At 42.1% G+C, this 57,671-nt stretch carries 48 protein-coding genes and 2 pseudogenes (1 of these 50 running past the window's edge); 19 read left to right on the top strand and 31 right to left on the bottom strand.

Annotation, left to right across the window (positions count from 1 at the left end; genetic code table 11):
* Together AAW31_RS04305 and AAW31_RS04310 are read left to right on the top strand one after the other, a co-directional pair.
* A protein-coding gene (locus AAW31_RS04305; protein ID WP_046848692.1) for an IS3 family transposase crosses the window boundary here: on the top strand, nucleotides 1-539 show its 3' portion. Its footprint begins 289 nt before the window's first position; the window shows 539 of its 828 coding nt (coding positions 290-828); its start codon lies off the left edge, out of view; its stop codon occupies nucleotides 537-539.
* Between the two features lie 235 nt (nucleotides 540-774).
* On the top strand, nucleotides 775-1,278 hold the full coding sequence (locus AAW31_RS04310; RefSeq protein WP_052752070.1) for an IS110 family transposase: 504 nt from the start codon (nucleotides 775-777) through the stop codon (nucleotides 1,276-1,278).
* Between the two features lie 574 nt (nucleotides 1,279-1,852).
* Here the strand turns inward: AAW31_RS04310 and AAW31_RS04315 are convergent.
* Entirely contained in the window at nucleotides 1,853-2,326 is a 474-nt protein-coding gene (locus AAW31_RS04315) for a PepSY domain-containing protein (protein WP_046849304.1), read from the bottom strand.
* 232 nt (nucleotides 2,327-2,558) lie between these two features.
* Here AAW31_RS04315 and AAW31_RS21145 point away from each other — a divergent pair, with 232 nt between their 5' ends.
* Nucleotides 2,559-2,711, top strand: a complete 153-nt coding sequence (locus AAW31_RS21145; protein ID WP_158441381.1) for a hypothetical protein — start codon at nucleotides 2,559-2,561, stop codon at nucleotides 2,709-2,711.
* Nucleotides 2,712-2,773: 62 nt separating this feature from the next.
* A complete protein-coding gene (locus AAW31_RS04320) occupies nucleotides 2,774-3,934 on the top strand; it encodes an NnrS family protein (protein ID WP_046851506.1) in 1,161 nt (386 codons plus the stop codon).
* Nucleotides 3,935-4,073: 139 nt separating this feature from the next.
* Here the strand turns inward: AAW31_RS04320 and AAW31_RS04325 are convergent, their stop codons facing one another.
* The 4 genes from AAW31_RS04325 to AAW31_RS04340 are packed head-to-tail and all read right to left on the bottom strand — an operon-like array spanning nucleotide 4,074 to nucleotide 7,495.
* A complete protein-coding gene (locus tag AAW31_RS04325; RefSeq protein WP_046849305.1) occupies nucleotides 4,074-4,619 on the bottom strand; it encodes an NADH-quinone oxidoreductase subunit B family protein in 546 nt (181 codons plus the stop codon).
* A complete protein-coding gene (locus AAW31_RS04330; RefSeq protein WP_187426926.1) occupies nucleotides 4,609-5,355 on the bottom strand; it encodes a 2Fe-2S iron-sulfur cluster-binding protein in 747 nt (248 codons plus the stop codon). Before AAW31_RS04330 ends, AAW31_RS04325 begins: the two co-directional genes overlap by 11 nt.
* A gap of 1 nt (nucleotide 5,356) precedes the next feature.
* A complete protein-coding gene (locus AAW31_RS04335) occupies nucleotides 5,357-7,105 on the bottom strand; it encodes an NAD(P)H-dependent oxidoreductase subunit E (RefSeq protein ID WP_046849306.1) in 1,749 nt (582 codons plus the stop codon).
* Between the two features lie 6 nt (nucleotides 7,106-7,111).
* Entirely contained in the window at nucleotides 7,112-7,495 is a 384-nt protein-coding gene (locus tag AAW31_RS04340) for a RidA family protein (protein ID WP_046849307.1), read from the bottom strand.
* A 698-nt stretch (nucleotides 7,496-8,193) separates the two neighbouring features.
* Between AAW31_RS04340 and AAW31_RS04350 the strand changes: the two genes are divergently transcribed.
* On the top strand, nucleotides 8,194-9,054 hold the full coding sequence (locus tag AAW31_RS04350) for an alpha/beta hydrolase (protein WP_046849309.1): 861 nt from the start codon (nucleotides 8,194-8,196) through the stop codon (nucleotides 9,052-9,054).
* 164 nt (nucleotides 9,055-9,218) lie between these two features.
* Here the strand turns inward: AAW31_RS04350 and AAW31_RS04355 are convergent, their stop codons facing one another.
* Both AAW31_RS04355 and AAW31_RS04360 read right to left on the bottom strand, forming a co-directional pair.
* The gene (locus AAW31_RS04355) at nucleotides 9,219-10,466 is read right to left on the bottom strand and encodes a TraB/GumN family protein (protein ID WP_046849310.1); all 1,248 of its coding nucleotides are present in this window, start codon (nucleotides 10,464-10,466) and stop codon (nucleotides 9,219-9,221) included.
* 789 nt (nucleotides 10,467-11,255) lie between these two features.
* Complete coding sequence (locus tag AAW31_RS04360; RefSeq protein WP_046849311.1) at nucleotides 11,256-11,963, bottom strand: transposase; 708 nt, start codon at nucleotides 11,961-11,963, stop codon at nucleotides 11,256-11,258.
* Between the two features lie 463 nt (nucleotides 11,964-12,426).
* On the opposite strand from AAW31_RS04360, the gene AAW31_RS04365 reads away from it, so the two are divergent.
* Nucleotides 12,427-13,062 (top strand): DedA family protein, encoded by a 636-nt coding sequence (locus AAW31_RS04365; RefSeq protein ID WP_046849312.1) that lies wholly within the window; start codon nucleotides 12,427-12,429, stop codon nucleotides 13,060-13,062.
* A gap of 215 nt (nucleotides 13,063-13,277) precedes the next feature.
* On the opposite strand, the gene AAW31_RS04370 is transcribed toward AAW31_RS04365, so the two are convergent.
* Nucleotides 13,278-15,923 (bottom strand): MMPL family transporter, encoded by a 2,646-nt coding sequence (locus tag AAW31_RS04370; protein WP_046849313.1) that lies wholly within the window; start codon nucleotides 15,921-15,923, stop codon nucleotides 13,278-13,280.
* 449 nt (nucleotides 15,924-16,372) lie between these two features.
* On the opposite strand from AAW31_RS04370, the gene AAW31_RS04375 reads away from it, so the two are divergent.
* The gene (locus AAW31_RS04375) at nucleotides 16,373-17,353 is read left to right on the top strand and encodes a sulfite exporter TauE/SafE family protein (protein WP_046849314.1); all 981 of its coding nucleotides are present in this window, start codon (nucleotides 16,373-16,375) and stop codon (nucleotides 17,351-17,353) included.
* Nucleotides 17,354-17,818: 465 nt separating this feature from the next.
* Complete coding sequence (locus tag AAW31_RS04380) at nucleotides 17,819-18,292, top strand: universal stress protein (protein WP_046849315.1); 474 nt, start codon at nucleotides 17,819-17,821, stop codon at nucleotides 18,290-18,292.
* A gap of 33 nt (nucleotides 18,293-18,325) precedes the next feature.
* Here the strand turns inward: AAW31_RS04380 and AAW31_RS04385 are convergent, their stop codons facing one another.
* A complete protein-coding gene (locus AAW31_RS04385; RefSeq protein ID WP_046849316.1) occupies nucleotides 18,326-19,132 on the bottom strand; it encodes an outer membrane protein assembly factor BamD in 807 nt (268 codons plus the stop codon).
* On the opposite strand from AAW31_RS04385, the gene rluD reads away from it, so the two are divergent.
* Nucleotides 19,131-20,168, top strand: a complete 1,038-nt coding sequence (gene rluD, locus AAW31_RS04390) for a 23S rRNA pseudouridine(1911/1915/1917) synthase RluD (protein ID WP_046849317.1) — start codon at nucleotides 19,131-19,133, stop codon at nucleotides 20,166-20,168. The two genes, AAW31_RS04385 and rluD, sit on opposite strands and share 2 nt — an antisense overlap.
* Nucleotides 20,169-20,291: 123 nt before the next feature.
* On the opposite strand, the gene AAW31_RS04395 is transcribed toward rluD, so the two are convergent.
* The 5 genes and pseudogenes from AAW31_RS04395 to AAW31_RS18720 all read right to left on the bottom strand — a co-directional run bounded on the left by AAW31_RS04395 (nucleotide 20,292) and on the right by AAW31_RS18720 (nucleotide 25,737).
* A complete protein-coding gene (locus AAW31_RS04395; protein ID WP_046849318.1) occupies nucleotides 20,292-21,671 on the bottom strand; it encodes a porin in 1,380 nt (459 codons plus the stop codon).
* 802 nt (nucleotides 21,672-22,473) lie between these two features.
* Nucleotides 22,474-23,026, bottom strand: a pseudogene (locus AAW31_RS04400) (IS982 family transposase); the annotation flags it as partial.
* A gap of 54 nt (nucleotides 23,027-23,080) precedes the next feature.
* A complete protein-coding gene (locus tag AAW31_RS04405) occupies nucleotides 23,081-23,593 on the bottom strand; it encodes a low molecular weight protein-tyrosine-phosphatase (protein WP_046849319.1) in 513 nt (170 codons plus the stop codon).
* Between the two features lie 710 nt (nucleotides 23,594-24,303).
* The gene (locus AAW31_RS21710; protein ID WP_046849320.1) at nucleotides 24,304-24,510 is read right to left on the bottom strand and encodes a YkvA family protein; all 207 of its coding nucleotides are present in this window, start codon (nucleotides 24,508-24,510) and stop codon (nucleotides 24,304-24,306) included.
* 684 nt (nucleotides 24,511-25,194) lie between these two features.
* A complete protein-coding gene (locus tag AAW31_RS18720) occupies nucleotides 25,195-25,737 on the bottom strand; it encodes a histidine phosphatase family protein (protein ID WP_082110336.1) in 543 nt (180 codons plus the stop codon).
* A gap of 448 nt (nucleotides 25,738-26,185) precedes the next feature.
* Between AAW31_RS18720 and AAW31_RS04420 the strand changes: the two genes are divergently transcribed.
* Complete coding sequence (locus tag AAW31_RS04420) at nucleotides 26,186-26,770, top strand: hypothetical protein (RefSeq protein WP_046849321.1); 585 nt, start codon at nucleotides 26,186-26,188, stop codon at nucleotides 26,768-26,770.
* A gap of 838 nt (nucleotides 26,771-27,608) precedes the next feature.
* Here the strand turns inward: AAW31_RS04420 and AAW31_RS04425 are convergent.
* On the bottom strand, nucleotides 27,609-27,905 hold the full coding sequence (locus tag AAW31_RS04425; protein WP_046849322.1) for a DUF1840 domain-containing protein: 297 nt from the start codon (nucleotides 27,903-27,905) through the stop codon (nucleotides 27,609-27,611).
* 824 nt (nucleotides 27,906-28,729) lie between these two features.
* On the opposite strand from AAW31_RS04425, the gene AAW31_RS04430 reads away from it, so the two are divergent.
* The 3 genes from AAW31_RS04430 to AAW31_RS22550 all read left to right on the top strand — a co-directional run bounded on the left by AAW31_RS04430 (nucleotide 28,730) and on the right by AAW31_RS22550 (nucleotide 30,824).
* Complete coding sequence (locus tag AAW31_RS04430; RefSeq protein WP_046849323.1) at nucleotides 28,730-29,014, top strand: high-potential iron-sulfur protein; 285 nt, start codon at nucleotides 28,730-28,732, stop codon at nucleotides 29,012-29,014.
* A gap of 251 nt (nucleotides 29,015-29,265) precedes the next feature.
* A complete protein-coding gene (locus AAW31_RS19540) occupies nucleotides 29,266-29,433 on the top strand; it encodes a DUF1328 domain-containing protein (protein WP_046849324.1) in 168 nt (55 codons plus the stop codon).
* A 272-nt stretch (nucleotides 29,434-29,705) separates the two neighbouring features.
* Nucleotides 29,706-30,824: a BON domain-containing protein gene (locus tag AAW31_RS22550; RefSeq protein ID WP_144412844.1), complete on the top strand. Its 1,119-nt coding sequence runs from the start codon at nucleotides 29,706-29,708 to the stop codon at nucleotides 30,822-30,824.
* A gap of 68 nt (nucleotides 30,825-30,892) precedes the next feature.
* Here the strand turns inward: AAW31_RS22550 and AAW31_RS04450 are convergent, their stop codons facing one another.
* The 6 genes from AAW31_RS04450 to AAW31_RS21735 form a co-directional block, all read right to left on the bottom strand.
* Nucleotides 30,893-33,607, bottom strand: coding sequence for an AAA family ATPase (locus AAW31_RS04450; protein ID WP_046849325.1), 2,715 nt, complete (start codon nucleotides 33,605-33,607; stop codon nucleotides 30,893-30,895).
* A gap of 9 nt (nucleotides 33,608-33,616) precedes the next feature.
* On the bottom strand, nucleotides 33,617-34,783 hold the full coding sequence (locus AAW31_RS04455) for a metallophosphoesterase family protein (RefSeq protein ID WP_046849326.1): 1,167 nt from the start codon (nucleotides 34,781-34,783) through the stop codon (nucleotides 33,617-33,619).
* Nucleotides 34,784-34,960: 177 nt separating this feature from the next.
* Nucleotides 34,961-36,292: an IS110 family RNA-guided transposase gene (locus AAW31_RS04460; RefSeq protein WP_046848944.1), complete on the bottom strand. Its 1,332-nt coding sequence runs from the start codon at nucleotides 36,290-36,292 to the stop codon at nucleotides 34,961-34,963.
* Nucleotides 36,293-36,984: 692 nt separating this feature from the next.
* On the bottom strand, nucleotides 36,985-38,472 hold the full coding sequence (gene glpK / locus AAW31_RS04465) for a glycerol kinase GlpK (protein WP_046849327.1): 1,488 nt from the start codon (nucleotides 38,470-38,472) through the stop codon (nucleotides 36,985-36,987).
* 1,137 nt (nucleotides 38,473-39,609) lie between these two features.
* Nucleotides 39,610-39,969: a hypothetical protein gene (locus AAW31_RS21730; protein ID WP_046849328.1), complete on the bottom strand. Its 360-nt coding sequence runs from the start codon at nucleotides 39,967-39,969 to the stop codon at nucleotides 39,610-39,612.
* The gene (locus AAW31_RS21735) at nucleotides 39,927-40,130 is read right to left on the bottom strand and encodes a helix-turn-helix domain-containing protein (RefSeq protein WP_200899656.1); all 204 of its coding nucleotides are present in this window, start codon (nucleotides 40,128-40,130) and stop codon (nucleotides 39,927-39,929) included. The genes AAW31_RS21730 and AAW31_RS21735 overlap by 43 nt, the downstream gene beginning before the upstream one ends.
* A 769-nt stretch (nucleotides 40,131-40,899) precedes the next feature.
* On the opposite strand from AAW31_RS21735, the gene AAW31_RS04475 reads away from it, so the two are divergent.
* Entirely contained in the window at nucleotides 40,900-41,547 is a 648-nt protein-coding gene (locus tag AAW31_RS04475) for an OmpA family protein (RefSeq protein WP_052752073.1), read from the top strand.
* Between the two features lie 764 nt (nucleotides 41,548-42,311).
* Here the strand turns inward: AAW31_RS04475 and AAW31_RS04480 are convergent.
* A protein-coding gene (locus tag AAW31_RS04480) for an IS3 family transposase (RefSeq protein WP_144412845.1) occupies nucleotides 42,312-43,867 on the bottom strand; the annotation gives its coding sequence in 2 pieces (ribosomal slippage) (nucleotides 42,312-43,408 and nucleotides 43,408-43,867; 1,557 coding nt in all).
* Between the two features lie 716 nt (nucleotides 43,868-44,583).
* On the opposite strand from AAW31_RS04480, the gene AAW31_RS04490 reads away from it, so the two are divergent.
* A complete protein-coding gene (locus AAW31_RS04490) occupies nucleotides 44,584-45,153 on the top strand; it encodes a DUF4112 domain-containing protein (protein WP_082110338.1) in 570 nt (189 codons plus the stop codon).
* Between the two features lie 279 nt (nucleotides 45,154-45,432).
* Here the strand turns inward: AAW31_RS04490 and AAW31_RS19550 are convergent, their stop codons facing one another.
* On the bottom strand, nucleotides 45,433-45,600 hold the full coding sequence (locus tag AAW31_RS19550; protein WP_046849330.1) for a DUF1328 domain-containing protein: 168 nt from the start codon (nucleotides 45,598-45,600) through the stop codon (nucleotides 45,433-45,435).
* A gap of 774 nt (nucleotides 45,601-46,374) precedes the next feature.
* Between AAW31_RS19550 and AAW31_RS04500 the strand changes: the two genes are divergently transcribed.
* Nucleotides 46,375-46,653, top strand: a complete 279-nt coding sequence (locus tag AAW31_RS04500; RefSeq protein WP_046849331.1) for a hypothetical protein — start codon at nucleotides 46,375-46,377, stop codon at nucleotides 46,651-46,653.
* 196 nt (nucleotides 46,654-46,849) lie between these two features.
* Here the strand turns inward: AAW31_RS04500 and recQ are convergent, their stop codons facing one another.
* The gene (gene recQ / locus AAW31_RS04505; protein WP_046849332.1) at nucleotides 46,850-48,694 is read right to left on the bottom strand and encodes a DNA helicase RecQ; all 1,845 of its coding nucleotides are present in this window, start codon (nucleotides 48,692-48,694) and stop codon (nucleotides 46,850-46,852) included.
* Between the two features lie 929 nt (nucleotides 48,695-49,623).
* On the opposite strand from recQ, the gene AAW31_RS20430 reads away from it, so the two are divergent.
* Nucleotides 49,624-49,821 (top strand): hypothetical protein, encoded by a 198-nt coding sequence (locus tag AAW31_RS20430; protein ID WP_144412846.1) that lies wholly within the window; start codon nucleotides 49,624-49,626, stop codon nucleotides 49,819-49,821.
* Between the two features lie 645 nt (nucleotides 49,822-50,466).
* On the opposite strand, the pseudogene AAW31_RS19555 reads toward AAW31_RS20430, so the two are convergent.
* The 4 genes and pseudogenes from AAW31_RS19555 to AAW31_RS23855 all read right to left on the bottom strand — a co-directional run bounded on the left by AAW31_RS19555 (nucleotide 50,467) and on the right by AAW31_RS23855 (nucleotide 53,259).
* Nucleotides 50,467-51,525 (bottom strand): annotated as a pseudogene (locus AAW31_RS19555) (IS701 family transposase).
* Nucleotides 51,526-51,871: 346 nt separating this feature from the next.
* Nucleotides 51,872-52,159, bottom strand: a complete 288-nt coding sequence (locus AAW31_RS04530) for a type II toxin-antitoxin system HicB family antitoxin (RefSeq protein WP_052752075.1) — start codon at nucleotides 52,157-52,159, stop codon at nucleotides 51,872-51,874.
* 334 nt (nucleotides 52,160-52,493) lie between these two features.
* Entirely contained in the window at nucleotides 52,494-52,697 is a 204-nt protein-coding gene (locus AAW31_RS23850; protein ID WP_456152323.1) for a hypothetical protein, read from the bottom strand.
* Nucleotides 52,698-52,941: 244 nt separating this feature from the next.
* Nucleotides 52,942-53,259 carry a hypothetical protein gene (locus AAW31_RS23855; RefSeq protein ID WP_200899710.1) on the bottom strand — a complete coding sequence of 106 codons (318 nt, stop codon included), beginning with the start codon at nucleotides 53,257-53,259 and terminating at the stop codon, nucleotides 52,942-52,944.
* Nucleotides 53,260-54,219: 960 nt separating this feature from the next.
* Between AAW31_RS23855 and AAW31_RS04545 the strand changes: the two genes are divergently transcribed.
* Nucleotides 54,220-54,684 (top strand): PA2169 family four-helix-bundle protein, encoded by a 465-nt coding sequence (locus AAW31_RS04545; RefSeq protein WP_046849335.1) that lies wholly within the window; start codon nucleotides 54,220-54,222, stop codon nucleotides 54,682-54,684.
* Between the two features lie 217 nt (nucleotides 54,685-54,901).
* Here AAW31_RS04545 and AAW31_RS04550 read toward each other — a convergent pair whose 3' ends face one another.
* Nucleotides 54,902-55,129 (bottom strand): hypothetical protein, encoded by a 228-nt coding sequence (locus AAW31_RS04550; RefSeq protein ID WP_046849336.1) that lies wholly within the window; start codon nucleotides 55,127-55,129, stop codon nucleotides 54,902-54,904.
* A gap of 188 nt (nucleotides 55,130-55,317) precedes the next feature.
* Here AAW31_RS04550 and AAW31_RS04555 point away from each other — a divergent pair, with 188 nt between their 5' ends.
* Nucleotides 55,318-55,518 (top strand): transposase family protein, encoded by a 201-nt coding sequence (locus AAW31_RS04555; RefSeq protein ID WP_144412847.1) that lies wholly within the window; start codon nucleotides 55,318-55,320, stop codon nucleotides 55,516-55,518.
* 20 nt (nucleotides 55,519-55,538) lie between these two features.
* Here the strand turns inward: AAW31_RS04555 and AAW31_RS23390 are convergent, their stop codons facing one another.
* Both AAW31_RS23390 and AAW31_RS21745 read right to left on the bottom strand, forming a co-directional pair.
* Nucleotides 55,539-55,679, bottom strand: coding sequence for a transposase (locus AAW31_RS23390; protein WP_200899706.1), 141 nt, complete (start codon nucleotides 55,677-55,679; stop codon nucleotides 55,539-55,541).
* A gap of 328 nt (nucleotides 55,680-56,007) precedes the next feature.
* A complete protein-coding gene (locus tag AAW31_RS21745; RefSeq protein ID WP_200899707.1) occupies nucleotides 56,008-56,280 on the bottom strand; it encodes a hypothetical protein in 273 nt (90 codons plus the stop codon).
* Nucleotides 56,281-57,671: the final 1,391 nt, after the last annotated feature.

Genomic DNA, 57,671 nt, shown 5'->3' on the forward strand with positions numbered 1-57,671 from the left:
AGCATAAGGTCTATCCTTATCTGCTTAGAGAACTTGTCATTAATAAACCCAATCAGGTTTGGGCTGCCGACATAACCTATGTCCCCATGGAGAAAGGCTTTGGCTATCTGGTTGCCATCATCGACTGGCATTCGCGTAAGGTGTTGAGCTGGCGCTTGTCCAATACCTTGGATACTGACTTTTGTACTCAGGCGCTGGAGGCAGCCATCCAGGATTATGGCTGTCCACAGATCATGAATACCGACCAGGGCGTACAGTTTACCAGCGAAGCATTTACCTCCATACTAAAAGATCATCATATTCAGATCAGCATGGATGGCAAGGGGTGCTACTATGACAACATTTTTGTTGAACGACTTTGGCGGACAGTTAAGTATGAGCTTTTATATACCAGAGAATTCAATAATCTGAAGGAGATAAAGCAGAATTTATCCACATGGTTTGAATGGTACAATCAAGAACGATTTCATCAAAGCCTTGACCGTCTTACGCCTGATGAAATCTACTATAGTGATCCAAGAATTGATCGGGTTGCCTGAACCTGTTTAACTATACATATCAGAGCTGAACTTTCTTTCAGGTTGTCCAGTTACAGGGAACCACATCATTTATCCGAAAGAGCAACGAGCGATCAGAGACCTGTTGCGGCGGCGACTTTCACTGGTGAGAGCAGCCAGTACGCAACTGATTAGTGTGTAAAGCCAAATATGGCGTTGCACGGGGATCAGGGTAAAGTCAGACCGGTTACGCCGAGCTGACTTTGAGCCACCTCAAATGGATAGCTACACGCTGCAAGCAGTTCAGGCAGGTTTGGCCGTCTATCATGCAATGCAAGCAGAAATCGATGTGTTGGAACAATCTGCTCATCAAGCAGTAAAATTAAGCAAGGAGTTTGAGATACTGCAAACGATCAGAGGCATTGGAAAAATACTGGGATTGACCATCATGCTGGAAACAGGCGACATCCATCGTTTTGCCAGTGCGGGTAAGTTTGCCTCCTATTGTCGCTGTGTCGATAGCCTACGCACCAGCAACGGAAAAAAGAAAGGATCAGGCAATGTTAAAGCAGGCAACCCCTATCTTTCCTGGGCCTTTTCTGAAGCAGCGCATTTTGCTGTGCGCTATGAACCGCTGGCGCAACGGTTTTATGAACGAAAGAAAGCGAGAACGAATGGCATCATTGCTATTCGGGCGATTGCGCGCAAGCTGGCAAGAGCCAGCTGGATGATGCTTAAGCATCAACAACCTTATGAGGCCAGACTGATGTTTCCAGGTTAAGTTTGGGCAACCGGGATGAGCCAGGACTGAGTCTGGTCTTAACCATAAAACTGATTGGATATCCCGGTTGACCATTGTTGTTTAGGTTCCGCCCAAACCGTGAGCTATATTAAGTCTGGACAGCCAAAGCTGAGCCATAAATTCTGTGAAATATTTTGGACACGGTTTGGTACCGAAGATTGTGTGGGGTAGTGAACTACCAAGGGCTTGGATAATGAGTAAGATTTCCTGCCTTAATCCAGATGGGTGACTGGTGCGGAGCGTATGACTTCGACGCCAAAGACAACGACATAACGGGCGCGGGTATTCATAGCAGCAATGGGTAAAGTTAATTTTTATGCTATTTTTAATGGCAGGGTATTATTTAGGCTATTGACAGAGGTCGGCTAATGGGTGACAGAGGTCGGCTAATGGGTGACTTTTTCGGCTTTTCCTTATTATATTATTGATACTGTCTGCGGTTCACCTTCGCGCCATTTTGATTTGGAAATACAATAACGGCTCCCCACCTAAATTAAAAAAAGCTAGTAGATGAGGAGTGCTGTCTTGTATTTGTATCAGATAAAGATAAAACTCAATCCTGCTCTGTTTTCAAAATATTCCCATTGGGATCCAGTTCGAGTTCGAGTTTCTTCCCTTCTGCCTTGATTTCTACCTCGTAACCAGTAACCGTCCCATCAGGTTTCATTAGCTTCTCTGCCTCTTTGATGGTCGCTTTTGGGTGTGTCTTGGAAATGGCTTGAACTACTGCTTCAGGTAGATCCTTAACATCGATGGTTTCTTCCTTCTGCAGGACCTCGCCCTCGGAGCTATATAGAATTTCGTACTCTTTGCCATTTTCCTTGTATTCCACTTCATAAGCTTCTTTACCTTCGAACATCTCCTTCTCGAATTCTACCTTCTTAGCATTGGGGTAAGCCTTTTCAAAAGCTTCGAGGACTGCTTTGGGTACTTGATCCTTGCTCACTTCCTTTCCACTGGCATTTGCCTGGCTGAATGCTGCTAAAAAAGTGGCTAGTGCCACCACAATCCAAAGTTGCATTTTCATAAAACCCTCCTTTGGCCGTAGCCGAATATGCACTCATTAAAACCTATCAATCTGCCCGCCTTTACGAGTAAAGATCGAAAAGATCGCAACGAAAAAATTTTCGTTGATTTCTATCTACTCTTTAGCTGAACGATTGTCAATATTTTCATAACTATTAAAATGGTTCAAAGTAACGAATCTGGCAACGAGATAACCTGGTTCCTATGCGCTGCTGGTAAAACTGGTCTAGAAGATGGCAAATTTGATTTATGGTTGCGATCGATCATATTCAATCAGCGAAGCTGAGTTTGCTGCTAATTTCATTTCCACATCAAACCTGACACGAAGACGAGCCGCAGACAGTATCAATAATATGGCAAGTAAAAGCGGACAAAACCCTGTTTAATTGTGAAATGGAATAAAATAAAAATTGGCATAAAAAAGTCTAATACCCAATTGAAAAATATATTGTTACGGTGGTTTCCGGAAAAAACCAAAGTCCATGCACATCAATGGTTCTTTTCGACAGCATGTGTTTATGCCATGCTGATGGTGCCATTGGCTATGCTGGCGAGGCATGGTTACGGGCCGGATGCACTGGCCGCACCAACTGGCCATGCTTTTGAAATGCTGTTCGGTTTCGCTTTGGCTTTGGTTGCCGGTTATCTGCTGGGACCTATGCCTGCGCGACGATTAGCCCTATTCATGATTTTTTGGCTATTGGCACGGGTAATGGGATTAGTCGGCTCTGCCAGTTGGCTGACTTTGGTCAGTAATGCTGCTTTTGTCACGTTGTTTGCCTGGCATTTACTGCCTCGTCTGTGGGTTGCAAAGAAATGGCGTAATCGGACGTTGGTGCCTTTGCTCGGTCTGATTTGCACCATTACGATTATAATCATTTTGATGAATCAGCTTGACTATCGCGGACTGCATCGTTATTTGCTGGATGAAAGTGTGCAATTATTCGCGTTATTAATGCTTTTCATGGGAGGACGCATGCTGGCGCCAGCAGTAGCCGGCGAGTTTTATCGTCAAGGTAAGGAGCTTGAGGCAAGGGTGCAGCCGCATATCGAAGGCGGGTTAATTGTGACCGTTACAGCGGCTTTCGTGCTGGCTCCAGTCGCGACTCTCGTATCAGGTATTTTGCTGATTATGAGTGGAATTTTGGCGACTATCCGGCTGTTTCGCTGGCAGTTATGGCATTGCCTGGCGCGACCTGATCTCATTTGTTTAGGGTTAGGCTATTGTTGGCTGGCAGTGGGGCTCGTGCTATTGGGCGGGGTAAAGCTGAGTGGAGGCGACTATTTTAGTACCGCAGTTCACGCCATCACTGTGGGGGCGTTAGGTACCCTTGCCAGCAATGTGATGGTGCGCGTGACCCTGCTGCATGTTAAACAATATCCTTCGCGTATACCGCAGATCATGATAATCACTGTTATCATGACCATTGCCGCACTTATGCGCATAGGCGCTGATTTTAGTGTTTATCGGGAAATAATATTGGTTACCGCAGCAGTAGCATGGAGCACCAGTTTTTTGCTCGTTTTATTTGTTTTGCTGGATTGCCTAGTTATCACATCGTTTCGCAAATCTGTGAGACAACAGTCACTGGCGGCAGATAAGACTTAATCCAATTTTCGATTTATGATTTATCTAGCCACAAATAGAAACATAGAAACTATAAATTGATTGTCTACTTAATACGATGCAACACGAATAAAAACCAATTGATCCAACAGCAAATGGTGTTGGTTTCATACATACTATTTTAATCATATCTCAGCTCCACCTTACCAATCTGAGGTTCTTTCCCCTCGATCAATTCACTTAAAAAACGATAAAAAGTATCGGCCGAGGGTGGGCAGCCGGGCAGGAAGTAATCTATTTTGACCACTTCGTGGACGGGGTACACTTTATCGAGCAACAAGGGTAATTCCGGATCGTCCGGAATATGCGGATTGATCATGTCCGGGGTCTTCACATAGGCTTCCTCCAGACATTCCTTCAGGCTGAAATGATTACGCAAGGCGGGCACACCACCATTGATGGCGCAAGCGCCGACTGCAACCAGAATCCGGCAATTAGCCCGGTAGGTACGCAGTACATGCACGTTTTCCGCATTACAAACGCCGCCTTCAATCAGACCAATGTCACAGTGGTCGAGCTGTTTGATATCGGTGAAAGGAGAGCGATCAAATTCGATATGCTCCAGCAACTCCACAATTCGCTCATCCATATCCAGGAAGGACATATGACAACCGAAGCAGCCTGCTAGCGAAGTAGTCGCTAATTTAAGCTTGGGCTTATGAGTCATCAGATTTGGCTCCTGCGATGTATATTTTCTCCAAACCGATTTCGTTGATTTTGTGTTGGTCGAAGATGCGCTTACCGATGGGGGCGTCGTAGCCATGCTCCTTAATCAGGATGGCGCCTACCGGACAGATCCTGGCAGCTAGATCGCTAGGCTCAATATCGCTATCAACCAGCTTGCCATTGGCTGTATTGACAATCAGACTGGCATGAGTGCCGCGCCCGGCAATGGCAAAAACGTTTTTACCATCCACTTCGCGACTGGCGCGCACACATAGGCTACATAGTATGCAACGATCCCGATCCAGCATGATGGTCGGATGGGAGGCATCAACCTCGCGCACTGGGAACTGGGCTGGAAAATGTCCATGCAGCATGCCAAGATGATAGGCCATCGCCTGCAAAGGACAATTACCGGTTTTCTCGCACGAGGGGCAGATGTGATTGCCCTCGATAAACAGCATTTGTGTTAGCGCTTTACGGGATTCGTTGAGTTCAGGAGTATTGTTGCGAATCCGTTGTCCGGCTGCAGCCGGGCTGGTACACGCCGCTAATGGTTTACCATCGACTTCGACGGTACACAGCTTGCAATTTCCTTGCGGCGTGATACCCGGAAAGTGGCAAAGATGGGGAATATAAACACCTGCTGCCAGTGTAGCATCCATGATGGTTTGCCCATGGACAAACGGAATTTCCTGGTCATCGATACGAATAAATTTAGATTCTGGCTCTGTCACCATGCTAATCCTGCCCTTGCTCAAGATGTGCTTCCTTACCATCATGCCGTGTCAACTGGCGGGCTTCCTGCAAAGCAGCATCCAACTTGAACCGCGCAGTAAAATCATAGGGCGTCAACCGCTGCTCAAAAGCCTGCGAAAAATACTGCAACCCATCCAGGATAGGATTGGCCGCAGTATGACCTAGCCCACAATGGGAATAGCGCCTGACCAGCTCGCTGACACGCTGGAGCTCAGCCATATCGTTGCGTGCCCCCTGCCCGATCATAATTTTATCGAGGCCTTGCTTCAGCAAGATCGTTCCAACCCGGCATGGCGTACAAAAGCCGCAGCTTTCATGGGCAAAGAAGGCAGCAAACTGATGAATGATGGTTAGTATGTCACGCTCCTGATTAAAGATCATAAAAGAGCCGCCAGTACCTACGTCCTCAAAAGCCAACTGGCGGTTAAAAGCAGTCTGGTCGAGCAAAGTACCGGCAGGGCCTCCTACCTGCACCGCTTGCACATTAACAGCGCCACACTCATCAAGAATCTGCTGGATCGTGATCCCAAACGGATATTCATAAATACCGGGAGCGGCACAATCGCCGCTTATACTCAACAGTTTACTTCCAGTAGATGCAGGTGTGCCTAATGCAGTAAACCATGCGCTGCCCTTGCAAGCAATATGGGTTGCTGCGATCAATGTTTCGACATTATTTACCACGGTAGGCTGCCCAAGGTAGCCGTGCGCCACCGGAAAAGGTGGGCGGCTACGCGGAATACCGGGCTTCCCTTCGAGCGATTCAATCAGAGCTGATTCTTCGCCGCAAATATAGGCGCCTGCTCCGACCACGATATCAATATCAAAATCAAACTCTGTCTGCCCCAGAATAGCTGTTCCCAATAAGCCGAGTTTGCGGCGATGCATCAGCGTAGCCTGTAGATGCGGCAATAAATACCGATATTCTCCACGCAGATAGATAAACCCTTGATAGGCCCCGATGACATAGGCACAGATCGTCATGCCCTCACACAATGCATCGGCATGCTGCTGTAATAACATTCGATCCTTGAAAGTACCAGGCTCCCCTTCGTCTGCATTGCATACCACATAATGCGCCTCCCCCGCTGCTTGCTGGCAAAGACGCCATTTCAGTCCCGTGCTGAATCCGGCACCCCCTCTGCCACGCAGTTTTGATTGAATGATTTCGGTAAGCGTTCCCTCTCTGCCCCGCGTTAGTGTTGCACGTAAACCATCGCCAGCCGATAGACTACTATCCAGTAGCAGTCCTCGTTTATAAATGTGATCCTTGACGTGAAACCAGGCAGGTGGCCATCCATTCAATGGTTTATCGGCTTCGATCAGAGTAGCCATCTGTTCAATCTTCTCCGCATCCAGATGGACCAGCGGTACACCATTAATGAGCAATGAAGGGCCATGGTCACACATACCAATGCAGGAAGTTTCATCTATGCTGACCTGCTCGTCTTTACGCGTCTGGCCTATGTTGACGCTCAGCTTTTGGGAAAGCAGGCGAAGTAAATCGGTTCCTCCCGCTCGATAACCGCAGCTGGTGCAATTACTGAACAGAATATGATAATGACCACAAGGAGTAGAATAAAAGAAGGCATAAAACGCAACCACGGCTCTTACCTGACTGACAGGCAAACTCAATTGTGCAGCCACCTCGCAGATCGATTTCTCCGAAATATACCGGTGCTTTTGCTGCAATTCATGCAGAATATGTAGCAAATGCAGGTGTTCTGTCATGGTTACTTACGTACTCTTGTGTGCGGTTACCTGAATCTCGATTCGCATGCGCGGATCGGACAAGCCAGCCGTAATCATCATGGCCGCCGGGCGCACCTTACCCAGATACTTGCGAAAAATTGGCCAGCACAGTTCAAAATCAGCTGCATTGGGTAGCACATAAGTCACCCGCACAATATCTTGTAAACCGGAGCCTGCCTGCCGCAGGGCTGATTCAATATTCTTGAAGCACTGCTCGGCCTGCTCAAGCAGATCTTCCGAAATAGTCATAGTGGAATAATCAAAGCCTGTCGTTCCTGAAACAAAAATCCAGTCCCCTTCCACGACTGCACGTGAATAGCCAATTTCTTCTTCAAAAGTGGAACCTGAGCTGATCAACCGCCTTGTCATATACTATCTCCCATAGAAAAGATAAAAGCTTTGTTCGACAATGATCGACTGATATAGCAAATAAAGTCAACTATGTAGATTAAAATGTGAATAACTGATCAATTAGCTCTGCTCTACCAAAGCTACTCAAAGGCAGTAACAAGACAGTAACAGCGCCTGCAGTGGCGGGCTGCTGAGTAAATGGTACAAAAGCGCTCTCGTGCTTATATGAGCCCGCTCAATCAGCCAATTAATTTGCTCCGCACGAAAAAAAGCTGAATCAGCGATTCTGATGGTGTAAGTCGCAGCAGAATTAGCTCTTACTGAGCCATATTGCACGCATAACATCTGCACTTTTATTCAGTCATCTAACTGGATACTGTCTATAGCTCGCCTTCGCGTCATTTTGGTTTAAAAATGGCATTATTTATACTGACCACATCTTGCTATCGCATCATGTTTAATTTGGAAATGGAAAATGGAATAAGTTCAAGAGAAAACCAGGATATCTACATTCATTGCTTAATGTTATGTCATCCTTGCTATATATGGCCTTCTTCTGCAGGGTATGCTAGTTCTTCATTCCGATCAGTCAAAAAAAATTTGACGCTCTTATCAGCCGGGTAGATTATGTTACTTGAGCATGGTATAAGAATATAAGTTTTGACCAGATATTCATTTTGTAATTTGTCATAAGTCATTCATCAAACGCCCAAACAATGTATCGCTGGATTCTGCTTCAAAGTGCTTCAATACTGGTCGCTGTCGTTATCAGTATGGTTCTTATTGGCGAGATTCTGACCGGACCCGCCTCGACTGTTGTTGGCATTTTGGTACCCGATTTTCCGGTGGATTCGGTAGAGATTCCAACTAGCCAGAACTATAAAGTCCATGGCTGGTTGGCACGAGGCATCAGGGGTCATGGCGCCGTAGTGCTTGTCCATTCCATTCGTAGCAATCGCCTGGAAATGCTTGGCAGGGCCAGATTTCTAAATGAACAAGGATACAGTGTATTATTGATTGATCTGCAAGCTCATGGAGAAACACCGGGCGAACGAATTACTTTTGGTATGCGTGAGTCGAAGGATGTTAAGGCGGCTGTTGACTATCTGCGAGATAATTTTCCCGGTGAACGTATTGCCGCCATCGGCGTCACCCTAGGTGCAGCCGCGATCACACTGGCAGATCCACCTTTGAAGCTCAATGCTATTGTGCTGGAATCTCTTCATCCGACATTTGAAGAAGCCGTTGAGAATCGACTAAAACTTCATCTAGGTGAATTCGGCATATGGCTTAAGCCTTTCTTATTATCCTACTTATCCTTGCTTCTGGATGTTTCAACGGATCAACTCAATCCCATTGATCGGATAAGTAATCTAAATACGCCTATCCTCTTGATTTCAGGTACGCACGACAGACATACGACCCAATCAGAGGCTGAGCGTTTATTTGATGCCGCTCTTCCACCCAAAGAACTGTGGATTATTCCAGGCGCAGGACACTATAACATGCACACTTATAACAACAGAAGCTATGAGGAGCGCGTTTCCTCATTTTTGTCCAAGTATTTATGGCAGTAGAATATTTTTATCTTTTTTATTGATCAAAATGATACTAATTCCATTTCCAAATCAAGAGTGAAACGAAGGTGAACCGCGGGTAGTATCAATAATACGGCAAGGTGAAGCCGACAAAGTCAGTTTTGATTGAAAAATGGAATTATTCAATTTTTTCTTTGTAGATATTAGCTACCAATGATGAGTTCAACTATTTTATAACCTGCAATATAGGTGCCAATGATGGATCCCAATGAAGAAAACAGAAATATCAGTAAAATACGAGTTACTCGATTATGCCACCAGCCTTTTAGGCTAGCCGTATCACTTCTAAGACGACTAAAATCTCCCACTGTAGGTTTGCGTAAATAGGCCTCTACTAAAGCTGTAAACATTCCAACCCCTGTTGTTGGATCAAGAGAGGTAATTGGAGCAGCTAGAAAAGCAGTTAAAATTGTGAGTGGATGAGCCAGTACGATGGTAGCACCTAAAGCGGCTAGGCCACCATTGATGAGTATCCAATCGATTATCATTGCCATACCAATCTCATGACTACGCATAAACCCTATTGTAAAGCCCGTCAGCACCATGGCTACGATTACCCATGGTAGAAATTTGAACCAATTGGTGGATTCTGGAATGGTGTCAAGCTGCTGAATAGTTACATCCGGATCGTTAATCCTGCCATTCATCATGATTTGCTCAATTCCTTTCAAGTGCCCCGCACCTACCACGGCAAGGGTATGTTCATAGTTGTTTTCCATACATTCTTTCAAGAGACGTGCCGACATATATTCATCACGTTCACTAATCAGTGGTTGATATAAATGTTTTTCATTTTCTGCAAACTGTGAAAAAGCACTTTCTAACACATCACCTTCTTTCAACCGCTCGATTTCTTCAGCACTGACTGTCTCCCGTGTAATAATGCTGGCTAACAAACCACTATATAATTCTATACGTCTCCACCATGGTACGTTGTGATAGATGCGCTTAAGCGTGGTTCCAATCTCTCTATCAATCAGTAAAATCGGTAACTTGGCTTCTGTTGCGTCTTTAATAGCGGTTCGCATTTCTGCGCCTGGTTCGACACCTAATCGTTCAGCCATCCTCTGCTGAAAAGCTCCTAGCGCCAGACTGGCAGCAACCATACTTGCTTGACCTTTTTTAATAACCTGGAAGAGATCCATTTTGCTTAATAGATCTGGATTGACAATGGCCTTATGCCTGCTGGGGCATAATTCGACAGCCACTGCGTCAAATTCACCCGTGGCAATCAATTCTTTCACTTTGTCCGCACTAGTTTGAGAAATATGCGCGGTACCGAGAATGGTAATTTTATGACCATCTACTTCCAAAGTCTTAATTGGTTCTGTCTCGGTCTCTTTTTTTATTTTTACCGGGGGCGGTATCTGTTCTTGTATTAATTCAGACATTATCGATTAAAGCTTGAGGTAAGGTTATTTTAATTAGTAGAAATATCGCTAATTCATTTTTTTAACTAAAGATATAAGCCCTGATTTATTCAGACTGATCAGTCATAAACAGGCAGTATAATCGATATCACAAATAGAGAACGGTAGATGTTAAGTGAAAAAACCAGCTCTATAATTCTATTTATTCGATGTTACCACATACAAAAAGTATTAAGGTTATGAGAGTTCGATACTTTTTATTGTTGGAAATCTGCATGAAAATATCATGTTAATTATCAGAATTCAAATTTACGGTATTACTGTCCATTACAAGTCAGCTAGTTATAAAAAATAATTGATTTTTCATCAAATAAGCTAAGCACGTATTAGAATAATATGCATCAGCTGGTATTCCATAGCAATACATTGAAAATATATTAGCAGTATGCATAACAAAATCTATTTAACGGCATCTCTAAAAATTTATATTTGTGAGCATCCGCTTCGCGGATTACCTGCTTACCCCGTTTCGTCATCATACTTCGTTGCTCACAAAAAATGTTCCCTTACCTATCAGGTATAGGCTGCGTCAACATTTTTTATTCTCGCCTGGTCTTATTTAGTATTCTGAATTTTTAGAGACGCCCTTAATTCCATTTATAAATCAAAATTGACTTTGTCGACTTCACCTTGCCGTATTATTGATACTGTCTGCGACTCGCCTTCGCGTCAATTTTGATTTAGAAATGAATAATATAAATTATGTGATTGCCAAATTCTCATTTTCGATCAATTCTATTTATATGTGAATTAAGAGCTGACTCGTAAAAAATTCCAGAAAAACAGAGCCGCAGCCAGCTTTCCGAATACATGTACCATAAGCCCGTTATAAGAACGCACTTTGCTGGCACATTCAATGCCTGTTTTTTCTTCAATCCAGGCAAATAAGGCTTCAATCGGTTGCCGCACGCGAGAAACTGCTGTCGATAACCATTGATCCTGTGGTTCCAGATGGTGCTGCCCTTTTTGTTTTTTAACCGGTGTCAAGACGGTCAGATTCTGAGCTCGCCTGATGCATTCAGCGTCAGGCCGTTGATAAGCTTTATCACCGTACAGCTCATTGTTGTACAATTGTGGTCGAATCTGATCAAATATTTTGCCATCATGGTCGCTGGCGCCAGTCACACCAATATACTCAGGAATCGGCAGTGAGCCTGGTTGGCGGCGCCCTATGATATGGACCCGCACACCATGATAGTACAACTTCTTGGTAGAGCAGTAGCCCGAATCCGCCAACTGTTTCGCTACACACGCGTTAAACCGACGACCTTGCCTCGCAAGGATGACCGGAAATGAATCAGTCAACCAAACCTGCCCGGCATTCCTGGTTTCCTGTTCTTGCTGAATCAGTGCTAATAAGGGTGCAAACACATCGGCTACCCGATTCAGACGCTGAACATAAGCCACATAACCTGGAAGTCGTGGAAACCAATCGCGTAAGTGGATCCGCATACTCATAAATACCTTTGATCTCTCGATGCTTGTCCATTACACCGAACAGGAAGAGGGTAATGACTTCTTCGTCGCTAAAACTTAAATCCGCGTGGTTGCTCATTCTTTGACTATAAACCCAAAGATTTTGCTGATAATGCTTGCAAACATAGAGATAAATCGTTATTAATCGATTTTGCCAGTTCATTGGTTACTTTGATTGATTGAGGTTGGGTAGTGTCTTCCTCAATAGTTTAACGTTATTGATGGACTGGCTTCTATTTCAGCTCTTAATTCGCATTTATATAGATATGTATCTAATAAAGCCTAATATTATGTTTCAGAACAAGATAAACCCTGAATTTCAAGTAACAATTCGCTTCTGAAGCTAAATATTGCTTTTTGGCTGCTTCTCAATGTGTTCAATGGCATGCTAGATTCTCTGGTTCATCCTTTTTAAATATGGAAATTACTTTTTTATCCTACGCTTATGTTTCTTATTGATTTTATTCTCCATATTGACAAGTATCTTCATGAACTCGCATCAGAATATGGGCTATGGCTTTATGGCATTCTGTTTTTGATTATATTTTGTGAGACCGGGCTTGTCGTGCTTCCCCTCTTGCCCGGTGATTCTCTATTATTCGCTGCAGGTTCTCTCGCATCGTTACCAAACTCACAACTCAATCCGCATTTTTTACTTGTTGGATTGTGCATCGCAGGTATTTTAGGGGACACTGTAAATTACTGGATCGGTAAAAAAGTTGGACCAAAAGTTTTTATCTCGCCAGAGTCTCGCTTCTTTAAACGCGATTATTTAGATAAGACCCACGCTTTTTACCTCAAACACGGAAGTAAAACAATTATCATTGCTCGCTTTATTCCTATTATTCGCACATTCGCTCCATTTGTAGCGGGTATTGGAACCATGCCCTATCGTACTTTCATTGTATATAACATAATTGGTGCTGTACTGTGGGTAGGGTTATTTGTTTATGCCGGATATTATTTTGGGCAACTCGCATTTATTCAGAAAAACTTCAAATTTGTTATTTTTGCAATTATCATTCTGTCAATATCGCCGCCCATCATTGAATACCTCAAACATCGCTATAAAAAACAATGAAATAGATTGTAATGAATTAAGATCTGAGTTTCTGCATTATCAAAAACCGATTTATTCTATTTATAAATCACACCTGACTTTGTCGGCTTCACCTTCTTACATTATTGATAGTGTCTGAGGTTCACCTCCGCGTCATGTTTGATCTGGAAATAGAATTACAATTTCAGATAATTGACAATGCGTTTCTCAGTAAAAAAGTTTAACGTAACCAAAATTCATGATTTGGCATACTGAGCAGGCATCCGTAGCAGTGCTGGTAAGATGATGAGAGTACAAATCAACGTAAAAGCTAACCCAACAGTAAGTAACGCACCCATGCTGGCGGTACCTTTATGCGGTGAGAACATGAGGCTTGCAAAATCAACCAAGGCAGTTAAAGCACTATAAAAAATAGCGCGCGCAGTACTAGTGTGGATCAGGATTTCGCTTTCTTGATGGTTATCTATGCTTCGATGCACCATATGCAAGCTGCTATCAATACCCAGGCCAAGTAATAACGGCAAAGCGATAATATTGGCAAAGTTAAACGGTATATTCAGCAAGACAGTGAAAACACCAGTAAATACACTAGACAGCAAAAGTGGAATTAGCACAAGTAAAGTATATTTTATGCTGCGCAATAATATCAGAAGGGCTACTGTAATTCCTATCAAGGCTAAAGAAAAAGCTTGAATGAATGCTTCTACTACTGCCTCACCTGCCTCAAGACTTACCACCGGCATTCCGGTTGCATGCGGCGCTATTTGCTGCACTGCTCTTACGAAGCGCGCCAATGCTTTATTGTCGCCGATATCTTCTGATGGGTATACCGCAATTCGATATTCTCCTGTATGGCTGAGCCAGCGTCTGCTGAGTGGTTCGGGCAGATCTTGTTCGCTAAAGGGTGTGGCTTCAACCGAAGTGCGTAAACGCTGAATGGCAATAGGTAATGTATAAAGTAAATCCTCTTCTATTGAATGCAGTAATTTTTTCTTATCGCTGAGATCCATGCTGTCTAACAGGCTAAACAGCTTTGCAAGAGATGTTTTGAGCGTACGCGCAGAATCAGATAGGGAGGATTCGGGGTGTTCCTTAATATAGTGACCTAATGCTGTACTCAAGGCATTTAATTCTTCGAGCTGCTGCATCACCATTTGCTTATCTGTCGAAGGCTCCGATAATGAGAGTATGAGTGGACCGATGATAAGTGCCATTTCCTCAATAACTGAAAGTTTCTCTTCCTGCTCCGTTGGTACAAAATCAAGAAATGTAATTATTTTGCCTACCTCAGGAAGCTCAGCCAAGCGCTCTTTTAATTGTCGCGCTTCTTCACGATCCTTGGTTAACACAATTGCATACCAGGGTGAATGTTCAGGGAGCGCTAGTAACTCCCGAAAAGTTTGTACCGCTTTTCCTTTCGGGTCTTGCATATTAAGTAAATTGTAGTCAAACCTTATCTGAGGCAATAAAGCGATAGCAATAAGTAGCAATACCAAAATAACGGCATACGTCAATTTGCGCCAATTTAAAGAAAACTCAAGTACTTTTCCCAGAGAGCCCCTGTTGCTCGTTTCAGAAATAGGTCGTTTCGACAAATATCGTAACAGGGCAGGACCTATGATGAAGGTAACCAGCAAACTGATCAGCATACCCGTGCCGGAAATAATGCCTAATTCCGCTACTCCACTGTAACTGGTGGGTATAAATGCATAGAAACCAATCGCATTGGCAATTGTGCATGCAGCCAATGCACTCCCGGCTTCGCCACCCGCCTTATACATGGCTTCTGTTGAAATTTGACCATTCTCTAACACTTCACGATATCGTAACAAAAAGTGAATAGCGAAATCTGCGCCAAGACCTATGTATAGCACTGCAAAAGCAATAGAGATAACATTCAGTTGACCAATGGCAGCGGTAGCAAAGGCTGCTGTAAGCAACAATCCTAACGTTAAGCAAAGCAATACTGCAAGCACCATACCAATTGAGCGCATTGCAAAATAGAGGACTATTGCCACCAGCACGAAGGTGATAATTCCAGCATATTCCATGCCACTGAGTGAGCTCTTGAGCTCATCATTAGCTAACGCCATATCACCCGTAACACGAAGCTGAATTGGACCATCTTCTGTTAAACCAATCTCTCTCGCCGCAGCATGAACTGCAGATATAGCCTGTTCACTTGCAAAAAGCTGTGAGTAATCTGGTCTTGGTTTTACCAAAATTATTTCTTGATAACTATTTTTCTGTGGTTCACCGCGAAAAAGTGTCTGCCAGGATAGCTGCTGTGGCTTCCCTGCAAGCCGCGCATCCAGAGTATCGCTCATACTTTTTAACACCGGCCCCAGCTCCAAGCTACGCCCTTTACTTAATTCTTTTATTGCTCCAGTAAGCACTGAGGCAAAAGTATGGAGTGATGGACTATCCGCAATACGCGCGATTAATGGTTGTGCCTCTGCCAGGCGATCAGTAATGCGTCCGAGTTCTGAAATATTCTCGTAAAGTAAGCCATTGCGTTCAAAAAAAACATCAACATTGGGAGCATAAACGTCGATAAAATTCTTAGGGTCTTTTTTCAAGCGCGCTGCAAGCTGACCAGCAGCAGAATAAGCCTGTTCCGGTGTAGGCGCATCCAACACGAGCAGCAGAATGTCCATCTCCTGGGGAAATGTTTTATTATAGTGTATGCTATTAACGCGAAATGGCAGATCCTCAGAGAGAATATCTGTAGTATCGGTATTCATACCGAGGTTGCGCACGACATATACAGTGCTAGCTATAGCTATCAGGAATGCCGCAAACAGAATCCAGGGAGCATAGTGGTAGGAGAAGCGGGCGCATCGGGCAAAGGCTCTATAGGTATAACTGTGTGAAGCTTCCATTTTTCAATTTCCTTCTGGAAACAGTCTGAGAAATTTAGCTTTAAACTGCCAGTGTGCCGGTGCTAATCCCATAATGATAGGATTTAAACGGGTTGCTGACAGTTTCTGCTGAAGAAAAAAGCTGAGAGTATTTCATAATAGGGGGCGTTATTCAAACCCTTAAGAAGCTCAGCAGCCATCATTAAGTTAAGGAAATATAGTCGACTGATTCGATTCTATTTAGCCAGATCAGTAACTTTCCAACGACCTGTTTGATAAAACTGTTAAATTGCCCTAGCGCTCCCATAAGCGCTAATTATTGAGTGTATTTATCAATGTTCCATCGTATTTATCGGACTACACTCATCAGCGTTAGAAATTTTTCATATAAGCTTATTACATAATATTATTTCTCATTTACCTTGAGCAAGACTATAGTGCCAGGCATTTAAGGCCATTAAGTTAAGCTCATGAAAATCCGCAATTTAGACTTGACACTCAATCCGGTAAATGAAGAGCACCAACAATTTGGGCTACCACCTGTTGAAGATACGGTATCTCACTTAGAGGCACACCCCTTTTTACGTGCTTCCGTCTGGTTTGCCGTCATTATTTTAATTTCGCTTATTTTATTTCTAATTGGTCGCTTCTTTCTTGCACAGGATTGGCTCGATAGTTGGTTAATCATTAATGGGACGCTCGATAGCAGAGTTTTTTGGAGCGCTGTTGCCGTTGGTTTTCTCGCACAAGTAATCGATGGTGCATTGGGCATGGCCTATGGCATTACAGCAACGACTTTTTTACTAGCATCAGGTGCAAATCCCGCAGCAGCTAGTGCTAGTGTCCATATTGCTGAGATTTTCACAACCGGGGTTTCAGGCATTGCTCATGCCAAATTTGGCAATGTGAACAAACACCTCTTCACGCGCTTACTGTTACCAGGCATACTGGGCGGTATACTAGGAGCAGTATTAGTCACGCATATAGACGGTACATTATTTAAACCTTTTGTCTCGGCTTATCTGCTTCTGCTAGGAATTTATATCCTGAGTAAGGCTTTTCGTCAATTAAATATTCGAAAAGAAGCTCCAAAACATGTAGGTAAACTGGCACTTTTTGGTAGTTTTATGGATGCTGCTGGTGGCGGAGGTTGGGGACCGATTGTAACAACAACCTTGGTGGGCACAGGTAATGATCCCCGTACAACAATTGGCTCAGTCAATTTTGCGGAATTTTTCTTGACACTGACTAGTGCAGCCGTTTTCGCATTACTAATGGAAACTAATACTTGGCCAATTATTATCGGCTTGATATTCGGAGGTTTATTTGCAGCACCTTTTGCAGCTATCTTATGCAAGAAATTTCATGCACGCACATTACTCATACTAGTAGGGATTTTGATTACTATCATTAGCTTATTTAATCTTTACAAGGCCTTTATCTCTTTATAAAAAAGAAACATTCGGCAGAACCACATAGAATAGAATAAACTCATGACGATAAGAATGGTATTATGAGTTAGTTGTAACGACACTCGTTATTCCATTTCTAACTCAAAACTGACTTTGTCAGCTTCACTTTGCCGTATTATTGATGCCGTTTACGGCTCGCCTTCGCGTCTTTTTGATTTAGAATGGAATGACTGGAATTTTAGCAGTACACTGACACTTGGCAAACAGGTTATAATCTGCAATTTTTGCATAATAAACTTGTCGCGGTCATTCTTGAATTCAGCCTGGTCGGCAAAAAATCTTAGTCATCCCGCGTAGCACACATAGGTCTCACCTATGTAGCATCCCTGCTTATAACAGTAAATACGATGAGGAATGTATTCCCTTATTCTTGTCTAAATCTCTATGGCAATAAAATAATCGTTTTTAACAGTCAGCATTATCTTGCTCAATTAAGGACTAACTATGGCCGATTATCAGCATATTTTGTTAGCAGTCGATTTCTCAGATGAGGATACGTATGTTGCCCGCAAAGCTGAGCGTTTGGCGACCTTCTTCAACGCGAAACTGAGTGTTATCCACATACTGGATAATATTCCAATGCCAGATACCGCCTATGGCACAGAGATTCCACTTTATTCGGATTCACCCTATGAGCTGCTTGAAATAGAAAAAAATAAATTGATCCATACGGCTAATCAATTAACGATTGATCCCACCAATCTATGGTTAATCTGGGGCAAACCAGAAATAGAAATTATTCGAATTGCTAATAGAGAAGATATTGATTTGATTGTAGTAGGTTCGCATGGACGACACGGCCTTGCATTACTTCTAGGATCGACTGCCAGTAGTGTGCTGCATCATGCCCAGTGCGATGTTTTGGCAGTCCGCTTACAAGATGAGTGGGCTGAGTCGACAATATTCGCTTATTCCTAGAAATACTCGCGCTCTCTCCAACAGGTCACGCGATTACCATATTTTCCACCAGGATTCTTTCCCTAACGAATCTGAACCTGACAGGTATTCACTTTGAGGAAAATTCTTTCTCATGACCCTTTCCACATCTTCTCGTAAATCATTCATTCCCATTCTATCATAGGCTCTAGCCATGATATACAAGGCCTCTTCTGTAGCAGGGGTTTGCGGATATTCTTCCAGAACATATTGCGCGCGCCTGACCGCAGCGACATATGCTTTACGTTTCATATAATAGCGCGCAACATATATTTCACTTTTCGCGACCACGTTAACCAAATGTGCCATACGCTTAAGCGCATCAGGGGTATACTTGCTTTTCGGAAAGCGGGTAACCAGTTCTTTGAAATTTTCAAATGATTCACGCGATGCTTTCGAATCGCGCTCACTCATATCCTGATTAATAATTCTCGATGAGATATAGCCCAGGACACCCAAGTCATCATGAAAATTAGCTAACCCTTTAATATAATATGCATAGTCAACATTTGGGTGGTGTGGATAAAGCTGAATGAAACGATCTGCTGCCGCAATCGCCGAAGCCTGTTGCTGATCTTTATAATAGGCATATGCAATTTCAAGTTGCGCTTGTTGCGCAAACCGCCCATAAGGATAGCGCGCTTCCAGTGCTTCAAATAATTTTACGGCAGCTTCATAATTACCATTATTTAGTTCATTCTTAGCTTCAGAGTAAAATTTATTGGGAGACCATTGGCTATTGTCCGTTGTTTTTTCTTTCAATAAACCGCATGCTGATAACCCAAAAATTAAAATTAAAATTAAAATTAAACGATGCCACATGAAATTTCCTATAGAAGCCAACAAACCTATCCAAGATTATAGCGTAACGCCATCTTCATTCGCATTGGCTGGACAAACTGAATCGATTATTGAATTGGTTGCACCTCAAAATTGTATTGGGCTTCGTCTAGACTTTGTATTAGCACAATTACTGCCACAATGGTCGCGCAGCCGTTTACAATCATGGATACTTGAAAAACGTGTAAACATAGATGGCAAGATTGCCACACCCAAACAAAAAATTTGGGGGAATGAAAAAATTAGTGTTAAACCTCATATTATACCAATCAACGAGACGCATGTTGCAGAAGCAATTTCACTTGAGATCCTTTATGAAGATAATCACCTACTTGTCATCAACAAACCAGCAGGGATAGTGGTACATCCTGGCAATGGGAATTGGCGGGGAACACTATTAAATGCACTCCTTCATCACTCCAAACAGCTTAATGATATTCCCAGAGCGGGTATCGTCCATCGGCTAGACAAAGATACCAGTGGTTTACTCGTAGTCGCGAAAACCATAGAGGCCCAAACCAGTCTGGTGCGGCAATTGCAAGAGCATAGCGTCGAGCGGAATTATTTAGCAATCGTATTAGGTGAGGTCAAACAGAACGGTCATATCGATGCTCCCATAGGGCGGCATCCCGTACAGCGCACCAAGATGGCTGTAACTATCCATGGCAAGCCAGCACGTACTTATTATCAAATATTAGAATCATTCAACGGTTGCACTCTGCTTCGTTGCAGGCTGGAAACCGGACGTACTCATCAGATCCGCGTACACATGCACAATATGGGCCATCCGCTCGTGGGAGATCCGGTCTACACTGGCAAAACCAGGAAACTACCTATGGAAATAACGCGATTGATTACACAATTTCCGAGACAAGCTTTGCATGCACAACAGCTAGCCTTGGCTCATCCGCTGCATGGCAAAACAATGATATGGAATTCTGAACTACCGGAAGATATGAATATGTTGCTGCAGGGGCTACAACGATGTGGCATGCAGCCAAGTCTCTCATCATTTTAATTTCTTGAAAGAGAACGAGCCTACTGAGATATACAAAAACTAAGAGGCAATATAAGAAATGCACCGGCAAGGTGCATTTCTTGAATAATTTAACAACTGACTATCTCCTAGAAAAGTTTTAAACTAGAAAGGTAATATTGCATCAAGTGATAATAAGACCTGATCATTGTTACCCCCAAATGGCCTATAAGATGAACCATGAAGGGGGTCTGCTACATCGTAGCGAAAATTTGGTCGAATATTCAGTTGCCGCAGGCTATCGGTAAAATTAAACATTTTTCCTGGCTTCCAATTCAAACCCAGTGTTACAGCATAATAGTCTGAAGGAGCACTAGTGGCAAGCTGAGTTGAGCCACCCAGTGCATAGCTCTGGCCCAAGTGATTGGTCGCAAGTGAAACCCGGCCTGGTGAAAATACACGGAAACCATCCCTATCACGAAACCACTCTCCCCGCACACCAATCGACAAGTCTGGTGTTACATCATAATAAAGGTGCATATTGATGCCATACCACTCGGCATTCTTGTTTACATTAGTAAAATGGAAGTTATTAAGCAGCACATTATCAGCAAAACCATGATCATGTTGCAAAACAAAATGAGTTTTTGAAGTAATCATATGTTTCAGCACAATGCTGAACATGCCCCAGAAATCACTATGTCGAGTAGAAGTTGAGCTGCCCGTACCGCTGATATTGAGAGAGGTATCGCCATCGTCGCTCGTCCAGGTTATGCCACCTATAGCACCCCAATTAGCCAATTGCTTATCAAAATTACCATCCCAACCGCCTGTTCCACTCCCTGTCAGTGCCCCAGCAATCACAGACCAATTATCGGTAATGGCATACTCACCCAATAGCCCGGTATGGGTGAAAGGCTCGGCATATTGCATGGTATAAGCATGGGTGTAGAAGAAATTATTAGGTGCCGGAACCGATTCGTAACCAATTGGTGTGTAAAAGTGTCCAATCTTTACATTAACCCCTTTGTTGTCGGTAATGGGTGCATACACCTCTGCAAAGGCTTGGGGAAAGGCGATACCATAAGTACGACTAGAGTTACAACAAACATCCAGATCCCAATTACCTCGGTCACTTAAAGCCCTTCCATCATTTACATCAAATGCAGGGTTTCCATAGGCTTGTGTAAAAATAGCATCTGTACCAAACATAAAATCCGCCCGGAATCCTATATCCCATGTATTTCCTTCTGACACGACGGGTCGTTCAAAAAATAAGTTCAGTTGATTGAGCTGAAATCGGTTAGCCTGATCTGCAAAGGTGACCGGACCGTTAAATCCATCGGTTATGTACGGATTGAAGGTTGCACCCCCATGAATCCAGCCGCCAACTTTAAGCCCATATTGATCAAGATTAATTCCAGATTTATCAAGAAAATTCATGGCAGTATTTGCAACAACAACGGTCGAATTCATACCAAATAATAATAATCCCATCACTGCAGCAGAGATTCTCTGCTTCCTGCATTTAGAATTAATTCTCATTTTCCCCTCTTCCCTTGGATTTATAAATTAAAAATATAAAAATGAAAAGTTAATACCCTTATTCTGCACAAGGATTTGACTTTACACATAACATACGGCCGGGTCAATGTAAAATCTATCCGACATAAAGTAAAGCGATTTAAACCATCAACACTAGGAGTTAATCACAAGAGATAGTGCAACAGTAAAAATGAAGGCAAGATTGGAATTTTAATACTTATGCAGACTGTAGAGCCTTGGGATAAATTAGCAAACAAAGGAGAAGAGAGAAGCGCAGAAACACGCCAAGAGAGAGAAGGAAATTGCTCAAGTATGCAATTTTAAAGCCGAGAGACCTCCACTGATGATTAAGAAAATAATGGAATATGTACTTCTTTCCCTATTAAAAAATTATCACCATAGTATAAATTTTTTAGTTTATATAATGAATATTAGATTTCTTTAATTCAGCATAGAAAAATGCCGCACATCACTCCTTATGGTATAGAATGTGCGGCTATTATTACTAATAATAATTTATCGATTGTTATATTTAAGCAATTATATTAAGCAATCAATTCAAATATATTTAATAATAAAAGAATAGTCAAAATAACATAATATGCTGTTGGTAATTTCATCATTTTTCTCCTTTAAATTCTACTGCGCTTTGAGAAACCACACTGACTTTATGGTTCCCTTAAGAATGCATAGTACAGATAAAACTTTCAAATAATAAGCATAGTAAAATGAGTCACATTGGCGCCTGTCAAGATACAATTAATATATAAAAATTTAATCTAATGTAAGTTCGACATGAGAATCACACCACCGCTGGAAGAGCTTGAGAGAGTCTGATATTAAGCGAGGGTTTCTTTTCTGAGAGCATGTAAGCCGCCAGTCCGGCTATCAAATAAACAAGGAAGTTAGATAGACCGCGATAGCGGAAATGCTCGATTTGCGAGATATTCTTCAATTGGTCATTGACAATATCAATAATCGAGCATTTACGTAACAGCAGCTTGTAAAACAGCAGCAACAGCTTGTTTTTCATATTCTCGCGTGCCTTGGTAACGAGCCGCATGCCCTGCTCCCAAAGTTGCTCAAAGGGTGGCTGTAAGAGATAACCCCGGTCACCAAAGAGCTTGCCAAATAAGGAACGCGTCAACTCTGGTACCGGGTCACGGTCATCCACATTGCCCGCCGTGATTTTGACTGCCATCAATTCTCCTTGGTCAATGATGACCAGGTTCAGCTTGAACCCATAAAACCAATCTACTGGTCTTTCCCCGGGCAGCAAACTCTGCCATTATTTTATGCGACCCAATGCGGCGATTGTGGCACACACTGATCTTGGTCGAATCAATGAAGCTGATCTATTTACCACAATTTTTAACAGATTATGATTAGTACAATACAAAGAAATTGTATTAGCGCCCCTGATTACGCTTTTCAGTAGATCCTTCTATAATATGTCTTAGCAATCCTTGGTTGGCATCTTCCACTAAATCAAGCACCAACTCGAATCCATGACTTCCCCCATAGTAAGGATCGGCTACTTCCTGATATCTATCCCATTGACTGCTATAGCTCATCAATAAGCCAAGTTTGTGACTATATTGCTGTGGACAACGATCTTGGAGTATTGCGAGATTGTTTTTATCCATTGCTAGAATATAGTGAAACTCTTCAAAATCATTTAGTTGTACAGCGCGCGCACGTAACCCCTGCATGTTATACCCTCTTTTTAGTGCTGCTTTCTGGGCACGTTCATCAGGCGACTCATCGATATGGTAGGCGTGTGTGCCGGCTGAATCGACATAGATGTGTTTATCCAGGCCAGCAGCTTTCACTTGATGCTTAAATACTGCATCCGCAGTAGGTGATCTGCATATATTACCCATACAAACAAAGAGAACTTTAACTTTATTATCTTGCTTCATTTTTGTTTCATCATTTCCAGTTCATTTTGAAAAATAGTACTAAAACCTATAAACACTTTTCTATAGTTATAAGGTCAATTTCACCTTTAATAAACACACCTCTCTATCCGTGCTAGACCAACAACGCTTGTCTGCCACTTCCAAAAGAATATTCTTAACGATTTTTCTTTTCCCATATTTACAAAACATCTCCTGAATCTTTATTAACCGGTTTGATATAAAGCGCCCTACTAATAACCAGCTCATAATGATAATCCCGCCCGACACTCGATCTACTGAGTCGTGTACTATAACTGATTTCCTGAGCCTGTATCCTACACGCTGCCAGCATTTCTAAGGGAATCGACCTAATTCCACTTACAAATCAAAAAATGACGCGAAGGCGAGCCGCAGCAATATAGATAATACGGCAAGGTAAAGCTGACAAAGCTAGTTTTGATTTAGCATGAAACAACACGAAATTTGGGCCAAGGAAGTATCGTGGTCGAATCTTACGATACGGAATATTGGTCAATTAAATGCTTATTCAGTTATCTCTGCCAAGCGCCACCCCTGGCGCCTCTAGTCTTAAATAACGAGCAAGCATTTCTAAATGCGTTTCATTATATGGGGTGGGCAGCAAACTGACAATGACCGTTAAAAGTGGAATAATAACCGAGGCAATCCCTAAAGGCATCACATCAAGACATGATCATCCAGATAACCAAGAATCAGAATAAATCTGGAATTAGATCAATTAGGCTGAACGCATAAGCAACCATAGCAGCAATAAGAAAATTAGCATATTTAGAGATAGCAGAATCACGTACTGCAAAGCAAAGTGCAAAGGCTTCTGCTTTAAGACAAAATACAAGTTGTTTTAAATTTAAAAAATAATCTAGCACTACCGCTGATACCGCAAAATCAACAATTTGCAATGCCCTTCATATGTTTTAAGCATGAGCTTAGCGTCTTACGTAAGAAACTCACATTGGAAGACGGCATTACTGAAAGGCAAAGGCACAAAATTCTGACAGCCAAGCAGACGAATAAAGCAGGCAAATAAGATTTGATTATTTTTAAGGATAAGCTAAAAAAAATAACCCAGGGAGCAATGCATATAACTCACCGAGCTAGAAGGGATATGAGAATAGTAATGTCGAATCTTATTCCATTTTTAAATCTAAAGGATATTTATTAAATTATTTATTGATGTAATTTTAATAACTTGCCATAGTTATAATTAACTTTTGATCTAGAAATGGAATTACATCTATCGATCCGATTATCGGCTAAAATTGAGAAAGCTTTAGCATCTTTTTAAAGCACTCGAAATAACCCTTATCCTTGCTCGACATAAAGCAGTTATTCACAAGTTTATTCACGAAAATTGTGGATAATAAAATTATAGTATTCTCCATCTTAGTACTACTATTGCTAATAAGTCACAATTTTCACGTTCTATATACCCGCGCTCTATATCATTTTGTTTTCAATAGGATGAGCTGGTTGCTTAGTATCTTTAACTCCAAATGAGAGAATATGCAAAAATACCTCAATCTGAGGAAATCATTATCGAGCTCACTTTGACAGTTAATTTTAGATATAAACTCTGGTTAAATCTAAGCAAAATTCAACGCATAACACTTATATTCACAATTACCTACATGAATATCCCTCAGTTGATTATCTTCAACGTCTCCCTCAAAATAAGCAATAAATACCCGCATGGTTTCTTCATGAGCAATTACCATCAGTGTTTTATCCATCTGCTCTTTTAACCAATCAATGAATCGTAATACACGTTGCTTATGATCCAGCAATGACTCACCACCATTCACGCGCATTCGTAACGGGTCATGGTTAATCGCCACAAAATAATCAGATACCGGCATCCCATCGAACCCTGAACGAATGTCAGCAAGGTCCGGATGCACCTCAATTGGTACTGAGTGGTAACAGTTTATTATCTCCGCCGTTTGATACGTCCGTGGCAGGGGCGAAACAATAATACGCTCAAATGCTACATCACGCAGCGCCAAAGCTGCCGATTTCGCCTGTTCCATACCCATTACTGTTAAATGAACATCCCGGCGGGGATCATCGTTACACAAACCAAGATCATTATAATTAGTACGCCCATGGCGCATGAAGTAGATATTCATGTTGCAAATGACAATAAAAAGTAAGTTTAACTAAAATAGAAGTCGATCATCCTGTATGAAGTAAATTGAACACCAAAAAAAATAGGATGGCAAATATTTGGCCGTTTGAATGTTATACATAATGTCATCCTCAAGGGAACTTTGGTTCATATAGCGAAACAAATTGTAATCAGGATCAGGATCAGGATCTTAAATTTTATTCACGTAAAACATATTCGATAGATAAACAGCTTACTGATCAATTCATAGCCTATCAAATCGTTAGCAATGGGCAAAATTATGAGGAGCAATCATAAGTAGTCAACTACTACCAAATCTCACTATGATCATTAGCAAATGATCCATGGTACTTACGATCGCAGTTGGATAACCTCATCAGCCATTAAGTATAGCAACAGATATGATATTATGGTTGACAGAGGTGCTATCTTTACAAGGAGGCATTTCAATGAAAGAAGACCAGAAGAACGAACTCTTGTACCAAGCTTTGGAAACAGAGAAAGGCGGTATCGAAGTCTATCAAATGGCGCTTCGTTGCGCGGTAGAAGAAGACCTAAAGGAGGAATGGGAAGAGTACCTGGAACAAACAAAAAAACACTATCAAATCCTGCTGGATGTTTTCCAGGAGCTGGGTCTGGATTCTGATGAAGAAACACCGGGACGAGAAGTGGTTCGCCATATTAGTGAATCGCTGGTAAAGGCAATGAAAATGGCTCTTGAAGCAGGTGATCCTAAAGCTGCTGAGCTTGTTGCCTGTGAATGCGTAGTTATGGCGGAGACCAAAGACCACCAGAACTGGAAGCTCATTGGTGAGGTTGCAAAAAAAGCAAAAAGTACCGAGGCCAAGGTGCTCAAAAACGCATATGACCAGGTAGAAGATGAAGAAGATGAGCATCTTTATCACACTATGGGCTGGTGTCGTGAGCTCTGGATCAGTTCTCTGGGCATGAAAGCTGTCCTGCCTCCGCCTGAAGAGAAAAAGGATGTGCATACTGCCATCGGTGCAGCACGAGCGCAGAGCTCTCGTAAATAAACGGCCTGCAGATAGTTGTTCAGGGTTACCGCAAATTTATCTGACCATCTTATCTGACCATCTATTGGTCTCCGTGCCGATTTTTGAGCCTTTGTGTTTTCATATTTTTTATTCTCGGTAACGGTTAGCTTCCTGGGGCCGGTTGGTCAGATCGTAGAATGCGACTCTCGATCCTCTCGTGGATTTAACCCTGGAATGTACGGTACTCGTACAAAAATACATATCTTATGCCAAGCTGAACAATTAACTAGTATGGAGTTAACAAAACTGGAGACAACGCATATTCCAATCCCGTCATCTGGGTTAAGAGTGACGTGAATGCGTACTGTCTGAACTGTCGCAGCCAAGTGATTTCAGTAAATTGGTTCTCTCTATATAGTAGATGGAAATATTTGGAACGAAGAAACTGGCAGCATGGATAATTGCCACTAACAAATAAACTACTGGAAGCAACATAAGTTTTTTATGCTCATACCGAAGATCTCCTGTAAGGAAAGGCAATAGACCGAGTTTCTCCACTGGTCTTCGGCAAATGAAAAGAGAGCTAGGAAAAATAAATATCCATCCATTCGTTAGCTTTATTCTTGTTTGTTGCATTTTGTGGATTTTCTATCTTTGAGTGCCCTATAAATACCCATCCAAGCGGCCTAATGAATAACCGAATTAATTTAATTTTTTTATTTAAGGAAATTTGGCAGCAAAAATTACAGAAAGGGTTTTAAAATACCCTTCTAAAATTATCCCGTTAATTTATCTTAAGAATTCTAGATTCTAAGCCTTGTCATTCATTAATTATAACAAAATCATTATCACTATCAGATAATGAAGATATAAAGATTTATTTCCACATTACGTTAGACTCAGCTTTTGCTGCGGCAGTAAGTAGATCAATCAATGGCAATGCTCTATCAGCTAGATTCACAACCCGCTCATCTTCATCCTGGTCTTCAACTTGTGGTGAAGCCTTTTCTGCGTCAATAGCAGCTTTTAATCGATTTAGCGCCTCAGGAACATCTTCTGCCAAAATAGCACCGGGAACAGTTTTGCTATGACCCATCATTTCGAGCATGGTAAAGGCAATATCACCAAACATAGTTATGTCGGCATAAGCATCAGTTGAAAATGTTACAAGCATACATTTCTCCTCAAATAAATTAAGATTGCACGACAAGACGTATTCGTCTTCTGGCCTGATCCCAGATTCCCTAGTAATAAGTTTTAGTCAATGCAAACCGTCCAAGGTTTTTCTAGAAACTTAATAATTTGGGCCGAGTTATAATACCTGATACTTTTTGTTGCGCAGCAATATGTATTTTCAACTCTGCCGTTGGGATATAACCAATCGGCTCCAGCAATCAATAGTGACTGAACCAATTCAACAGTACCGATCTATCGCCGTGTACCCAGGTGTTGCGTCACCAGTGCCAATTATGGTGGTATGCAACCTGCTTCTACGAGCCGATTATAAGGTTAAACATCTCCATCTCTTACGCCACTTGCAGCGTTACACTAGCATCATCCATAGCTGGTTAAGTCGCAATACAAAAAACGGTCGATTAGCCCGATCGGCTGGTAACTAAGAAGACAACTAGCTACTTTTAATCTTCCTAGCCGAAGAATACAAATTGTATACAAATGCATTATTGCTCCTCTATTTGTTATCTCTTAACATCATTACTAAATAAAGCTGAATCAGTTTTGAAAATTATGGATATACATAGATGGGAGAGCAGATATTGGCGATTCTATTTTGTAGATCACGTTCACGTAGTGTTGTGTTATTGTTGCTTTTATATTTATAGATAACATGCGAACTGACGCGTTGAGCTTAGATTAACAGCAAAGCTATCTGAAATTCCTCGCTTAATCCGAAAACGTTGCCGTTGCGTTGTATTGCAAGGAGCAAGATCTTATCAATATTAGCTGTTGAATTAAATAAAACAAATCTGAGGAGAGACTATGAAGTATGATCAAAAGAAGTTCTCCCGTCGTCAGGTAATAAAGATTATAGCGTTTGGTGCCACTCTTCCTTTAATGGGCACTTTAATTGATAAAGCAGAAGCAGCAAAAGCAGCGAAAGAGTTAATGAAGTATCAAGATAAGCCGAATGGGAATGAGAAATGCAGTAATTGCATACAGTTCATTCCAGGTAAAACACCTGAGGCTGATGGCGAATGTAAAGTAGTAGAAGGCAGTATCAGTCCTCAAGGTTGGTGTACTGCTTACTCACCAGAATCAAAATAGATTACCCATTTTTCGATTTCTCGCTTACCTATGAGGAATAGCAAGAAGAGCACTATCACTATTTAATAAATGCTCATTTTCTATAAATTACCTTAGGTATGAGATTTTTTTCTTATCCGGTGATTAATTTGGTGAGTTCTATTTTTATCAACGAATTATACCGCTACATTTTGAATCATCATCCAATATGATCATATATTTAATTATATGTTGCTACATCTAATTTGGAACTAAAAGTAAGGAGAATTACCATGTTAAACCTCGCAGTTGTTTTTTTAGTTATCGCAATAATTGCAGCTATTTTAGGGGCGACCGGGGTAATGGGGATGGCGATGGATATGGCCTGGATTTTGTTTGTAGTTGGAATTGTTCTTGCCATCATCTTCTGGTTAATAGGAAGACGTCCACCACCCGTCTAACTTTATTATGTAGAAATTTAGTGCTTATCAGCTTCCTCACATAATCAATTTAGAGATAGGTTATATTCGTCATATGTAGTGCAGTTCAATTTATTTTTCGAAGGTCTTATATCTAAGTTAATAGTGAGAAACTGTGCTTGGCACTCTCACTCCTGTCATAGTTTGATCAAAATTTAAATGTGCTGAATTTAATTTGCGAGATTCTTTTCTCTACCATCTTATTTATTACACATTTGAGTATTGAGTGCTTATACAGGAGCGATATATATTTTTTGGAAACAAATTATCAACTTAAGGAAGAAGCTATGAAATTAACGCATGAGTATAGGTTAGCTATTTCAACTAAAAAACTTTCTATGATCATTAGCTTATTTGCAATCCTAGGATTGGCTAGTTGTCAAAAAGAAGGCTCAACAGAAAAAACTGGAAAAGAGATAGATCGTTCAGCTGAGCATACTGAACAAAAGGTTGAGCAGGGAACAGAAAAAACAGAAAGTAAACTTGAGGAGATAAAGGAAACGATAGTTGAGAAAACTGAAGAAAGTGCTCAGTACCTCGATGATTCGTTTATTACCATGAAAGTTAAGGCAGCCATTTTAAATGACTCCCTGCTTAAGGTAACTGATATTAAAGTGACTACGGTTGATGGCCTAGTACAGCTGAGCGGTACAGTGGACTCCCAGCAAAGCATCGACAGAGCGATTGAGGTAGCTCAAAGTCAGGATGGCGTGAAATCTGTGCAAAGCACCCTTATTGTATATGTACCTGAGAATACTGAGCAGAAGATTGAGCAGGGAACAGAAGAAACAAACAGTAAACTTGAGGAGGTAAAAGAGACAATAGTCGAGAAAACTGAAAAAGGTGCTCAGTACCTCGATGATTCATTTATTACCATGAAAGTTAAGGCCGCTATTTTAAATGACTCCCTGCTTAAGGTAACTGATATTAAAGTGACTACGGTTGATGGCGTAGTACAGCTGAGCGGTACAGTGGATTCCCAGCAAAGTATCGACAGAGCTATCGAGGTTACCCAAAATCAGGACGGCGTGAAATCAGTGGAAAGCGACCTTATTGTATATATACCAGATAGTGCCGAACAAAAGGTTGAGCAAACAACAAAAGAAACAGAAAGTAAACTTGAGGAGAAAACTGAAGAAGGCGCTCAATATTCTGATGATTCGGTTATTACTATGAAAGTTAAGACGGCCATTTTAGATGACCCCATGCTTAAGATAGCTGATATTAAAGTGACTACGGTTGATGGCATAGTACAGCTGAGCGGTACAGTGGATTCCCAGCAAATTATTGACAGAGCTATCGAGGTTGCCCAAAGTCAGGACGGCGTGAAATCAGTGGAAAGCGACCTTATTGTAGATGCACCCAATGACTGAATTATTACTTGCAAAAAGTGGGTATGATTTAGTAATCACTATTTGATGGAATCAATATAATTATTCAACTACGTTGAGGAGCATTCATCTAGCCGAGTTAATTGAGCACCCAAACCGGCATAGTCAGCCGGATTGCAGCTCAGTATGATGACTTGCAATCCGCGTTCAGCAGCTAAATCCAGCATACGCTGAAGTGTTCTGACACGCTCCGGATCAGAATAAGCAAAGGCATCATCAAACACAATCGGTAACTTGCCATCGTGGTCAGCAGCCAAAAGTTCGGCCATGGCTAAGCGAACTGCAGCAGCGACTTGTTCTCGGGTACCACCACTGAGACTATCGAAAGATAGAGAAACAGTATCACTTGGTCGAATAACCTGAATGTCACGGAATTTACCCTCATCCATGGTGATCGAAACCTTGGTTCCGGCGCCATATAATCCTTGTAGATAAGCTGAAATTTTGTCTGCAAGGGGTTGACTGAATCGATCAGAAAGTTGTTTTTGCTGTTGCTGAAACAATTGATGCAGCAGTTTGATAGCTTCGGCCTTACGTTTGACATGTGTAAATTGCTCGCGCGCATTTTGCAATCGTGCATGTGCCATAGACCAGGCTGCCTGGGGATCTTCAGAACCATCCAGACGTAATGCAGCCTGACTAACAGCACGTTGCATGATAGCTGCTTGCCGGCTTTGTTCCTGCATGGCTAATGCGCGTTCGATACGCATTTGGTCTCGCTCAAGTTGCTCCGGTTGCAAAGTTTCCAGAGCTTGGCAGGTTTGCTCCAGACGTACTTTGGTTTGTTGTTTAGCGTATTGGGTCTGTTGCAACAGTTTTGCACGATGGGCATCATCACCATACATTTCCAACGCTAAATTCAGTCTGACTTGTTTCTCGGTAATCTGCTGGTCATTTGTCGTAAGATCGCTAATGCCTGTCTGAAAGTCCAACTCAGCTTGGTGAAATTGTTTTGCCAGTATGTCATGCTCTGCTTTTGTTTCGAATTCTTCCGTATCAGCCTGTTGTAGTTTATACCGCAGGTTATCAAAATAATCAGCAGCCTCCGACCGCGTTGCCGGCGCAATATATTCAGGCAGCTGTTCGGCGCGTCGGTTTATTTCGGCCGTTACCTTGCTCAGCTTATCTTTAATATGGATATAGTCCTCGTTCAGCTTGCCATCATCCAATATTTTCAGGGCACTCTGGAGAGTTGAAATTTTTTGTTCGATCTGATTACGTTTAGCTATTATGGTCGCAGCCTGCTCAAGGGATTCAATTGCGTAGCTATCTAATGTGCTGTTCAATTGTTTTTGTAGGGTTTGTACTTGCTGCCGTGTGGTTTCCAGACTTCCCCCACCCCCTGGTTGTATGCGTAGATGAGTTAAATTATCAAGCCAGATGTCAGTGGGTGCATTGAGATGGAAGCTGTTACCAGATTTTGCTTCTTCTTCGCCCACGCGGATCACATGCTCAGACGCAATCACTTCGATACCGACTGCCATCGCTTTTAACGCCGCCTGTGCTCCACTTAATTGCTCTTGAATTTCACGCATGGACTGCAAAGCGTTTTCATTGATTGGAGATAATTTGTTCAATGCTTCTTTATATCGCTCGATTTCATTTTGTTGCTGCTGTACTTTCTGGTGTTTTGTAGATAGTGTATCGGAATGATCTTGGAATTCGAATCGAGCCACCCAAAGCTGAGCCAAGTCATGCTGTTGTCGTATAGCGCGAGCTTTCTGGATAGTCAATTGATATTTTTCTGATGCTTGGGTAACTCGCTGCTTAAGTTCGGCAAGTGCTAGTTGCAATCGGTTTGATTTATCCCGCTTGGGCGCTAATTCAGCAGTACGTTGATTGAGCTCACCTCTTAAGTCCAGAATTGTCTGGTTAGCTTGCTGCAATTCCTTCTCCTGCTGCTCCTCACGAGTATAGGTATCAATTTGCTGATTTTTTAGACTTTGTAATTGCTTGACTTGCTCGATGTTACTATCAATCTTTTTTTTCTGCTGTCCTAATTGACTTAATTCAGCATCAGCTTCAGCAATGGTTTGTTCCGAACTTTCAAAATCCAAGGTTGCTTGCTCAAGCCGTTGCATACGCTCTTTACACATGCGTTCTTTTTCTTCTGCTTCGATACATGCTTTTTCGGCTTCATTCGCCTCCGAGCCCGCTCTGAATTTGCCATTTTGCGTAAAAACTTGCTCGTATTGGCGTGCAAAATAGGCAGCTACACGGGAATCTCGATCAGACTGCATGATAGCTGCGCTACTTCCATTCTGCAGACGTTGCAAGATAGCATGGTGTTCTGAAGCTGCATCCCGGGTGGGATCATTGCCGCTTTTCCCTTGCCAGACCCACAAATGAGCCCATTGCTGCATGATACGTTCGGTTAATCCACGCCCACCGCCCTTATCATCCACTTTGAGAAGTCTGTTCAGTTCGGATTCTGCCTCTTCACCATGCCAGACATTTCCGCCAACCTCGACAAGCTGGGTAATTCCACTTTGTCCGCTGAATCGTTTGTTGACTCTGAAGGTCTTTCCGGCGACTGAGAATTCAATATCCACTTCTGGATGACCCGCATGATGAAGCGACATCATGCTTTTTTGCGTATCGCCAGTGACACGGGCTTTAAGAAACAATCCGCGGTGTATGGCCTCAATTAAAGTGCTTTTGCCAGATTCATTAACACCACCAATCAATGACCGATGTTCATCAAACCGGACTGTGGTCTCACGATGTATTCGATAATTACGAACGGTTGCAGAAATCAATTTCATGAACAAAGCTCATGGAGCTGCCGAGTGCAGCATTCTCAGTGCCAAGGACGCGATGACGGCTGTCTCACTATCTGCCTGATTATTTTGAGCGAGTAGTTGCTGTGCAACGCTTGAGATTAATGGATCTGAAATGCTGTGCATTAGCTGGTCGAGTTCATCCTCTGATGGAGCAATAGATACATTGTTCTTTAGTTTCAGCCGCAAAAGCCGAGCCTCAAGGGATTCGATTAATGCATCAAGCCGGGAGGTTGCGGCAATTCCTAGAGAACCAGCCAGGGTCAGCTTTAATAAATCTTCATTGACGCGCTGGCTAAGAAGATCGTTCATTTGCCTGGCAAATTGCTCGATACTGTCGTCGTTGCTGAATTCAAAAGTGGCTTCCTGCCAGTTTAAGTGGCCAGTAGCAACAACCTTTACAATCGGGTTTTCTCCTCGTTTGCTTTGAACGATAAGCGTTTGGCCCGGTTGATTTTCTTCACTTTTAGGAAAACGATCAACTTCCGGTGTACCAGAATACCAGGCTTTCAATCCAACCTGCTTGGTCCCGTGCCAGTCGCCAAGGGCAATGTAATCAATTTCATCCATAGGTAAGCGATCAATATCGATACGATTTGAGGATAAAATAGTGGTTTCCTCATCATCGCCTTCACTTTGAAATACCTGAGTACTGCCATGTGCCATGACGATACGGGCTTTATTTGATAGAGCTGCCCGGAATACTTCTGAGTCACGCAACCATGCCGATGGATCATCTGCATGTGATCGATTTTTTAATGGACATGGATAAATTACGGCATAATCCAGTTCCAGCGCTTTATTCCCCAAGAGAATGTGTAAATTGGGAGCTAGTGCTGATTGTTCTCTTAAAAAAAATGCCTGTTCCCAAATACTACCCGCACCTGCATGGTCATGATTGCCCGGAATCACGATCACGGGCACTTCCATCTGGCCAATAGCGCTACAAGCGGCAGCCACCGTGGACTTATCAGGTGTATTAGAATCAAAGAGATCCCCCGCCACTAAAACAAAACTAGCTTGATATTCTTTCACAAGATCGCTAATGCGTTTGAGGACATCTAATCGAGTCCGTTGGGCTAAAGATCGTTTATGCTGATCACTAATATTGCCAAAAGGTTTACCTAGCTGCCAGTCTGCCGTGTGTATAAAACAAGTCATTACTGCTTTTCCTTATACAAATTTTATCTTTCCTTTATTAATTTTGGCGTAGTTGGAAATGTTAACCTTTATCTGTTAGCCAGAATAATCTTTACCTTGAGGTATTTCCTATTTTAGGTAGATATACAATTCACACTTTCAAGAAACAAATGTAACACAATGATTTTACAGCAAATATTAAGTAGCCTCAGGAACAGGGGTAAGATTAAACCCCAGCTTCCGAGCGCGAACAGTCAGATGATGCAACACGCGTTGACGATATCGCTCCTCATAGTACTCCTGCCCTTTATCGACGTACTCGGTTCCTTTCGTTAGCATCGTGTAGATCAAGCGCGCCAGTTTGTGTGCTGTCGCTGTGATTGCCTTTGCCTTGTCGAGTCTGCCACATAATCTTCTGTAATAGGCACCCAGTGCAGACTGGCTGGATTTCAATGAAACTGCCGCCATGCGCAGTGCCTGAGCCGCACGGTTCGCTGTGCGCTTGCTTGCCCCCGATAGCACTTTTCCGCCCGATATCTTTGTTCCAGGACACAACCCAAGCCACGAGGCAAACTGCTTCGCACTCTTGAACCTGCTCATGTCAGCGCCCACTTCACTCAGGACTTTCATCGCAGTCGTCACTTCGATGCCGTCAATTCGCGTCAAATCAACCCCACACATGCCAATCAGATGGGCACGCAAATCAAATTTGGGAGCGTTCTTGACATTGGAGCGGCGCTTCTTCTGGCAGATCTCTACCTTGTGCACCTGAAGTGCCGCCAGCATGGTTTCAAGCTGCCGGTCACATTCGGTGAGTCGTTCGCTGTAGGCGTCATAGAGTGACATCGCTTGCTTGAGTGCAAACAGGTGTTCTTCCCGCCAATTCCCGATTAACGATTTCTCAATCTCGTCTTTGCCAGCCCGGATGCGATTGCTCTTGAGATTCGCCAGGATGTGCCCATCTCTCTCACCAGTAATGATGGCACGAACGATCTTTTGACCGGTTTCGCCCACAATATCCGAAATCACGTTCGCCAATTGTATGTTCATTTGCGCCAGAGCCTTTTGCATATGTTGCACATGTCGCGCCTGATAACGGATCAGCATATCGCGTTGACGAGATATGGCTCGTAGTGCACATATCTCATCTTTCGGACGGAATGCGCCAGACAACAACCCAAAGCTCATCAGTTGCTGTAACCATTGGCAGTCCAGTACATCCGACTTCCGGCCAGAAACATTTCTGACGTGCCGCGCATTTACTAGATACACAGTCAGCCCGCGCGACTCCAAAAGTTCATACAGTGGAATCCAGTATACCCCCGTCGATTCCATTGCCACAGTGTCAATTTCACAGGCCTCTAACCAGTCCGCTAAACCATTCAGGTCTGCGGTGAAACTCTTGAATTCCCTTACCGGCTTGTTATCTCGATCCGGCGGTACCGCCACAAAATGGCTCGCAGAGCCAATATCAATCCCCGCTGCATTCGGATGGATTAACTCCAATTTACTTCGCTTGAACTTTGCCATGACATCCTCCATTATCTCTATTGGAATGTCGCGCTGGTTCAGGTACGTCGTTGTACTCACTCTTTCAAACGGGATGTCCGTTGCCACGGACTCACCAATGTCGCCGACGTGACCCATGACCACGCTAAAAAACGGGCGGATTAGCACCAGTGATGTGTCGGTCTTCTCCAGCGCGACATTCCAACTTTATTCCTCAAGCTCTGACGCCGCTTGTTTCTTCTGCGCGCCTTGCCGCCTCTAGCGGATTACTACGCTAAAAAGATTAATTCAATATGTGTCAGCGCTGATTCTTCGCTTTAATTTCCCGGCTTTATGGACACAGCCCGGCTAGCTGCGAGTTTTGCCCGTATTATTGCTTCGGATTCTGGTTGCGGAGGCGTTGAGTGGGGTCTCTATAATGAATCGTTTGCTCATGGTATATTTCGAAGAGGAAAAATTGCAAATAACAGAAAATATACCACCGAAGCGTACATATTTTCGCAGCAATTGTGGAATAAAAATTAGAGCTAGCCCTATCAAGTAAGGTATTTATTGCGATTTTTCGTTGTAGTTGTATCTAATTCCGTTTATTTTGTTTAAGTCTGTTAATCGAAAATAGCGCTTCATATTGAAGTATGCCAAATTCTGTGGTGAGAAATAGACAGACGTATATGGGCCCCGCTTTTTGTGAAGCGATCGATTGCGCCACCATATTAATCCCTTCCCCACGGATTACACCCCCTTACTACCCTACTCCAATTGAACATGCTCTGCGCTGCTTCATCACGCGAAATCATCGGCTCGAAGATGCGATCGGTCTGCCAATGCTCGGCGATTTCTTCGATGCTATTCCATATACCTGCAGTCAATCCCGCAAGATATGCAGTACCAAGCGCAGTGGTTTCGATAATGCGTGGACGTACGACGGGGACGCCAAGTAAATCGGCTTGATGCTGCATAAGTAAATTATTCACCGCTGCCCCGCCATCAACGCGCAATTCTTTGATCGGAAGTGCGGCGTCCTTTTGCATTGCGAGTAATAATTCAGCGGACTGATAACCGATGGCTTCGAGTGCAGCGCGTGCGATATGTGCGTGGGTAGTACCACGCGTTAAACCAAAAATCGCACCACGTGCGTGCGGGTCCCAATGTGGCGAGCCAAGGCCCGTGAATGCGGGCACAAAATACACACCACCGCTATCAGGTACCGATGTTGCAAGCGTTTCGATTTCTGCCGAATTTTTGATAATACTGAGACTATCGCGCAACCATTGAATGACAGCACCACAGATAAACACACTGCCTTCAAGTGCAAACACCGGTTGCTTATCAAGTTGTGCCGCGCTTGTTGTGAGCAAACCATGCTGCGATTCGCAGGCATGTTCACCTGTTTGCATAAGCATGAAGCAGCCTGTGCCGTAAGTATTTTTCACCATGCCAGGCGCATGACATGCCTGCCCAAACAATGCGGCCTGCTGATCGCCCGCGACGCTTCCAATCAAAATTGATGCACCGAATAAATCGGGTGCGGTGTAACCATAATCAGCGCTCGAAGCATAAACCTGTGGCAATACTTGTGCAGGAATATTAAACACATCGAGCAATTCATCGTCCCAGCGATTGCGATGAATATCGAACAGCAGTGTGCGCGATGCATTCGTGACATCAGTGACGTGCATTTTACCGCGCGTCAAATTCCACAGCAGCCACGTATCGACTGTGCCGAAAGCAAGCTCACCATTTTCCGCGCGCTTGCGTGTGCCCTCATAATGATCAAGCAACCATGCGAGCTTAGTTGCAGAAAAGTACGGATCAAGCAGCAACCCCGTGCGCTTGCGAAATAATTGCCCATGCTGTGATTTTAATTGCGCACAGAAATCCGCCGTGCGGCGATCCTGCCAGACAATAGCATTGCCGATTGGCTCACCAGTATGCCGATCCCACAATAATGTCGTCTCGCGCTGATTCGTAATGCCAATTGCTGTGACATCGCGCGCAGTGATACCTGCTTTGACAAGTGCCTGCTGCGCTACCGCTAGCTGGCTTTGCCAAATATTTTGCGGATCGTGCTCGACCCAGCCCGGCTGCGGATACAGCTGCCGATATTCCTGCTGCGCAATAGCGTGAATGCGCACGTCATCATCGAACACGATCGCACGCGAACTCGTAGTGCCCTGATCCATCGCCAGTATATAGTGCATATGTGCCTCTCTTTTTATATCAACTTCTTTTTATTTAAGCACATCTTTATCAATTAGTAGTGGCTTAGTGCGCGCTCGCGATTGGGTACACCATAACTGCACTCACCACTTTCATCAATTTTTTCCACTTGCGCCAAGCACTACAAGCCTACGGCAAAGATTGGCAAAATATCATCGGAATCGATTCTCATGCGTAGAATTCTTTTGAATGTTTTTCTAACACTGAATTTTGAGCGAACAGAACGCTTCATTGGCAAGATGAGTTGAAGTGTGCCGTCAAATAGACAAAATAAGATAACAGGAATTAAAGGTGACTGGCTAATTCCATATCCCAATCAAAATTGACGGGGAGGCGAGCCGCAAACAGTATGAATAATACGTCAAGGTGAAGCCGACAAAGTCACTTTTGATTTAAAAATGGAATAGCTTAACTGGAAACTGCAAGCAAATACTAAAAAGGCCGCGTATCGGTAATTGATATGCGACCTATTTTTTAGCATTTCGAACAGCTAGAACATGAATGCTTTCTTCCAAATGAGTATTTACTTTATCGAAAGTTTATGAGAATTTATTCTGTTCATTCATTAAATAAGCTGAGAGATCGTTTTTGTTCATCTAGTGCCATTTTTCTATGGATGGCTGCTTGTTTCATATTTTCTTTGATAGAATTTTCTAAATATCGGATATTAGCGGTGGTATGGGACTGAAGGTTTTGTCCTTTTCGTCCATAATATAATAGTAACTATGTTCTTCATATTCTGCGAGCAGTTTCTTCTTAGCCCGCAGTTTCAATTTCATCTCATTAGCCATATCTTCATAATGTTTAGCTACAGCATTTGATTATTAGGGTCTATGGAATGTAATTCAGCGCTATCTTCATTATTCCGAGTGTTCGCTATCGGGCTTATTTGCGCGCATCTAGACAAGAGAATAAGCGCCAATCCACTTACCAACAAAATATTCGTTTTCATCATAGCACTTCCATTAACCAACTTTAGCTTCACTTATTTACTTCTTAATAGACTTCTACAAAATATTCCGTAAGCATCCCAATTATAACAACTCCACTCTTTATACGTTCTTTACACGATACATTCTTATGGCAACTTATCCCTTGATTACTGTATCCTGCTTTAATCAAAAAACTATCATAGTTAATAATACATCTAATAATATAGCAGATCCCATATAAAATGATTTAAATTTCATAAGCGGCAAAGAGCTGCTCGATGGAACAACCTTCCCTTTTTCTGATGGCTTTGGCCTGGGCCCATTTGGGTTCAATGCCATTAAAGTCTGGAGAATAAGACGGTAGTATTCAAGCGTATGCCCGGCATTGGCAAAGGCGATTTGGATATCCTGTCGCTTGTGGAACATCGCCTTGTCTATGACGATCACGCAAGTGCTGACTCCCAGCCGTTTGATGCGCTCGTACTGATACGCGTCCGGATAACCTATGACGTCCTGCGAACATCTCCATGTCGATCCTGGTTGCATTGCAGGTTTGTTGCGGGTTGTCTTGGGGGATCAGGAGTATTGATCCAACGCATCACGCTGGCCACACCTACGCAAAAACGCTTGGCCACTTGCGCAATTGAGAGGTTCTCCTTTTCACGAACGGATAATACTTTACGGCGAAATAATATCGGATAGGTCATCTGTAAATTATAATCAATTTATAGGAGACATGCTATATTATGTTTTTTTAATGCATTAACCTTATTTAGCAATTAGAAAAATTCCTTAAAATAAAGAATGACGAATCAATACACTAAAAATAAGCAACAAATTAGAATTTATTTGTATCATATTTGGTTACAAATAATTACGCAGAGCTTTCAGCTTAAAATTTTTAATTAAATGAATGAGGAGAAAGGTTGTATTTGAATAGCTTCATAAGCTTGAAACAATACTTATCTCAATAATCGTAATTTATGTAAGTATTTCTTTAGCGCCTAATCATAAATACGGACACGCAGCACACTGATTTGTCTAAATAATCAACTATTTAAAGTTACATAATATTCAAAAAGCAAATTATGTCGAGGTCTGTTATAGCTAAATTTTTGTTTGATTCAAACCAAATGCCTCAATCTCCATCTAAATAAGCATAAATGAAGCTTTAAAGCTTTCTTTAAATAACAAAATATGAAACATGAATTATTACTTGAGTATAACGATGACATTAATTTGAAAGAGGTATTTCAAGAGATGGTTTTTAGTAAATACTTATTATAGAGAAGCGAAAGAAAGATTTTGAACTCGGACATGGAATGGATGACTGCTTAGAAGCCGAGTTGGGAATAACGAACAATTATCGATCTTGATTTGAATAAGCTGCAAGATGCATTAAATTGTTCTGAATAACATTGCCGTTCTGAGGTACCAGAACTTGTACATTCTATAACATTCGAGGTATTAGAAACTATGAATCTATCACAATTTCGTCCGTTTACCGAATTATTCATCTGCACGTCTCTGCTGTCGTGGGCATGCTTAACTACAGCGCTTGCGCAAGAAACTCAAGCCCCGCTCGAGATCCAAAAGAAGCGGCTAGAGCTCGATAGGCAGCAGCTCGAGTTGGATAAGAAACAACTAGATAAACAGCAGCTCGAGCTGGATAAGAAACAGCTCGAGTTGCAACGCAAACAACTGCAAATCGAAGAAACCGACCGCAAGGAACTTCAGCTAAAGGAAACCGAAAAAGCCGTCAACATGAAACTTGAAGGCGACGTAGTTTTTGATTTCGGTAAAGCCCAGATTAATTCCAAGGCGGAGCAGATTCTCGACAAAGTGGGGACAGTGATCTCGCAGTTCCCCGAGGGCAAAATACTCATTGAAGGACACACCGATTCCAGAGGCTCGCAAAAAGCAAACCTTGAGCTTTCAAATCGGCGCGCCCAGGCAGTGAAAGACTGGCTCGTTAGAAATAAGGGTATTGACGAATCAAGCATTACAACCTACGGCTACGGTGAAACTAAGCCCATTGCGCCGAACACCAATCCCGACGGCAGCGACAATTCACAGGGTCGCCAGCAGAATAGGCGCGTTGAGATCACAGTCGAAAAGAATTGATCGAAATTTATATTGGTGCTGAACTACAAGGAAATACCAAATTTTAGGGCATTGACCAGAAAAATACTGCTACCACAGAAGCAAGCCAGCGCAAAACATTGCTGCTGTTTCAGCACAGAATAATCTGAGTGAATTCGATCTGTTCAACGAGAAACTGGCAGCAGGTTGGGAGCGTATCATTGGTTCACTGATAGCTCTCATCCTGGCCTTGGTTACCAGCGTAGAGGAATTTGAGATTTCCAAAAAGGCATAGTCAAGCCGATTGAATCAATCAACACTCACAATTAAGCAATACGCTCATCCAAGGACACGATTGATCAGGATATTGATGGAAACCTACCTGTTCACAATCAATAGCAAAGCGAGTGGGAGATTGGGCATTTATTTAGAGTATGGCCAGTTTCATAAAATCGGTGATGCTCTCATCACCATTTGGCGGTAATTACTCTGATGAAGTAACGTACCTGAAGTTATTCTGCAGCAACCCCAGCAAACAGCCGATCAAGCACAATGGTGGCGCTTCCTTCCACTCATAGGCAGCAGAAACCCAAATGAAATGATATTCCAATAAAGATTATGAAAAAAGAATCAAGCCAGCCAGGAAAATATGATGATCCTAAAAATAAAAAACCTCTGGACTGCAAACTGATCCAATTTTATTACAGACCTGCCTATATTAATTATCTATCAAGAAAGTAGCTACAGAAGAAAAACAAGAACAAGTAACGGTAGGTGTCAACATACTTTTCGCCTGAATACATTATTTAAGCAACCTTTTCCATCGTGGTTTTTGGTTGCGTATTACCGGGATTAAGCCTGACTGTTGATTCGTGTGACCAGTTTCGGGTTTCGCCTGACCAACGTTCCGGATGCTTCTTTTTCGCTTCCTCATAGAGACGTTTTCGCTGTTCAAGAAGAGTCACATCATCACCATGATGGCGCTGTGTTGGTGTCACATATTTTATGCCGCCATGGCGATGACAGTGGTTATACCAGTCAACAAAATGCAGCACCCATTGGCGTGCCTCGTCAAGACTTTCAAAAGGTTTGGATGGATAAGCAGGTGTATATTTCAAAGTTTTGAATAATGCCTCTGAATACGGATTATCGTTACTCACCGAAGGGCGGCTGAATGATGGAACAACACCCAGCTTCTGCATTGTTACCAGCATGGTGGCCCCTTTCATCGGGCTGCCATTATCTGAATGTAATACCACCTTCTGGTGGATGGGTAATACTTCAGTCAACCGGGTTTTTCGCAAAACATCAGCAGCTCGTTCCGATGATTCATTCTCATAGACTTCCCAGCCTACAATTTTACGACTATAGATATCCATGAACAGATACAGGTAAAAGAATACGCCTTTGAGCGTACTGGCCAGATAGGTAATGTCCCATGACCACACCTGATTGGGTCCATCTGCCATATAGGTTGTCGGTTTCTTTGTCGTGTCTGGATTGGCCGTACGGCCTCGGCGATGCAATTGGCCAGCATTACGTAAAATGCGGTAGAAACTGCTTTCTGACGCCAGATAAATAGCTTTGTCTGCTAGGGCAGGGACAATCTGTTTAGGTGTCTGGCTGCAGAATTCTTTACTGTTACAAACGTCGAGGATATGCTTTCTTTCCTGCTCACTGAGTTTATTGGCAGGCGTTTTCTCGACTATCTGCCGACGATCTTCCAGGCCAATGTGATGCCAGTATTGCAGCGTGCGGCTGCTGATGCCGATCACCTCACAGGCCAATCGTTGCCGTACACCTTGATTCACTGCTTCTGTTATTAATTGTATGGCCATCTGACGATCCTGCGCGCAGATCAATCTTCCTCGCTCACCCCCCAGATGGCTTCGCACTTTTTTGACAGCACCAGCAGCGCGGCTGTTTCTGCCAGTGCTTTTTCTTTGCGTCTGAGTTCAGCTTCCAGACGCTTTATCTGCTTCCGCTCTTCCTGACGATAGCGATTCTTTTCTTTCTCAGCCTGGGCATGGCGTTGATACCCTGACAGTGCTGCCGTTTTCCATTGATCAATCTGTTCTGAGTACAAGCCTTTACTGCGGCAATATTCACTCAGTTGTGCGCTATTCAAACCAGCTGTTTCTATTACAACCGCCAGCTTATCTTCTGCTGTCCAGTCATCTGCTTTACTGTTATCTCCCGGCACTGCGATCCCCCTATTCCTGTATTCTTTTCTCCATTTATACAGCGTAACATCAGATACGCCTGTTTCTTTACACAATTGGGGAACAGATACCGCATTGGGTGGCATCATCTTCTTGATGACTGATTCCTTAAATTCTTTTGAATAACTCTTTTGCTTCATGTCCTCTCACTTCGCCCTTCAAGTTTTTAGGTTTCAACTGCGGTGAAAGGTATCCTGACACATAGGGGTAACCCAAATAAAACAAGAATTAGACACAAAGCGTCTGTTGAAATTTTTTCATAAAAACAAAGAATACTGCAATCTTCAGAAGAACTGTATTTTTTAAAGTTGATATTAACCAGTTCAACTAAGCTATGCAAATAATAGCTGGCAAAAAGCCGAATTAAGTAAGCATAAGTATCTAAAAACATGCAATCATAACTTATGTTCGGTAACGAACAGACATATTTTCAACGATAAATTATCTTTCTTATTGGTTTCGCTCCATATCAAAAGAGGGAGTATTCAATGAAAAGCTTAAATTTATTTTTGCTAGTCATATTGGGTATAGGGTTGAGTGGATGCTTATCCATTCATTCGGAGACTCGCGAACCACAAACACCAAGTGAAAAGGAAAAGGTCATTGTCGTACCTGACACGACCGACAAAGAAATCAAGGTAGTACCAGAAAAATCATACTAAAGAAGAAGCTTATCAAACATATAGTTTTGCAAATTGTGTCTATTGGTTTTACTGAAAAGAAAGTATATCTTAACTTGCAGGAACTATTTACCACAAACTTTTTTCCGGCATTCTAATGATTAGCCAGCCGCACTACCTATCGGACAGTAATTCACACGGCCCGGCGGTAGAAATTAAATAATAAAGGAGTAAACATGCCTAAAAACATCGATATTGGACCGGGCGATCATGAACCTTCTGTAGAACCCAGTTTTTCCCATTACCAAAATACTCCACCTTCTCAAAAGCATGTTTCAAGACAGAGAGAACAATTAAAAAATAAATTAAATAGACTAGCTTGGCTGATGGATAACTCTTTCCGTATTCCAGGAACGCAGCTACGTTTTGGCATTGATGGATTGATAGGATTATTTCCGGGACTTGGTGATGCGCTTGGTGCATTGATTTCAAGCCATATTATATCCCAGGCAGCTCAAATGGGAGTCCCAAAATCTATTCTTCTGAAAATGGCGTTCAATGTCGCAATAGATGCTCTTTTGGGCATATTTCCTGTGATAGGAGATATGTCAGACTTTATTTGGAAAGCTAATTATAGAAACGTTAAATTGCTGAATGATTACGTAGAAGAACCTCAAAAAACTAAAACTTACAGCCGATTTTTTGTTGGAATAATAGGTTTATTAGTGATTGGCGTAGTAGTTTTGATTGGAGCATTTGGGTTTCTGTTAATGCGCTGGCTGTGGTATTCGGTACAAGGAAATTAAGTTAATTGCATATAGGGTAATTAACGTACAATGGATAAGCTATGCTCCATCATAAACAGAGTTATTTTTAATCAGTAAACCTGTGTAGAAGAAACAATTCTGCGGCAGAGCAAATAACCCACATCTCTACACAACTACACTAATTGAGGTTGGAAGAAAAACTGAAGCCCAGAAAACATTTCACTAAATTTATCTTAGAAGTTCAATTAGTTATTGATAGCTAAGTTTCATAAGGTTCAATAAAACTTAGCTATCTTCTGTAGCCAACAATACTGGCTATTAGACGGGGGGCGGACGTCTGCCCATTACATAGAAAACTATTGCGATAATAAGACCAACTACAAATAAAATCCATGCTATATGCGCAGACGTTCCAGCAACTCCGGTCAAACCTAGTACGCCAGCAATAATAGCGATAATTAGAAATATAACCGCCCAATTAAACATGATTTATTCCTCCTTATTCAATGACATCTGCAATATAAAATAGAAAATTTTTGTTGCAGAAGAATTAAAAGACTGAACAAAACTTAAAGGAACATTATTTCAATCAAAGCGAAACTTAAAGAATTTAATGTTCTATAAGTTTCTTTCCTCAAAAATCGATTTAGAATTTATCAATCGAAGTTTTATTGTTATGTTCCTTTAAATTTACAAATAAGTCGGTGCGATAGCGAACATTGTAGTTATTTATAGCATTTGAGTTGAGGGTTAATCACTCGCCACAGTTGGAATTTTTCCCAACTGGAAAGAGGTCATGTACTTGATCTTTTTTTTTTGAACTTTATGTTGCCGCCTTGTTTACATCCTACATCCGAAAATTCGGTTTTATCCCAATTTAGCGGGATGAATTTTCACATTTCACATTCCACCACGAACTGGATAAGGGCATGCCTTAAAACATTGACAAGCCTTTTATGAATTTGCCCGGTAGTTTGGGGTTGATGCTTGCGCCATCGAATATTAATACCCTTTTCCAAATCAAAAATGACGCGAAGGCAAGCTGCAGACAGTATCAATAATATGGCAAGGTGAAGCCGACAAAGTCAGATTTGATGTAGAAATGGAATAATATGGTACCCGCTTACTGTCTGGCTGTTCAAACAACCCCTAGCTGCACCAAACCGTAGACTACCATGATAATGGTAATGTGTGCCCAGCGATGAAGTGTTTGAATAGTGTGTAATTTATTCACATTGAAAATTATATCTAAACATTTATATGTATTCGTTAGAAGATTTACTGAATATTATTCAATGGCTCGCCATGGTTACTACTATCACGGCAACATGGTATGTAGCTGCAGAAAGGAAAGATAATCGTAATTGGGGATTTTGGCTCTTTCTACTAAGCAACTTGCTATGGTTTATCTGGGCTATTCCCAATAGAGCCTGGGCATTAGCTACAATGCAAGTAATTTTAGCAGGAATGAATATCAGAGGAGTTAAGAAATCAGAGCTAAAACAAGCCAAAAAATCCAAAAAGGTAAATGCTAAATAACGCGCGACCTTATACCTTGTCTACACTTTATTCCATTTCTAAATCAAGCCTGACTTTGTCGGCTTTTCACTTTGCCGTATTATTGATACTGTCTGCAGCTCGCCTCCGCGTCAATTTTGATTTAAAAATGAAATTAAGACTGATCTCTCCGTCTAGGCAAAAGTTAGAGCTCGCTGTAATTCATCATTCCATAAAATTAGCGAATCCCATCACACATCGCTTCCTCCACTACCTTCAGGAATTGATTACCATAGCGCGCTAACTTGGCTTGACCTACCCCACTGATACACCCCAGTTCAGTAAGATTACCCGGGCGTTGATGGAAAATTTCAAGCAAGGTACTATCATGAAAGATAACATAAGGCGGCACCCCTTGCTCACGAGCAAGCTGCATGCGCATGGCTTTGAGTGCTTGCCAAAGCGGATCTTCATTAGCAGCAGCAAAAGCTTCACGTGTGCGTGATGCACGCTCGGCATGGCTCGTAGTATGTTTGATAGTCTCCCGGTCTTGGCGCAACCATACTTTCTTCTCACCCCGAAGTATCGGGCGCGCTTCTTCCGTTAAATTAAGCCCACCATAAGCTTCCATCTCCACCTGTAGCAAGCCACCTGCCACGATTTGCCGGAAAACGCTACTCCATTGTTGCTGTGTTAATGCTTTGCCAATACCAAAAGTACTAAGTTGCTGGTGGCTGAACCTTTCTACTTGAGGTGTCATTTTGCCGCGCAGTACATCAATCAGATGGCCAGCACCAAAGCGTTGCCCAGTGCGATAGACGCAGGAAAGAGCCATGCGCACCGCCTCGGTTGCATCCCAAGTATCTGCCGGGCGGAGGCAATTATCACACTGTCCACAATTGCCGGGATGTACTTCACCAAAATAACGCAGAACAGTCTGATGGCGGCAAGCAGTGGATTCACAAAAGCCCAGGAGTGCATCCAGCTTTTGCCGTTCAATACGCTTGCGGTCTTCGGAGGCATCTCCAGAATTGAGCATCTGCCGCATAGCGACGACATCACCTAAACTATAAATCATCCATGCAGTTGCGGGCAAACCATCCCGACCGGCACGGCCAGTTTCCTGATAATAACTCTCCATGCTTTTAGGTAAATCCAGGTGAACCACAAAGCGCACGTTAGGCTTATCTATCCCCATGCCAAAAGCTACGGTTGCCACCATGATCACCCCTTCCTCACGTAGAAATCTGCGTTGATATTGGTTACGCGTTGCATTATCAAGACCTGCATGATAAGGCAATGCTTTCCAGCCGCGCGCTTGCAGCCATATTGCTGTTTCCTCTACCTTTTTACGCGACAAGCAATACACAATACCCGCATCGTTGGCGTGCTCAGCTTCTAAAAAGGCTTGCAATTGCTGACGTGGATTGCTCTTGATGGCAACCCGATAACAAATATTTGGCCGGTCAAAACTAGCAATAAACTGTCGGGCATTTTCTAATGCCAAGCGTTCAATAATCTCTGCACGTGTTGGGGCATCAGCAGTAGCTGTCAATGCGATGCGCGGCACACTTGGAAAACGCTGATGTAAGACTATCAACTCACGATACTCTGGACGGAAATCATGACCCCATTGCGAGACGCAATGGGCCTCATCAATAGCAAATAATGCCAAGCTCTCACGCGCCTGTAAGCGCTCTAACAGATTCAGGAAACCCTCTGTTAACAGGCGCTCAGGTGCGACATATAGCAACTTGAGTTCGCCATTCATCAAACGGCTGGACACTTCCCTTGCTGCTCTAGCATCCAGACTGGAATTTAAAAACTCGGCTTGCACATCAAGCTGTTTAAGGGTCTCAACCTGATCCTGCATCAATGCGATTAATGGTGAAACGACAATAGTTACCCCTTGCCGAAGTAAAGCGGGAATCTGATAGCACAGGGATTTACCTCCGCCGGTTGGCATCAATACTAGCGCATCTCCTCCTGAAGAAACATGCTCGACAATCTTTTGCTGCTCGCCCCGAAAATCCGAGTAACCGAATACCTCACTAAGAATTTGCTCTGCGGAAGGACTGGACATTATTAAACTAGATAACTTATAAACTTATTTCTGGCACTTTATTGTAAACCCATTAGGATGTCAGCTTGCGTAAATATTTATGGTAGGGTATTAGGAAATTAAGCAGTTACAAAAGTGTCAGCTTGCTGAGATGAAATTTAAAAATATGTGTTGATTCTAGAATCAGAGAAGCAAAATTTGGGTAGTTTTTCGCCGAATTTTAACGCGACCAATACAATCTCATTGACCAGTATTTCTGTCCGATCTGCCAATACCATTTACCTTAAGGTGCGACAGTAAATTAAATTGATCATTGACGATCTCAATATTCGAGCATTTACGTAAAGTCTACTCAAAAAGTATTTCTTGTAATTTCGTTTAAAATTTATTGTCCATAATATATTGTTTTATAAAGAATATTATTTATAACAGTATGCGATTTAATAAAAATAGATCAAATTGAGGTGAGCTTGAGTTCAAATCAAGTGCAAGGGTTTCTGCATAATTTATTCAAAAATCTTGTACTTAAAAATTGATTTTCACGATATTTTCACGTAAAAACAATTTATTACACTTCCCGAGTAAGCTCTAAATGTCCGGTAACACGATAAATGAAACCCTACCATGATTAGTCATGACTTCACTTAGACACGCTCTCCTCGTCGCCGATGCCGTTTTAGCGATAACTCCGACAGCGCCGATCTCACCACGGCTTAAACCCTTTACTCATCATAAGGAAATCAGATTGCCTTTGCTGCTTTTCTGGTTCCGAACTCACGTTCACGTTAAACAACAACTAACAATATTGAAATATTGGACTCAAATTTATGCTGGTTTACTACATCTCCTATATAAATTATTTGTTAATATTATGTGAACTTTTTGTAAAGAATTTCTTCTAAAAATTCAGAAAAACATTATTAATAAATTAATTTATTGGAGAGTTATAAATGAAAACGAATCAAGTTAGCAGAAACACAGTAATAAGCCTTAGTCTTGTTTTACTTAGTGTTCTAGCTTCAATCGGTTTGATTTTATTTGTGGATGTACCTACAGGCGCATTATTTTTTCTGGGATATTGGATAATTGCTGCAATTAGTAGCACTTTTAAAAACAAAAGATATTCTTCTCCTAGAGTTGTAGCTTAAGTTACCTTAAACTCTGACAAGACCAATATTAACTTTAGTATTGGTCTTTAAATACATACAAAATTATAAATTAAAGTTTTATCTCGGTTTATCTCAGCATTAATTTGGCACCGTAAAAATGTCAACAGAACCTAGTCTCAAACGAAAAAAGACATTTCATCTGCTTAATTATAATAAATGAACCCAGAGTTTATTAATACTGCTCTAACTCCACCCGTAAAATAGCAGAATTACCTTTTTGCTTAGTTTTACAAATTGTGTCAGAAAGATTCAAAGTCGGAAAAAAAGTCTACTAAACTAGTTGCCAACCAAACCATCCACGGTGGTACTAAAATTTTTATAGAGCCTTGTATGAACGACCTCAAATTTTTTGGATTTCCTGTCGCAGTCAATACCAGATCTGATATTTTCCATAACAAAGGAAGAGTTACTGCTATTAGCAATATCAATACAATCTCTAACATTAATTGCATTAATGACCTCCTTTCTATCTGTTGTTAAATATTGTCATATACAAAATAAAGAAATTACTCATAAAACACGACAACATAAAGAGACAGATAACTATTCAGGTGATGGTTATCTGCAGATCACGAATATTTATCAAGATATATAGTTTACAGCGAAGTATTTACTTCACTAATGTTACGCGATCTTCATTTTTTGCAATTCAGCATAGGCTATCTGATTGGCTTTAATGAAAAGTTTTGCTCGCAATGCAAAATGATTGGCCTTGTGTTTGATCTTCAAGCATTCCAGCTTGAACACGGCATAGACGGCAATGAAAACAGGGTTATTCTGCGTGGTTACCGTACGGGTTGGCGATTTCGCCAATCCCGCATTGGATTTCAGAGACTTATGAAATTCTTCAACTTTCCACCGTTCCTGGTAGATCGTTACAACATCTTCGCCATCGCACGTCAAATCACTGCACACCAGATTCAACCAACCGGTGCTGCCGTCTTTGTTTGTAAAGATTTGCCGCACTAACAGCACTTCCTGTTCGAAGCCCCTCAGCCAGCCGCGCACCGCTTGCTTATCCGCTAAGTCCAGTTCACTGATCCGTACAAAGCGCCCTTGTTTCTTGTCTTCCCGGCTGAGCGCCACCAGACGAATGTCTTTTAATGCAGCAATAAAGAGCTTCTTTTGCTTCAAAATCAATTCAAAGTTTTCCTGCGACGCAAACCAGCTATCCATCAGGACATAACGGAACTTTATCGCATTCAGCACACAGGTATTCAGCCTCTCCCGCATCAGTTCATTTTTGAGTCGCCACGCTGGCACGCTTGGCTTGCCGTGTCGTTACATCATAAAACTGAATCGGTTTGTGGATCACTCTAAAGGCGACCGGTACTGATACTTCACCATTGTAATACCAGGGCATTGAGCACGTTAATGCCTTTTACCGCTCGTCCTTTGCTATGATCATAATGCCAGCACATGGTCTCGTTCTCATCCGTCCATTCTTTCTCTTGAATCGTGTCATCAAAAATCAGACAACCGGCCTCGCGCTCAACTTGTCGCACGGTCGATTTAACCTGCCGCCATAAGTCTTTCGAGGTGTAATTCTTCCTCCGATAAAAAACGCATCATCTGGTCATGACTGATTTCGCCAGCCAGCATTGCCGATAAGCCTGTCGCTGTTGCATAACCGTTGTTGCTGATCAGATAATCAGTATATAGCTCAAGCTTTTCTTTTTTCATGACTAAAATGATAAGCTTTTTTTCGGCGGCCTGCGTAATATCAGTTACTTCAATACAAAGCACCAACAGATCCAGATCAGCATCGATGGTAAGAGTTACTACTATAATTATATTTTTGTTTTATGACTTTGGCGGACAGTTAAGTACGAGCTTTTATATATCAAAGAGTTCAATGACCTGAAGGAGGTAAAGAAAAATCTAATCACATGGTTTGATTGCTAAGGCAGATAATTTATAAATTGATTACTCAGGGTTTTCCTAGGAATTCTGTGGAGGCTTCTACATCAATACTGCGAAGCATTAGCAACACTCTCTAGTTCAACTACTCTGTACAATCAGTTCTGACCTAGCCCACCTTATCAGATAATTTTGTCAGATCAATTGTAACGGTCGCCCATGCCCATCCAATGTATTCAAGATTGGCCTGGTGCGTAATAATCGTTTTTGGCTCTGGTATGATGGTGCCACCATCATCAATAATGATTTCTAGCCAAAGCTCTATGGCTTCCTTGGCATTAACAATCGCTTCATCAATAGTATCCCCTGCTGAAAAACATCCGGGAAGGTCGGGCACGACCATGCTAAAAGCGTGTTTATCATCATTACTTAGTCCAATAGCAATGGTGTTTTTCATAAATCCCTTCTACTTAAGTCCAACTTTTTCTAGTTATTTAACTGATGTTACGCAGCCTTTAACTTTTGCAACTCCGCATAAGCCTGTTGGGTTGCCTTAATAGATAGCTTCGCCCGCAGGGCGAAATGGTTGGCCTTATGCTTGATCTTCAAATATTCCAGCTTAAATACGGCGTAAATGGACATGAACACGTGGTTACATTGCGTGGTTACCCCGTCCGGGTCGGCGGCTTTGCTAGCGCCGCATTGGATTTCAACGACTTGTGAAACGCTTCGACTTTCCACCGTTTTTGGTAGATCGCCGCTATTTGTCCACCTTCGCAGAAAAAGCTACTCTAAACCAGAATCAACGTGCCTGTGCTGCCGTCCTTGTTGGTAAAGACCCGCCGTACCAAAAGCACTTCCTGATCGAAGCCTTTCAGCCAGCCGCGCACTGCCTGCCGATCCGATAACGCCAGTTCGCTTACCTTGACGAAATGGCCTTGTTGTTTATCTTCCAGCGTCAGTGCTACCTGCCGGTTATCCTTCAACGCCGCCACGAAATGCTTACCTGAACGCAGTACCGCCTCAAAGTTCTCTGTCGCCGCGAACCAGATATCAGCACATAACGAAATTTAAGTGGGTTGTTCACGCATGTCTTGAGCATGTCTCGCAGCAACTCGTTCTTGTTGACCTCACTGGTGCGCTTGATTTGGTGCGTTTTGACGGCGCAATATTGCAACGGCTTGCGAATCATTTCGAAAGCCACCGGGATCGATACCTCATCATTGTAATACAGCGCATTCAAAGGCTAATGCCCCTGACTGTCTGCCCTTTGCAAGGGTCATAATGCCAGCAAACAACCTCGTTCTCGTCTGTCCACGCTTTCTGCTGCACCGACTCATCAAAAATCAGATAGCCTTCCTCCTGCTCGATTTGCCGCACTACTGACTTCACTTCCCGCCACAAGTCCCTGGATGTGTATTTTCGTTCCGACAAAAACCGTGTCACTTGATCATGACTCATCTCCCCGTCTAACATGGCCGATAATTCGGTCGCCCTCGCGTAGCCGGTAGTGCTGATCAAATAATCCGTGTATAAATCTAAATATTTTGCTTTCATGCCAGGAATGATACATTATCAATGTGGGGCTGCGTAACATCAGTTAGGTAGTATGCCTGGTGCTAAGTCCTTAGAACTTAATCAATATTATGTTCATCCGCAAAATCAGTTTTGGCGTTTTATGGTGATATTTTCGGCGCATCACCATCTATGCCTTATGAAAAGCGCATTAAAGTCCTAAAGCAGAAGGGTATTGCCGTTTGGGGTGTTTCAAAAGCATGCAGCCGCTACGGTAGTATGGACGCTGATATTACTCGGTCGTTAATGACTTTGAGCGTTTTTATCAGGATAATCCTTCGATCAAACTGGTTATTTTTGATAGCAGTTTAGCAGAAAACTTTTACGAGCGTTTGGTTCAACCAACCTTGTCCAAAAAGTTAATCTACCGTCGTGTCCCTTCTCCAAGTCCTGCTCATGCGCGAATGAATTATAAAGCTAAACGAATTTTATGGACGGAAGCATTATCCGATAGGATTGTATAAAGAAATTCTTTTAAAAAATAGGTAGTAACATAAAAAGTGTTCATAAATCGCAAGATGCGATGTGTTCACTATAGAAATAAGGGTTATGAAAAGATTCACATTTTTAGAATCTCTAATACAAATTAGAGTGCTGTTTCCTCATACCTATTAACTCTTCTATATTTCGTGAATAATAAATTATCGGCACTTATATCCTGTTTTAATTGCTCCTCCAAGGGCTTAGAGCATTCGATAATTTTCATTTTAGCGCTCAACGCGTGCGAAGAAGACGAGTTCGTGGTGCCGTTTGCTCACCCTTTATTTGTATTATGCTTATTATTTTTAAACATAACTAAATATATGAGGTCAATTTTATTAATGCAAATAAAGAAGAGTTTTCCATTTAAAAATACCAAGCAGTCAGCGCAGGAATAATAGCCTTGAATCATAAACCAACTCAGGTTTTGCTTTATGTAAGCCTTTATTTTTGGAGGATGAGATGAATAATACAGAAATTGCAACTTTATTAAATGGACTTGTCGAAATTTCGCGCGATCGCGCAGACAGTTTTAAAACATGTGCAAACAATGTGAGTGACCCTGCCTTGAAATTATTCTTCGTGGATCGTGCGCAAAGTTGTGAAGAAGCCGTTAAAGCTTTAAGTGTCGAGGTAATACATTATAGCGGTAACCCAGATGCAAGTAGATCTACTGAAGAGGGCTTGCTCCGTATTCTAACTAACCTTAAGACGGTGTTTACCAAGAAAAATAATCTCGCGGTACTGGAGGAATGTGAGATGGGTGAAGCTGCGGCAGTTATGGCCTATGAAAATGCGCTGAGGCAAGAAATACCTGACAGTCTTCGTGCGCTTCTAGAGCGACTATATGAAGGAGTTAAAAGAAATCACGAGCATGTTGTGCGCCAACTGAGAGACGAAGCAAGAAATAATCCAAACCTTGCTTGATCCTTGTTACATATCTCTATTTAATCATTTTTAGAAATAATCTTAATAAAAAACCGAAATGTAATCTCATCCTTGCGACTTAACCCGCTTTATGCTGCTAAAATCTTTGTAGAAATACCATACACAAAATACAGAACCTCTTATTTTGAATGACTCCATGATGTGCCATAAAATAAATTTATCTTTATAAGATAATGAATAAATTAATAAAATCTATTTATTTCTTCTGATTATTAATCCCATTTATGAGCAATTTTGCTCCAAAAGGTACTAGAGATTTCATCACACTTATAGCTTCTTTTTGTAATGTTGTAGATATGCTTGAACCTTTGGCCAGCTTATTAAGTTCTGCCGCAATCAGAAAAAAAAGTTCATCCGGGAATTGCGTACGTAGCAGCTTAAAGAGATGATAGAAAAGTAAGGCAAGATAGATTGAAATAACCACTATTTTCTACTCATGGGGTTATATCAAAATGTCGACGAGTTTGCTCTATCACGCTTTTGGCATAATTGATTATTTTTATCAAAGCACCCGTTATATTGCGAACGCTATTGTAGTTGCGGTAAGAGAGGATCAGTGGCATCCCAAATGCCCCGTTTGCCGAAATCGCAACGTTATTGTGTCGAGGAAAAGTGATCCGCCGCTTTCGAATGATACCGATAGGTCAAAAGGCTGTTTATATTGATCTTCCAGTCCAGCAGGTAGAATGGGCCAAGTGCCAGACAGTACGCCAGGTAAAGGTACCGTTTGCCGATGAACGTAAAGGTTATACCCGTGCGTTTGAAAGATTGGTACTGGAATTCTCCCGGTATATGACCATTCATGGGATATAGCCGATCCTATATAAAATAGTTCAAATTTCATAAACGGCAAAGAGCTGCTCGATGGAACATCCTTCCCTTTTTCTAATGGCTTTGGCCTGGGCCCATTTTGGTTCAATGTCATTTAAGCCTGGGGAATAAGGCGGCAGATATTCAAGTGTATGCCCGGGCATTGGCAATAGCGGTTTGGATATCCAGCCGTTTATGAAAGGTTGCGTTGTCCATGACAATCACGCAAGCGGGCAGAAGTTTAGGCAAAAGGTCCTGCGTCACTCACGCATAGAAAATATCGGCGGTAACATTGGCTATGAATAGGCTTATGGTCAGGAGCGTCTTCCCGATCAGGGCGCCAATGACATTAGTTCGGCCAGTTGCATAGCCAATACAATGACGCGGCCTTCGCGCTCATAGCCTTTAACTTTTTGCTGAAAGATACGTCGCTCTTCTTCGCTGGCTTTGGGATGGCGCAGGCTTTTTTTTTATAAGCCACGCCCAGACGCTTTAAAACGTGATTAATGCCTTGCTTGCTGACTCCCAGACGCTTGGCGCTCGTACTGATACGCGTCCGGATAATTCTTGACGTCCTGCGCCAACATTTCCATGTTGATCCTGGTGGCAGGCTTGTTGCGGGTGGATCCTGGGATCAGGAGTCTTGATCCAACGCGTCACACTGGCCACACCTACGCAAAAACGCTTGGCCACTTGCGCGATAGTAAGATTCTCCTTCTCTCGAACGGATAATACTTTACGACGAAATGATATCGGATAGGCCATCCGTAAATTATAATCAATTTATAGGGTGTATTCTATATAGCAAAATCAGTTAATAATGATTTAAAGAGTATTCTCATTGTCTTACCGAACACAAATGGAAGCAGACCAAAGCACTGGGTAGACAACAAAACAAAAAACCATCGATATATTCTTCAAATTCTAAACCTTACTAATCATTATTAACTGGTTAGGCTATATAAAAAAAGACCAATACTAGAATTAATATTGGTCTTGTCAGAGTTTAAGTTAACTTAGGCTACACAACTAAGGCAACTTAGGTTACAGCTCTAGGAGAAGAGCATCCTTATTTTTGAAAATGCTACTAACTGTAGCAATTATCAAATATCCCATAAAGTAATAATGTGCTAGTAGACATATCTACCCATAAAAGCAAATCCATTGAAGCTAGAGCACCAAGTAAAACAAGACCAAGAATTATTGCTGCGCTACTGCTAACCTGGTTCCTTCTAATTTATAACTCTCCAATAAATTAATTTTAAAAATATTATCGAAAATATAAACTTCACAAAATTTTCCCAGTATTTTAACAAAAACTTTACAAATTAGAAGCAAAACTTCACAAAAAGTTCACATTTTATTCACAAATAATTTACATAGAGTCTACTCAAAAAGTATTTCTTGTAATTTCGTGTAAAATTTATTATCCATAATATATTGTTTTCTAAACAATATTATTCATAAAAGTATGCGGTTTAATAAAAATTGATCGAACTCAGGTGAGTTTGAGGTCAAATCAAGTGCAAGGGTTTCTGCATAATTTATTCAAAAACCTTGCACTTAAAAAGTGATTTTTACAATATTCTTAAGTAAAAACTATTCTTTATACTTTCTGAGTAAACTCTACATATATAAAATTGTATTAGAACGGCTTAAATTTGAGCTCAATATTTCAGTGTTTTAATTGTTGTTTAGGTATTGCATGATTAAACAGATTTCACATCCTGCTGAGAAATAATGGAAGTGACCTTTATTGACGTCGTTATATTTTATCAAAATACACTTAGGAACAAGGATTCAATAACTCCAGAGCTTTGAGTTGTAAATTAAGTTGCCGCTGATAGAGTATTTCGGTTATGTTCTGACAATGAAGATAACCACCTATGCCCCGGAAGTCGAAGCGCAAATGCGCAATTTTTATCACAGCTTATCGGAAAAAGACCGCCGCCGCTATGCTGCCGTTGAGGCGGCAAAGCTGGGTCACGGAGGGATCACCTACCTTTGTCAGGTATTACACTGCGATGAAGGCACCGTTAGCCGTGGCCTGAAAGAGTTAAAGATGCCGTTGCTTGAAAAGGAGAAACGTATTCGGCAAGCAGGAGGTGGGCGAAAGTCAGTTGTGGAGACGATGGCAGGGCTGGATGAAGCTTTTT

The organism is Nitrosomonas communis (assembly GCF_001007935.1).
Lineage (GTDB): Bacteria > Pseudomonadota > Gammaproteobacteria > Burkholderiales > Nitrosomonadaceae > Nitrosomonas > Nitrosomonas communis.

What these genes read in the sequence shown, in the direction of transcription:
- AAW31_RS23390 (WP_200899706.1), bottom strand. Translation starts at nt 55,679, where the DNA reads ATGCCCGGGCATACACTTGAATATCTGCCGCCTTATTCCCCAGGCTTA.
- AAW31_RS23855 (WP_200899710.1), bottom strand. Translation starts at nt 53,259, where the DNA reads ATGAAAGCAAAATATTTAGATTTATACACGGATTATTTGATCAGCACT.
- AAW31_RS04310 (WP_052752070.1), top strand. Translation starts at nt 775, where the DNA reads ATGGATAGCTACACGCTGCAAGCAGTTCAGGCAGGTTTGGCCGTCTAT.
- AAW31_RS04370 (WP_046849313.1), bottom strand. Translation starts at nt 15,923, where the DNA reads ATGGAAGCTTCACACAGTTATACCTATAGAGCCTTTGCCCGATGCGCC.
- AAW31_RS21745 (WP_200899707.1), bottom strand. Translation starts at nt 56,280, where the DNA reads ATGGCCTATCCGATATCATTTCGTCGTAAAGTATTATCCGTTCGAGAG.
- AAW31_RS04405 (WP_046849319.1), bottom strand. Translation starts at nt 23,593, where the DNA reads ATGAAGCAAGATAATAAAGTTAAAGTTCTCTTTGTTTGTATGGGTAAT.
- AAW31_RS04420 (WP_046849321.1), top strand. Translation starts at nt 26,186, where the DNA reads ATGAAAGAAGACCAGAAGAACGAACTCTTGTACCAAGCTTTGGAAACA.
- AAW31_RS04460 (WP_046848944.1), bottom strand. Translation starts at nt 36,292, where the DNA reads ATGGCAAAGTTCAAGCGAAGTAAATTGGAGTTAATCCATCCGAATGCA.
- AAW31_RS04475 (WP_052752073.1), top strand. Translation starts at nt 40,900, where the DNA reads ATGAATCTATCACAATTTCGTCCGTTTACCGAATTATTCATCTGCACG.
- AAW31_RS04335 (WP_046849306.1), bottom strand. Translation starts at nt 7,105, where the DNA reads ATGACAGAACACCTGCATTTGCTACATATTCTGCATGAATTGCAGCAA.
- AAW31_RS04380 (WP_046849315.1), top strand. Translation starts at nt 17,819, where the DNA reads ATGGCCGATTATCAGCATATTTTGTTAGCAGTCGATTTCTCAGATGAG.
- AAW31_RS04455 (WP_046849326.1), bottom strand. Translation starts at nt 34,783, where the DNA reads ATGACTTGTTTTATACACACGGCAGACTGGCAGCTAGGTAAACCTTTT.
- AAW31_RS04490 (WP_082110338.1), top strand. Translation starts at nt 44,584, where the DNA reads ATGCCTAAAAACATCGATATTGGACCGGGCGATCATGAACCTTCTGTA.
- AAW31_RS21735 (WP_200899656.1), bottom strand. Translation starts at nt 40,130, where the DNA reads ATGACCTATCCGATATTATTTCGCCGTAAAGTATTATCCGTTCGTGAA.
- recQ (WP_046849332.1), bottom strand. Translation starts at nt 48,694, where the DNA reads ATGTCCAGTCCTTCCGCAGAGCAAATTCTTAGTGAGGTATTCGGTTAC.
- rluD (WP_046849317.1), top strand. Translation starts at nt 19,131, where the DNA reads ATGAAATTTCCTATAGAAGCCAACAAACCTATCCAAGATTATAGCGTA.
- AAW31_RS04425 (WP_046849322.1), bottom strand. Translation starts at nt 27,905, where the DNA reads ATGCTTGTAACATTTTCAACTGATGCTTATGCCGACATAACTATGTTT.
- AAW31_RS04340 (WP_046849307.1), bottom strand. Translation starts at nt 7,495, where the DNA reads ATGACAAGGCGGTTGATCAGCTCAGGTTCCACTTTTGAAGAAGAAATT.
- glpK (WP_046849327.1), bottom strand. Translation starts at nt 38,472, where the DNA reads ATGCACTATATACTGGCGATGGATCAGGGCACTACGAGTTCGCGTGCG.
- AAW31_RS04385 (WP_046849316.1), bottom strand. Translation starts at nt 19,132, where the DNA reads ATGTGGCATCGTTTAATTTTAATTTTAATTTTAATTTTTGGGTTATCA.
- AAW31_RS04530 (WP_052752075.1), bottom strand. Translation starts at nt 52,159, where the DNA reads ATGAAAAACACCATTGCTATTGGACTAAGTAATGATGATAAACACGCT.
- AAW31_RS21730 (WP_046849328.1), bottom strand. Translation starts at nt 39,969, where the DNA reads ATGCAACCAGGATCGACATGGAGATGTTCGCAGGACGTCATAGGTTAT.
- AAW31_RS04375 (WP_046849314.1), top strand. Translation starts at nt 16,373, where the DNA reads ATGAAAATCCGCAATTTAGACTTGACACTCAATCCGGTAAATGAAGAG.
- AAW31_RS04395 (WP_046849318.1), bottom strand. Translation starts at nt 21,671, where the DNA reads ATGAGAATTAATTCTAAATGCAGGAAGCAGAGAATCTCTGCTGCAGTG.
- AAW31_RS04500 (WP_046849331.1), top strand. Translation starts at nt 46,375, where the DNA reads ATGTATTCGTTAGAAGATTTACTGAATATTATTCAATGGCTCGCCATG.
- AAW31_RS19550 (WP_046849330.1), bottom strand. Translation starts at nt 45,600, where the DNA reads ATGTTTAATTGGGCGGTTATATTTCTAATTATCGCTATTATTGCTGGC.
- AAW31_RS04325 (WP_046849305.1), bottom strand. Translation starts at nt 4,619, where the DNA reads ATGACTCATAAGCCCAAGCTTAAATTAGCGACTACTTCGCTAGCAGGC.
- AAW31_RS19540 (WP_046849324.1), top strand. Translation starts at nt 29,266, where the DNA reads ATGTTAAACCTCGCAGTTGTTTTTTTAGTTATCGCAATAATTGCAGCT.
- AAW31_RS04350 (WP_046849309.1), top strand. Translation starts at nt 8,194, where the DNA reads ATGTATCGCTGGATTCTGCTTCAAAGTGCTTCAATACTGGTCGCTGTC.
- AAW31_RS04545 (WP_046849335.1), top strand. Translation starts at nt 54,220, where the DNA reads ATGAATAATACAGAAATTGCAACTTTATTAAATGGACTTGTCGAAATT.
- AAW31_RS04330 (WP_187426926.1), bottom strand. Translation starts at nt 5,355, where the DNA reads ATGGTGACAGAGCCAGAATCTAAATTTATTCGTATCGATGACCAGGAA.
- AAW31_RS04360 (WP_046849311.1), bottom strand. Translation starts at nt 11,963, where the DNA reads ATGAGTATGCGGATCCACTTACGCGATTGGTTTCCACGACTTCCAGGT.
- AAW31_RS18720 (WP_082110336.1), bottom strand. Translation starts at nt 25,737, where the DNA reads ATGAATATCTACTTCATGCGCCATGGGCGTACTAATTATAATGATCTT.
- AAW31_RS04315 (WP_046849304.1), bottom strand. Translation starts at nt 2,326, where the DNA reads ATGAAAATGCAACTTTGGATTGTGGTGGCACTAGCCACTTTTTTAGCA.
- AAW31_RS04450 (WP_046849325.1), bottom strand. Translation starts at nt 33,607, where the DNA reads ATGAAATTGATTTCTGCAACCGTTCGTAATTATCGAATACATCGTGAG.
- AAW31_RS21145 (WP_158441381.1), top strand. Translation starts at nt 2,559, where the DNA reads ATGGCAAATTTGATTTATGGTTGCGATCGATCATATTCAATCAGCGAA.
- AAW31_RS04430 (WP_046849323.1), top strand. Translation starts at nt 28,730, where the DNA reads ATGAAGTATGATCAAAAGAAGTTCTCCCGTCGTCAGGTAATAAAGATT.
- AAW31_RS04365 (WP_046849312.1), top strand. Translation starts at nt 12,427, where the DNA reads ATGTTTCTTATTGATTTTATTCTCCATATTGACAAGTATCTTCATGAA.
- AAW31_RS04355 (WP_046849310.1), bottom strand. Translation starts at nt 10,466, where the DNA reads ATGTCTGAATTAATACAAGAACAGATACCGCCCCCGGTAAAAATAAAA.
- AAW31_RS20430 (WP_144412846.1), top strand. Translation starts at nt 49,624, where the DNA reads ATGAAAACGAATCAAGTTAGCAGAAACACAGTAATAAGCCTTAGTCTT.